Genomic DNA, 55386 nt, shown 5'->3' with positions numbered 1-55386 from the left:
GAAGGTGCCATAGCCCCGGTTGAGGCCCTCCAGGAACATGGAGAGCCTCACCGAATCGCCCATGACGGAGTACTTGGACTCGAAGTCACTGCCCATGCCGCCCACCAGCACCTCGCCGCTGTCGATGCCGATGCGGCACTGCAGGTGGTGGCCGTACGTCTTGTCCCAGTACGCCTGCCGCTCCAGCAGCACCGAGCGCACCTTCAGCGCAGCCTCGCAGGCCCGGTGCGCATGGCGATCCGTCCGCACCGGCGCGCCCCAGAAGGCCATCACCGCGTCGCCGATGTACTTGTCCACCTGGCCGTGCGTGGAGCGCACCACGTCCGTCATCTCCGTCAGGTAGTCGTTGAGGAGCTGGATGAGCCGCTCGGGCGGGAGCTCCCCGGACAGACGCGAGAAGCCGTCCAGGTCACAGAAGAAGACCGTCACCTCGCGGCGCTCCGGCCTCGTCAGCAGGCGCAGGTCCCTCGTGACGAGCCGCGCCACCTCGGGGCTGACGTAGCGGCCGAGCACGTCCGTGATGAAGTGGCGCAACTGCCGCTCGGCGCGCGAGGCCTGGACGATGGTGAAGATGAAGGTGAGGCCCATGGCCAGCAGCGGACCCACCATCGCCACCCAGAGCAGCTTCGTGATGAACACGTACCAGGCCACCCCCGCGTAGACGAGCCCCAGCGCACCCATGGCGGCCAGGTACACCAGCATGTCGCCGAAGGAGCGCAGGCCCCGGTTGAAGGTGAGCGCGAAGAAGGCGCCGATGAACGCCAGCCCCAGCGTGAGGAACAGGTCCGTCCTCGGCGTGGCGCGGGTGAGACCCTCGGACTGCAACAGGTTCACCAGCGACTGCGCCAGTACCGCGCCCGAGGGCGTGCGCTCGCCAATGGGCGTGTGCTGGAAGTCCATCGCCTGACGCGAGGTGTTGGTGAAGACGATGAGGCGCCCCTCGATGTCGTGCACCGCTCGAGGAGGTACGCCCTCGCGCACGGCGAAGAGGTTGAGCAGCACGTTCCACGCGGGGATGGCCCTCGACACCGAGCCGCGCGAGCCCCGCCCCACCTCCGCCGCGTCCCAGCGCACCAGGCTGTAGCCGGACTCGTCCATGGGAATGGAGAACCGGTCTCCCACGTACAGCCGGCCGTCCGCATAGCGAAGCTGGCGCGTGTTCGCCTGGCGCATCGCCGCCGCCAGCGGCATCGAGGGCAAGATGTGCCGGTTTCCCTCGCGCGAGCGGTAACTCACCAGGTGGGGCACCGCCCGCACCACGCCATCCGGATCCGCCGGCACGGTGATGGCGCCGTAGAGGCTCCCCGTACCCAACAGCGGCGCCACCGGGTGCTCCAGCTGCCGCACCTCCTCCAGCTGCGCCGCGTCCAACCCTTCCACCTCCACCTCGGCCAGCGACACGAAGAGCTCGAGCGGACCCACGCGGTACGTGTCGTCCGTGACGCTCCGCTCCTGCACCTTCAGGGGCTCGCGCACGCCCTGAGCCTGAGCCACCCGCTGGCCCTCCTGCTCGCTCGATACGCCCGCCCACACCTCCAGGGCGTTGCCCGCGGGGATGAGGAACGCCGGCTTCTGGTCGGCCAGCACCGACTGCACCCGCCCCCGGGCGTCCGCCGCGCTGGCGTAGGTCCCCAGCCGCACGCGGAACGGCCACAGCCGGCTGCCCGCTGGAATCCCCCGGTCCGGTGTCCACGAGAAGGCCAGCACCGACTTCTGCGGGTTGCGGTCCAGCAGCTTGCGAAAGGCTCCGTCGTCGTCCAGCCCCTCCAGGCCGGGCGTGCCCTGCGCGAGACAGGCGCGCGGGCTGCGCTCGGTGAAGGGGAAGTCGAGCAGCACCAGCTCCGCGCCCTCGTCGACGAGCCGGTTGGACAGGCCGCCGAGAATCTCGCGGGGCCACGGATTGGAGGCGATGCCGGGGTGCTCGTCCTGGCGGGCCTCGGCGAGCGTCTCGTCATCGAGCGCCACCACCACCACGCGATCCGAGCGCGAGGAGCGGGCCCCCAGCGCGCGCGCGCGCCAGTCGTAGGTGACGCGCTCCCACGACTGCACCCAGGCCGAGGGGCGGGCAAGCAGCGCGATGGGCGTGGCCTCCTCGGAGAGCTGCGCCCGCGGGACGCGGTAGTAGACGAGCAGGCCCAGGATGGCGCCGAAGAGCGTGGCCTGCAGGAGCGAATAGCCGAGCCGCTGCAGGAAGCGGAGACCGGCCGAGTAGATGGGAAGGCTTCGCACGGAGAGCGCCACCATAGCGCGTTCGGCCCCCAGCCCCAGCCCTCCCGACGCCCTGATATGCTCGGTCGCCGGGCCGACCTTCCGGAAAGACGCACATGAAACGCCTCCTGCTGTCCGCTGCCGCCACCGCTCTCCTGCTCACCCCCCTTGCCTGCGACCTGGGCGACCAGATCTTCGCCGAGAAGGTGATGGTGGGCACCCTGCTCTCCACGCCCGACGTGGACGTGTCACTGACGGCCATGGCCGGGCTCGACGCCGGCACGCTGCCCGACGGCGGCGTTCCCGAAGCGGATCGGCTCACCATCCCCGGCCAGACGGCCGCCTTCGTCTTCTTCGGCACGCGCAATGGCGAGCAGGGCAATCCGCAGCCGCTCGCCGACGCCACCGTCCGCCTCGAGATCAAGAACGGCAGCACGCTGAACCTCGAGAACAAGGGCTCGGGGACCTACAGCATGACGAGCGAACCCAGCGACGACGCGGGCGTGAAGTACCAGACCGGCGCCACGTACCGCTTCGTCGCCGTGCAGGGCGGCAACTCACACGTGGGCCAGGTGGAGGACGCACCGGGCCAGGAGCGTATCGAGGCGCTCCACCCGGCGGGAGGCTACATCCGGCACACGGCCAACCAGGGCCTCACGCTGCAGCGTCCGTCGCTGCCCTCGGGCTCGGAGCGCACGATCGGCTTCGTCACCGTCGTCCCGGTGAGCTCGGAAGGCAAGCAGGGAGAGCCCACCTACAGCAACGTGCCGAAGGATCCGCTGGCCTTCATCCAGCTCGTGGCGGTGCCCGTCGAGTGGAAGACGGCGAGCCTCTCCATCCCCGGCAGCGCCTTCCCCCAGCCGAAGAGCAACTACCTCGTCATCTTCCAGACGGTGAGGACTGGCGGTGCCGAGTCCAACAACCTGTTCATCGGAAGCGCACTGCTGGTGGGCACCGCGGACATCGGCATGGTGCACACGCAGTAACCCGGAGCGCGTCCTCCGGTTTCACCCCGCCTCCACCTCGAGCTCGAGCCTGCCCTCGAGCTTGAGGCGCAGCAGGTGCCCCGCGAAGCGCTCGGACTCCTCGCGGGTGAGGATGCCGCGGAAGTCCGGGCCCTCGGCCACCTCCACCTCCATCACCGGGCCGCGCTGCAGGAGGCGGAAGAAGTCCTCACCGCCCTCGGGGCGCGGCACGAAGACGGGCAGGAAGCCCTTCACGGGCAGCACCTCGCCCGGCGCGCGCACCCGCGCCACCAGGGCCGGAGCCTCGGGACGGACCTCGCCCGGCGCGACACCTTCCTCCGGATAGAGCGGCGCGGGCGGCAGCGATACGTCCTCGGTGGTGTCGTCGAAGAGGAAGCCGTACCGCGACGGAATGCGCCCGGCGAAGAGATACAGCAGGAGCACGGGGACATCCCCACTCACGCGCTCCACATGCAGCACGGCGCGCGTCGCGCCCACCTTGCGCAGCAACAACCGCAGGCGTGGAGGCGATGCGGCCAGGTAGCGCCGCGCCCGGTCCTGAAGGGTGGTACGGATCTCCTCGAAGGCGGCCCGGTAATGGGCCTCGCTCTCGGACTCGTCCTTCGCGAGCGCTTCGCGTGCCCGCGCCAGCTTCTCCTCGGCCTGGCGCAGGAAGTCCCGCATGGGCCCGTCCGCGGAGGCGAGCGCCGACTCCGCCGCCGGTGCCGTCCCAGCCGAAGCCGCCCGCTCCTGACTCGCCGCCCGCACCGCGCCCACCAGGAAGGAGCCCTGCTGCTCCAGCCGCTCGTGTTCCTCCTGGAAGCGCAACCGCGCGGAGCCGTGCGCCAGCCTCAACTCGACCCAGGCCTCGTAAGCGGACTCCAGCGTCTCCAAGCTGCGCACCCGGACCAGGACTCCCCGAGTCACGGACTCGGCGGCGGCACCGGGACGGAGCGGCTCACGTGGCGCCTCCGGCCGTGCCGGCATGACGCCCTCCGAGCCCACTGCGGGCAGATCCTGGGGCGTGTGTCGGCGCAGCGCGGACCCGCGCAACTGGGAACCTTCGGTGGGGACATCGCGCGGAGCCTCCCGGCCTGGCCGCCGGGTCCGCACGGGCGCAGGGAGTGGACTCCCCTCCACCCACGCCTCATCGACGGCGGGAATCTCCACGGGCGTATCCCGCCGCCGCGGCGACCCCTGGTGCTTCGGCGTGGCACGTCCCTGGGCAGGACCCTTCCCCGCCCGGCCTTTGCCTCCAGCCGGCTTGCGCTCCTTCCTCGACGTCACGCCCCGAGCTCCCGCATGGATCGCGGAGTCTACCGCCTGGAAGGACAAAGGGGCGATCCGACATGAGCGGATCGCCCCTCGAGGGGTGCCCGGTTCGCGGGCGGTGCCCTGACTCCCGTGGCTCAGACGCCGCGGGACGAGGACTCGGAGCGCTGCCCGATGCCCTGGGCCAGGGAGTCCTGGGTGCCCTGCAGCCGGTTGCGCAGGTCGTCACGCAGCTCGGCCCCGGGCTTGGGGGCCATCAGCAGGCCGAGGCCCGCGCCCACCAGCAGGCCCACGGAGAACGCCCCCAGCGTGGGCAACAGCCAGTCCGTGGGGCCCTTCCGAGTCTCCAGGCCGAGCAGGTTGAGCAGATCGTCCTTGTCCATCTTCTTCAAGTCACTGGCGCTGAACATCGGGGCGCTCCATGTGCTGCGAGTGGGAAACCGAGTGAATCACACCTGGGAACCTTGGGGGCCCTGAGAACCTGGAGAGCGCTCCGGACCGCCCGCGCCGCCACCGCCGGCCATGTTGGAGACGCGGCCGGCGCCGACCTCGACGCCGTGCAGCGCCGCCTCGGCCATGCCGATGAGCTCGTCCTTGACCATGGGCAGTGCCGCCAGCCGCACGCCCAGCCGGATGATGCGTCCGGTGGTGCGCGTGAAGAGGCCACCGCCGAGCACGTAGCCCACGCCGAAGGCCGCGGCCAGCATCAGGTACGGGTTGCGCTCCACCCGGCCCTTGAGATCCAACGTCTCCTGCAGATCCGTCACCGCGCCGCGCGTGTCTTCCCACAGCTGCTGCGCATCCGAGCCGATCCGGTCCACTCGCTGGCCAAAGCCCTCCTGCCCCTGATTGCCTTGCGTCTGGCCAACGTTGGCCGACTGGCCGCCACTGCCCGGGTTGCTCTGGAAGGTCGTCATGTCGGTACTCCGAGTCTTCGAGGAAACGGCGGCGGGCTCAGCGGCGGGACGCGATGCGCCCGACGATGAAGCCCAGGGCCACGGCGCCCAGCAGGCACGTGCCGGGGTTGGCGCGGATGAAGCCCACCACGCGCTTGTTGATGTCCTCCAGGTTGCGCCGCGCGTCCTCCAGCTGCGGCATCACGTTCTCCTGGAGCTGACGGGCCTTCTCCTGCAGGTGCTGCGGATTGACGTCCATGGAAGCCATCCTCTCGGGTGGGTAGGGGTGGAACGGAAGATGGGGCGTCTCAGCGCCGTTGGCTATTGCCGATGAGGAATCCGACGAAGAAAGCCGCCCCCATACAGGTGAGGGGCCGATGGCGGACCCACTCGCGCCAGTCAGCGCGCCGCGCCACTTCCTCGCGCAGCTCGCCCACGGAGTGGATGAGCTCGGCGCGCGTGCGCTCGATGTCCGCGCGGATCTGCTCGGGCGTCAGGGGCGGGCTCCTCGCCTTGCCGTCAGCGGCCATGGCGGGCCTCCGGGGGAAGCACGGCGGGCCGCGGGGCCTGGGCGAGCACCGCCACGCTGCGGTTGAGCTCCGCGGCGGTCTCGTCCATGACCTGGCGGGACTTGAGCCGCGTGGCGGCCCGAGCGATGCCCAGGCCTCCGCCCACGAGGTTGACCGCGCCCACCAGCGCGAGCGCGCCGGCCCAACCCATCCACTGCGCCAGGACGACGGCCAGCGCCCCACAGAGGAAGGCGTAGCCCACCAGCACGAAGGGCACGAAGGCGGCGATGAGCGCCACGTCCAGGCCCATGTTCCGGGCGTCCTGCATCAACTCCGCGCGAGCCAGCAGCAGGTGCTGTGTCACCAGCTTGCTGAAACCGTCTGTCAAGCGCCCGACGAGCACGGCCAATCCGCGCTCCGTCTGTTCGGTGCCCAAGCCCATCTGCTCCCCGGCCGTCGCTCTCATTCGGAGGCCCCAACGTAGGCCCCCCCTGTTCTCCGCGACAACCCCGTCACGGAGCCATGTGTCCGGCGTTCGTCAGCGTCGGCCATCCGACGAGCCCGTGCCCCCAGGCTACCCGATGAGCTCCACCGGTGCCGAGCGGGGAACCTCGCCTTCCAGCGGGGCCTCGAAGCGCATGACCAGCGGCAGGTGGTCCGAGGCCACGGCGGAGAGCGGGGTCCGATGGGCGTGCAGGGCCAGCGGCCTCACCCCGGAATCCACGTAGATGCGATCCAACCGCAGGACCGGGAGGCGGGAGTGGTAGGTGCGCACCGGAGTGCCCAGCTCGAGGGCCACGTCGTGGATGGCTTGGCGGACGAGCCCGGGCACCGCGCCGGGTCCCCAATAGTTGAAGTCTCCACACACCACCACCGGATCGCTCCGCACGGCGTCGCGGAGGATGTCGGCGGACAGCAGCAGCGCCTCCTGGCGCCGGCGCTCGCGCATGCTCAGTCCCAGGTGCAGGCAGAAGAGGTGGAGCTGCCGGCTGTTCCCCAGGTCCAGGTCACAGCGCAAGGCGCCCCGAGGCTCGCGGCGGCCCACGCTCAAGTCGTAGTTCTTCGACTTGAGGATGGGCAGCCGGGAGAGGATGGCGTTGCCGTAGCGGCGGCCGTTGCGCACCACGTTGGGCCCGAAGGCCATGTGCAGCCCGAGCAGGTCCGCCAGGTGCTCGGGCTGGTCCTCCCGAGGCGTCTTGCCCCGGTAGTCCCCCACTTCCTGGAGGGCGATGATGTCCGCGTTGACCTCCCGCAACACCTCGCCCACCCGGTTCAGATCGAAGCGACCATCCGTCCCGATACCACTGTGGATGTTGTAGGAAACGAGCGTCAGCGCCACGTCCTACCCCATCCCCGGGCTAGCCCTGCACGAGACGCAGCCGCTGCGCGGCCAGACGCACCGCATCCATGGGCAGGGACAGCAGCCGTCCCGTGGCCCGGGTGGCGTCCTGGATGCCCGACTGCAAGGCGCGGAACTGACGCAGGGCCTCGTCGAGCACGTCGCGCAGGGCCCCGCGCGACAGCAAAGGCTCCTCGGCCACGGGCAGCGCGCCAATGGGCTGGCCCAGGTTGTTCGCGGTGGGCTTCACCGGGGCGTTGGGAGACAGACCCGCCAGCGCCTCGAGCTGCGCGTTCATGGCTCGCACCTGGAACATCTCCTCCGTCTCCGCGTGGCTCCGGCCATAGTTCAGACCCTTGGCGAGCCGGCGCTCCTCGGCGCGCTTCTCGGACAGCTGCTGCTTGTCCCGGCGGCGCAGGCTGCGGCTGCCGGTCGCTGTCTTGGGTACGGTGAAATGCTCGAAGCTGTAGGAACGAGGCATCCGGTTATCTCCCCCTCTGAAACGAATAGCCGGAAGCTAGGAAGCCATGCGTGCGGAGAGAACGCTGAGGCTCAGCGGGAGCCCGCTCGTCCGCTCGCTGCTCGGAGGACGGTGCAGGCGCCCCTTCTCCTCCCGAGGCCTGGCGCGGACAGCCTCGCGGCGGACACTCGGGGGGTTGCCGATGTCGGCATTCGTTGACGCTCCCCCTCCCCGCACGCATATCTCGCGGCCGTGAGCCCCTCCTCCCTCCGACGGCTTCCGTTCCTCCTGCTGGCCCTTGGCCTGTCCGCTTTCGCCGCCGAGGAGCGTCCCCTCCTCTCCCTCCAGCCCGCCACTGCCCGGCCGGGCGATCCGGTGCTCGTCACCGTGCGCGGTCTCACCGAGGTCCCCACCGGCACCCTCGGAGAGCGCCCCTTGCGCTTCTACCCGGTGCACGAGGGCTTCCAGGCCCTCACCGGCCTCCCGGTGGAGCAGAAGCTGGGAGCGGTGGTGGTGAAGGTGTCGGCGCCGGCCCCTGGCGCCGCCGCGCCCGTGGAGCTCTCGCGCACTCTGGACGTGGTGCCTCCGGGCTGGCCCGAGCGCACGCTGAAGGTGGCCAACAAGTTCGTGAAGACGAAGCCGGACCCGCAGGTGCAGGCGCGCATGGAGGCGGACAAGGCCGCCTTCGCCACCGCCTTCGCGCAGGCCTTCGCCGCGCCCCTGTTCGCGGAGAACTTCGCCTGGCCGCGCCAGGACAAGATCACCGCGCCCTATGGAGACCTGCGCACCTTCAACGGCAAGAAGCAGAGCCAACACTTCGGCACGGACCTGCGCGGGGCGGTGGGCGTGCCGGTGTACGCGGCCAACGCGGGCACGGTGGTGATGACGCGAGATGCCTACGCCTCGGGCAACACGGTGCTCGTGTACCACGGGGCCGGCCTCTACACGGCCTACTTCCACCTGTCGGCCATGGACGTGAAGGACGGCGAGCGCGTGGAGCGAGGCCAGCTCCTGGGCAAGGTGGGCAACACCGGCCGGGTCACCGGCCCCCACCTCCACTGGGGGGTGAAGGTGGAGGACCTGTGGGTGGACGGCGAGACGCTGCTCAAGCTCGACTTCGCCGGCGGCGCTCCGGCCGTCACCCAGCGCGACAAGCCGTAGGGCTCACCACGCCTTGCCGATGCCGAGCGCGACCCGGGCCTCGTCCGGGCTCATCGGCTCGCGGCCGATGTCCCGCGCGAGCCGCACCGCCTTCTCCACCAGGGGCCCGTTGCCCTTGGCCATCTCCTTGCCGGCCGGGTCCAGGTAGAAGTTGTCCTCGAGCCCCACGCGGATGTTGCCGCCCAGCACGAGCGCCGAGGCCACCAGCTTCCACTGCACCTTGGAGATGCCAATCACCTCCCAGGTGTCCTCGGGCCGCACCTGCCGCGCCATGGCGAGCAGGTTCTCCGCCGAGGGCGCCACCCCGCCCAGCACCCCGAGGATGAAGCTGTACTGCTGCGGGCCCTGGAGCGCGCCCATCTGCAGCAGCGGCTCCGCGTTGTGGATGTGGCCCAGGTCGAAGCACTCCAACTCCGGCTTCACCCCGCCCTCGCGCATGGCCTCGGTGGCCAGCAGGATGTCGGAGAAGGGGTTGGGGAACACGAAGTCGAAGACGAAGCCCTTCCGCTTCTCCGAGTACTTCGCGTAGTTCATCGACCCCATGTTGAGCGCGGCCATCTCCGGCTTCGTCTTCCACACGTAGGCCAGGCGCTCCTTCTTCTCCTCCTCGGACTCGACGCCCATGTTGAAGCCGCCGGTGGAGAAGTTGACGATGATGGGGCTGCGCTTGCGCACCTCGTCCTTGATCTGCCCGTAGATGTCCGCGCTCCACGTCTGATCGCCCGAGTCGGGCTCGCGGCCGTGGATGTGCACCACCGCCGCGCCGGCCTCGTAGGCGCGGCGGGCCTCCTCGGCGATCTCCACCGGTGAGTACGGCAGGTACGGGCACTGGTCTCTCTTGGCCAACACGCCCGTCAGCGCACAGGTGACGACAACCTTGTCCTTCGACAACGGCATGGGGCACCTCCTCCGGGATTCTGAAAACTCAGCGGTCCTTCCACTGGGGTGGACGCTTCTCGATGAAGGCGGTGACGCCCTCGGCGGCGTCGTCGGCCAGCACGTTGAGCGACAGCTGCGAGGACAGGTACTCAATCGCGGCCGGCAGGGGCAGATCCTCGGCGGTGAAGAAGGCGCGGCGGCCCAGGGCGAGCACTGCCTGACTCTTCCCCGCGAGCTTCCCCACGAGCCCCGCCACCGTCGCGTCCAGTTCCGCCGCGGGCACCACCCGGTTGAGCAGCCCCAGCGCGAGCGCCTCGCGCGCCGGCATCCGCTCGCCCGTCATCACCATCTCCAGGGCCCGCTTGCGGCCCACGTGCCGCTGCAGGAGCGCCATCATCATCATGGGGAAGAGCCCCACGTCGATCTCCGGGGTGCCCAGCTCGGCGTGCTCGGCGGCCACGGCCAGGTCGCACCCGAGCACCAGCCCCAGCCCGCCCGCGAGCGCGTGCCCGTTGACGCGCGCCACCGTGGGCTTGCGGAGGTCCTGCAGCCTCAGCAGCAGGCGGCCATAGGTGCGGCGCCCCTCGTGGGTGGAGAGGAAGCCGCCCTCCCCGGCCATCTGCCCGAGGTCTCCCCCGGCGCAGAACACCTTCTCCCCCGCGCCCGTGAGGACCACCACACGCACGGCGGGGTCCGCCTCCGCCCTGTCCAGCGCGGCGAACAGCCCCTGGAGCACGTCTGGCGAGAGCGCATTGCGCGCCCTCGGCCGATCAATGGTCAGGAGCGCTTGCCCACCTTCGACTTGGTACCGGACGACGACCTCTCCTGCTTCCATGATGCCTCCGCGGAAGGAGCGGCGCCGGGGATGACGCCGTGAAGGAAGGAATCGGCGATCTGCACCTTGGCGCGCTCCAGGGCCTCGGGGCTGCGGTCCTCCATGAGGCCGGACACGAAGGCGGTGAGCCCCATTTCAATGGCGCCGACGAGGAGCGAGGCGCACAGCATGGGGTCCGCGTCCGCGCGCAGCTCTCCGGTGGACTGGGCGCGAGCGAACATGTCCGCGGCCATGCGGATGGCGTCGAGGAAGGCCTGCTGCCGGCTGACGACCTGGGTGCCCGCCGGGCTGCGGGCCACCTCGAGGATGAGCACCTTCACCGCGCGGGGATCCACCCGGTAGGCCTCGAAGGCCACGTCCGCGATGGCGCGCACCTTCTGCTCGAGCGAGGTGCTCTCGTCCTCGGCCACCGTGCGCATGCGCGAGACGAAGCCGCTCCACCCCGTCTCCACGACGGTCTCGAGCAGCTCGTCCTTGTTCTTGAAGTAGTGGTAGACGAGCCCGTAGGCCACGCCCGCCTCGCGCGCAACGTCCGCGATGCGACACCCGTGGTAGCCCTTGCGCGCGAACACGTCGATCGCCGCGCGCAGGATGGTGCGGCGGCGCTCGTTCTCCCGGCTCCCTGCCTCCTCCGACTTGCTCTGGCGCTGACTCACAAGCTGTCTCTCCCCGGTTGATTCATCAATCAGCCGGGAAGGACGGTACGGATGGAGGGGCCCGGGGTCAATGCCCTTGCCAGGCCCTGGCTACGGGAAGATATCGCCGAAGACCCTGGGGGCGTTGACGATGACCTTGTGGCCGTCTTGCTGAGAGGCAGTGAAGACGCAGCCGGCCGTGACTTCCCAGTCGATGGCGGTGGGGTAGTTGGGGACGTCCGGGTTGGTGGGGTCGCGCACGTCCTTGATGACGTAGCGCATGTACGTGTAGGGCGGGTAGGTGAAGGCCATGCCCTTGGTGAGCTTGGCGACCTCCACGGGACCGACCGTGCCCGACTCGCAGCCGTCGTCGTTGCTGTTACGGGCGATGCTGTTGAACCAGGGGTCGGCGACCAGGAACTCCGCGAGCAGCTGGTCGAACTTGTCCAGGTGCTGCTTGACCGCGGGCGGGCTGAGCGAGGCAAGGACCGACCGGTAGTTCTCACCCGGGAGGGGCGTGCGCCGGTCCTGATCATGAGGCCAGCCCGTCCAGAGGATGCGCTCCTGGACCCAGATGAGCGTGACGGCGTCGTACTGGCCGTTCTTGCCGTCCCACTTGCCGTTGCCGTTGGCGTCGACGTAGCGCTCCTTCTCGTCCCACGTGCCGTTGTCGTTGTTGTCGACGAAGGGCTCGGTCAGGTCGACGAAGGGCTCGTTGGAGTCGTGGACGCCGTTGTTGTTGAGGTCGTCGAAGGCCTCCTCGCCCGTGGTGACGGCGATCATGCTCACCAGGTTGTCGCGAGGGTTGTTCTCCTTGCCCGGACGGATGGGATCCGGCCGGCGAGGCTCCTGGAGGTTGAAGGGCCCCTTGTAGGTGGTGATGGGGTCCTCGACCCATGTGAACGGGTGCATCCACAGCGGGGCGATGTACTCGCCGGTGTGGGTGGCGTCGTTGAGCGGAGTCCAGGAGAAGACGCCCGGGGGCACATCGTCGGGCAGCGGCAGCGAGGTCTTGTAGAGGACCTTGGCGTTGCCCACCACGTCGGTCACGCTGGTGGCGCTGGGGCCGATGGTGCCCGCCTCGGTGAGGAAGGAGACCTGCGCCCCGGCGATACCATCGCCGTTGCGATCCGCCACGTGGGCGATGCAGTCCACCTTCACACCGGCGATGAGATGACGCGTCTCGTCATAGGCGCCGATGGCATGCACACCGCCCGAGCCGTTGCCGGAGACGGAGCCGCACTGGAAGGTGAACTGGCGGGAGTTGGAGCTGGAGCCCGCGAAGGTGACGGCGGGGCTGACCGCCGACTTGTCCCCCACTCGGGCTGTCACCACCACGGAGGAGACACGGCCGCCCTTGGCCACCACCTGGGTGGAGGCCATGCCGTTGCTCACGTCGGTGGTGGCCTCCGTGGGATTGATTTCGATACCGGAGACGGGCGCCTGCACCTCGAAGGTGACATGCACGCCCGGCTGCGGCTGGCCACGAGAGTCAATGGCGCGAAAGCGCAACGTGGTGATCTCCCCCAGCCGAGGCTGGAGGGGAGACTGGTCCACGAACTCCAGCGTGGCTGGGAGCGGGGACTGGCAAGCCGCGAGCAACGCTCCGCTCGCGACCGCCACACACACGGCGAGACCCAGACGCATCTGAGAAAACTCCTTCGAAGAGGGAAATCGCCGCGCGCCATTGACGCACAGCCAACATTTCCCATCTTCCCGGTCTCAGATGCGTCCCGTCAAGGACGGCAACCGCTCAAGTTGCCGGGGTCAGGCCGCGGAGCCGCTGAACATGGCCCGAGCCACGCCCAGCAGGCGGTCCACGTCCCGGGCCGTCAGGCCCCTGGCGCGGGCGAAGTCCGACAACGGCCGCAGCAAGTCCTCCGTCTGCGCCGGCGTCTCCTCCGTTCCCGCGAAGAGCTCGCCAAGGCTCACGCCCAGGGCGTTGGCCAGGGCGGCTAGGGTTTCCACATGGGCGACACGCTCTCCCCGCTCGATCATCGAGAGGAAGGAGACGCTGATCTGCGCCCGCTCCGCGAGCTCCTCCTGTGTCCAGCGCTCAGGGCGCTGGGTGCGAAGTTCACGAATGCGCTGTCCGATACGTTTGCCGAGTTCCGACACGAAAGACCTCGTCCTCCTCAGGGGGGTAAGTCAGGGAGTGAAGAACCACACACACGCGTCCGGGATTCCTCACTCCCGGTACCGAACGTCCCGCTCCCTGTAACCGCGAGGTTGAAACCAGGAACCGGGCACGCTCGCCCCCTTTCGAGTCTTGCCACCCCTTCGAGCCGCCAACAATTGCACGCGGGTCCATGGGAGACCGCGAACCCTTGCCGCCGGACGAAAGGAGACTCTCTGCGAGCCAGTGGTTGCACGACGACCGACTCGTATCTCATCCCGAGTCCAAAGCCGAGCCCCTCTTGCATTTCGGCCGTGAGGAGCCATGCCCGCTGGGGATTCGTGCGAGCAAGACCTACCAGGGCCTCCAGGCGGTGACGCAAGCGCGCCGTGCGCACGCCTGCTGGTGTGGGGGCAGCGAGGAGTCCTACATCACCTACGAGGAACTCCTGATGCCGCGCCGAGCCGCTCCCTGGCCGGCGCATCGAGGACCGGGCCTCCTACACTCCCTCAACGAGGGGCGGGCCGCTGGAACTCGATCGACAGCTCGTTGCCCTCCTGATGGGTCTGGTAAGGCACCTGCTGCTTCAACTTGATGGCGACCCTCACCGTGCGGGAGGGGCCCGCGTTCGCATCCACCGAAGCCACGGCGGTGTCGAAGAAGGAGGTGTCCAGGGCCCGGGTGTTGTTCGACTCGGCGATGCGGGTGTTCTCCAGCTCCAGCACCACTTCCTTGTGGCCCTCGGAGACGGAGAAGCGCACGGGCTCGTTGGTGCGGATGAAGACGCGCGAGGCCGAGGGCTCCTGCTTGAAGCCCACCAGCGTCATCGTCTTGCGGTTCGAGGAGGCGCCGGCACCGTCCCCCTGCTCTGGAGCCACCCGGTGCGGCGTCTCGGCCTGGGCCACGCGCAGCTGGCGCGCCTCGGCCTGCTGGCGCTTCTTCTCCTCGGCCGCGGCGCGGGCCTCCTCGCGCTGGCGCTCTCGTTCCTCGGCCGCGGCGCGCTTCTTCTCCTCGACCGCGGCACGGGCCTCCTCCTGCTGGCGCTTCCTCGCATCAGCAGCGGACTGAGCCTCCGCCTCTCGGCGAGCCTTCTCCTCGGCCTGCTGGTGCTTCTTCTCCTCGGCCGCGGCACGGGCCTCCTCCTGGCGCTGCTTCTCGGCGGCCGCGGCGGCCTCCTTCTCGGCACGCTGCTGCTGCTGGCGCTGCTGTTCGGCCTGCTGGGCCGCCACCCGTGCGGACTCCTCCTGGGCCTTGCGCTCGGCCTCGGCTCGCGCCTGGGCCTGCCGCTGGGCCTCGGCCTCCGCCTGCGCCGCAGCGGCCGCCTGGGCCGCCGCCTTCTCCTGCTGCTGCCTGTCCGCCTGCGCCGCCGCGGCCGCATCGGCCGTGGCCTTCTCCTGCTGCTGCCTGTCCGTCTGCGCTGCCCCAGCCGCCTGGGCCGCCGCCTTCTCCTGCTGCTGCCTGTCCGCCTGCGCCGCCACGGCCGCCTGCTCCGGGGTGGAGCCAGGCGCCGGGCCCGTCGCCGCCGGAGCCGTTGCCGGGCCAGAGGGCATTGCCTGCGCCACACGCGCTCCGCCCGCCACGCTGATCACCAGCGAGTTCCCGGTGGCCTGGATGTCCGGGTCCACCTCGCGCGCGAAGCCGATGAGCACGCGGGCAATGGCCGAATCGTCGGAGCCGTAGCTGGCCGTGCGGATGGCGGTGATGGTGCCGTTGCCAACGGTGATGTCCTCCTTCACGCCGGAGAAGACGGCCTCGGAGATGTCGATGACCAGGCGCGGCGGATCCGTCATCGTGAAGGTGGTAAAGTTGGGCTTCTTCGTCCCCACGATCTCCACCGTCCCACCCTTCACGCTCACGCTCGTGATGGTGTTGAGATTGCCCTGGGCCGGGGCCTGCCCCTGCTGTGCCAGCGCCAGACCCGGCACCAGCAACCAAGCAAGCAACGCAACCACGATGGCCTTCATCGGCGACTTCCCTCTGGACGGACGCATTCCGCCCTCGAAGCTAGCACGCGGTGCTCGGGCTCCAACTTTCCAGCAATCCCGTCACGGGCGTGGCTGTTCCCATGCTGAAAATGGCCTCGCTCGCGGCCGGGCAACAGTGCCACCCGAAGTCCGGTGTCGACCACGAACGGGAGCCAGAGAAAACGAGTATATCGATAAAAACCAGATCATCACCGACAACGGTGGTGCGGGCTGGATGACCTCGAGCCGACCTGGTGTTCCCGACGGATGCCGCTCAAGACCCGACGTTGGTGTGTGCCCGCGGAGCCCGACGATGGGCTGCGCATCTTGATCTGCCGGTTTCGCCCGCGTGGGCTCCCCAAGGCCAAGGAGACGTGGGACGTGTGGATGAGGGACCTGGGACCCAGCCCGGAGCTCCTCGCCGCCTTCCAGGGCAAGGGCCAGACGCCTATTACCCTCGACGCGTACCGCGAGCGCTACCTGCGAGAGATGGAGGCCCAGCGCGGCACCATCGCCGAGCTCGCGGCCCGGGTGGACCGCGGAGAGACGGTGACGTTGCTGTGCTCGAAGGACTGCATCATCGCCGAGGCGTGTCACCGCACCCTGCTGGCCGAGCTCATCGAGGCAGCGCGGGCGAAGTGAGCCCGGGCGCTCACCGCAACCGAGGCAGCGCGGGCTTGTGGGTGCGGTGCGTGCGCGCGTACTCGATGAGGTTCTTGATGTCGTAGCAGATCTGCCGGATGTCGTGCCCCATCGTCAGCTCGATGTGGCTGTTGCCCTTCACCGGCCGCCACAGCAGGTACTCGCTCTGGGCCGCGTGGTACACGCTCCGAGTGGACTCCACCGATGCCAGCGGATCCATGTCCCCGAAGATGATGGCCATCGGAATCTGGATCTTGGAGAAGCCCCGCTTGAAGTCGAACCCCGTGCGGTAGCAGACCATCTCCCCACGGCGGATCCACCTCGCGAACTGCTCCACCACCTTGCGCGGCTCGCGCTCCCCGCCCTCGCGCAGCAGCCAGCGGACGTCCTTGGCGCTGACGCGCGCGGGGTTGCTCAACCGGTTGATCCGCGTGGTGATGCGGTTGAAGACCGGATGGTCCTCGGCGCGGGCGAGTTGCCGCTCGGCGAACTTCAGCCAGTCATCCACCGGGATGTAGTGGAACCGGTGCTGGCGGGGCGCGTCCTTGGGCTCCAGCCACCGAGCCAGGCTCTCGTTGAGGACGGAAACGCCTCGGGCGAGCAGCATCCGCCCCTTGTGCCCCACCTGCGCCTCCAGGTTCAGGCCCGCGAGCGCTGCATCGAGTGCCATGCCCGCCGCCGGAGTCCACAGGGCCAGCATCCGCAGCATCATGATGCCCCGGCCCAGGTCCGCCGGAGAGCCAATGGTGATGAGGCCCTCGAAGTCGTCGTGGATGCCGGCGTAGCCGTAGCCGAGCATCCCGCCCATGGAGTGGCCGCAGAAGAAGATGCGCTCGCGCCGGGTGATGCGCTTCACCCCCGACACGGCGGCCGGCAGGTCGTAGAGGAAGTAGCTGTCGATGTCCCAGCCGTAGTCCAGGTCCTGCGGCAGCGGACGGCGGAAGCGCGCGGCCCGCTCCTTCTGGAAGTCGATGGAGCTCTTGCCGTGCCCGCGCAGTTCCAGGATGTGGATGTCCACCCCGAAGAAGAGCAGGTTCTTGACGAACTGACCGCTCGTCCAGGCGTGGCGGTTCTGCGAGAAGCCGTGCACCAACAGCAGGGGCTCGCCGAACAGGGGCTGGGCGAAGGGCTGCTTGACGGGGCGGTAGCGGGTGATGACCAGGGACCAACCGTCCGCCGTCTCCACCACGTACTTCGTCTTCTGGTAAAGCGACCGGAAGTCGAGCTCATCGACCGTCGGCGTATGAGGACCCGTTGGAGTCGCTGCTCTCCAATCCGGCAGGCGCATGCCTTGAATCTACGGATTGTGATGCAATGCGCCAAGGTTTCCACCGAGCCTGGCCCGTACGGAACCCACCAGGAACAGTGAACCGGTGCACAGGATGATGTCGCCGGCAGCCGCCCTGCCGCGTGCTCCGGCCAGTGCAGTGTCCAGTGATGGATAGGCGCACACGTCCGCACAGAGGGTGCGAGCCTCGTCCAGGTAGCGCTCCGGGGGCAGCGAGCGAGGGGTGTCGAGGGGGGTGAGGTGCACAGAGGTGCATGCAGGTAGGAGCGCGCGGAGCATCGGCCCGCGGTCCTTGTCCGCCACCACGCCGAAGACACAGTGCACGCGCCGTCCCCGGTAGAGCGAGCGCAGGCCGGCGAGCAGCACCTGCACCCCGGCGGGGTTGTGAGCGCCGTCCAGCAGCACGGGGGGCGGGCCACCCAGTTCCTCCAGGCGTCCGGGCCAGCGAGCGCCGGCGAGTCCCGCCCGCAGGGCCTCCGGGGAGACAGCGACGCCGCGCGAGGAGAGCTGCTCCAAGGAGGCGAGCGCCACCGCCGCGTTCTGCCGCTGGTGCTCACCCCGCAAGCCCAGCAAGAGGCCTTCCAGGGAGAGACCCAGCCCCTCGTAGGCGAGGCGTCCATCCGGGCGGACGCTCACGGAGAAGTCACGGCCCTCGAGGAGCAGGGGTGCTCCCACCTCCCCTGCCCTGTGCTCGATCGCGGCGAGCGCCTCGGGCTCCTGACGACTCACCACCACGGGCACGCCCGGCTTGAGGATGCCGGCCTTCTCCCCGGCGATGGCCCCCAGCGTGTTGCCCAGGTACTCCATGTGGTCGAAGGACACCGGGGTGATGGCGGTGACGAGCGGCACGCACGCACTCGTCGCGTCCAGGCGCCCGCCGAGCCCCACCTCCATCACGGCCACGTCCACGGCCTCCTGGGCGAAGTGCCAGAAGGCCACCACGGTGCCGAACTCGAAGTACGTGAGCGAGGTGGCCGCGCCGGGGTGCCGCTCGAGCACCTCCAGGATGCGCTGGCCAAATACCTCGTCCGGAATCTCCACGCCATTCACGCGGATGCGCTCGTTGACGCGCACCAGGTGCGGCGAGGTGTAGAGCCCCACCCGGTGGCCCGCGGCATGGAGCGCGGCCGAGGAGAAGGCGCAGGTACTGCCCTTGCCATTGGTCCCCGCCACGTGGAGCGCGGGGTAGCGGCGCTCGGGGTGGCCGAGCGCCTCCAATGTCTCCCGCACCCGCTCCAGTCCGAGCTTGATGCTGGAAGGACTGAGCCGGGAGAAGAACTCCAGGGCCTCCGTCGGCGTCCGGGGCAGCGTCATGGCGCGGTGGGGACTAACCGAGCAGGCCGAGCACCTGGCCCAGCGTCGCGCGCAGCTCCTTGCGCGGGACGATGGAGTCGATCATCCCGTGCTCGACGAGGAACTCGGAGCGCTGGAAGCCCTCGGGGAGCTTCTGGCGGATGGTCTGCTCGATGACGCGCGGGCCGGCGAAGCCGATGAGAGCCTTGGGCTCGGCGAGGATGAAGTCACCCAGCCACGCGAAGGAGGCCGCCACGCCGCCGGTGGTCGGGTGCAGCAGCACCGAGACGTACGGCTTGCCCACGTTGCGGAAGCGGGCGATGGCCGCGCTCGTCTTGGCCATCTGCATGAGGGAGAAGATGCCCTCCTGCATGCGCGCGCCGCCCGAGGCCGAGAAGACGATGGCCGGGCACTTGAGCTCATAGGCGCGCTCGAAGACGCGGGTGACTTTCTCCCCCACCACCGAGCCCATGGAGCCGCCCATGAACTCGAAGACGAAGCAGCCGATGGACACCGGCTTGCCGTCGATGCGGCCCACGCCGGAGATGAAGGCGTCATTCTCCTCGAGCGACTTGCGCGTGGACCGGAGCCGGTCCTTGTACTTCTTGGTGTCCGTGAACCCGAGCGGATCCTGCGGCTCCAGCTCCTTGTCGAACTCCTCGAAGCTGTCCGGATCCAACAGGGAGGCCAGGCGGGCGCGCGCCGGCCAGGGCAGGTGGTGATCGCAGTGCGGGCAGACGTTGAGGTTCTTCTCCAACTCCTGCCGGTAGATGATCTCGTCGCAGTTCTCGCACTTGGCCCAGAGCCCCTGCATGCGGCTGGGGGCTTCGACGGGCTCGGGAGTGGTCGCGATACGGGGCTTCTTGGAGAACCAGGCCATGGGAGGGGCGTTAATCCCACTGCCCGGGGCCCGTCAACACCCATGCGCGTCCCCCGTTCCGGAAGCGACCCCCGAGGTCGTCCGTCCAGGGGACTGCCGGGCTAGAACTCGAAGGAGTCGCCGAGCTCCAGGATCTCCACCGGCAGCTCTCCCAGCTCCTTCTTCACCTGCGAGATGAAGGCGGGCTTGATGTGGTAGACGAGCACGGTGCAGCCGTCGCGCTCGAACCGGGACAGCTCGCTCTTGAGCGTACGCGGAGTGAGGTGACCGGACACGTCGGCCAGTTGCTGCAATGCGTTGGGGAAGCTCGTCTCCACCAGGAGCGCCTTGAGGGTGGGCGTCTGGTTGAGCACCTTCCACAGCTTGTCGGTGGGGCCGGTATCGCCGCTCATGGCCAGCGAGGTGCGGCCCCGCGTGATCACGAACCCGCAGGACTCCACCGGGTGGTGCACCGGAATGGACTGCACCGTATAGGGACCCACCTGGAAGGTGCTGCCGGCCCGGAAGGGCTTGATGCGCAGCACCGGCTCCTTGCGCGTGGGGATGCGCGTGAAGTCCGGCCAGAGCGCGTTGTTGAACATGTTCTCGCGCAGCGCACGGGCGCACTCCCGCGAGGCGTGGATGGTGACCGGCTTGTCGCGGCGGCCGATGATCAGGTCCGCCATCAGCGGCAGATCCTTCACATGATCGAAGTGGCTGTGGCCGACGATGATGTCGTCGATCTTGCAGAGCTGCTCCAGCGACAGCGTGCTCGTGAGCGCGCCCGCGTCGAGCGAGAGCACGTCATCCACCAGAAAGCACGTGGTACGGCACGAGGGCAGCTCACCGCCATGGCAGCCGAGGACCTGGAGCTTCACGCTAGAGATCTCCGAACTTCCACTTCATCTCCAGGTATTGGAGGAAGTCGTGGACGCGGGCCGTGTCATAGACGGTGAGTCTGTCACCCGCGCGCTCCACCAGGCCGGCCCGCTCCAGGCGGTCCAGCATGTTGCGGATGGCGGGCTCGCCCACGCCAATCTGCCGGGGCAGCTCGCGCACCGGCAGCTCGATCTCCACTCCCTCCTCCATGGCCCGCCCGCGCGTCTGGCACACCTGGAGGATGTGGTGCACCACCCGGCTGGCGGGATCCGCGTGCAGCAGGTTCTCGATCTGCGCGTCCGCTTCGGACAGCCGCTCGGCCAGCTTCTTGATCATCCGCACGGCGATCTCCGCGTTGCCGCGGATCATCCCCTCGAACGTCTTGGGGTCGATGACCAGCAGCTTGGCGTCCTCGCTGACCGTGGCGGAGGCGTTGCGCGGCTTGTTGGAGATGATGGCCATCTCGCCGAAGAACTCCCCCGGACCGAGCACGGCCAACACCTTCTCCACGTCGCGCACACGCTTGGAGATGGCTATCTTCCCCGATTGGAGAACGAACATCTCCTTGCCCGGCTCTCCCTCGCGGAAGAGGACCGTGCCCTTCGGGAACTCCTTGCCGAATCGCTGAAAGAGGGTTTCCTCGGCGCCCATCGCAGGGCGAGTTAAGCCGCCCCCATCGACAGGGTCAAATTCCGTCTCGGATCCGATGTTTTCCAGGCCGGGGGTGTCGGTCAGACGCCCACCCCGAGCCGCATCCTGCCTGGAGCCCCTCCTGCCAGGGCAGCGCGAGGATGACACTCCGAGTGCGACCCGGTCGTCCGGGGGCCGGGCCGCCTGGCGAGAGGAGGCCGTCGCTCTTCCCGCGCGGAGCACGGGGTTTCGGGGGTGGAAGAGGCAACACCCGGAGCGCCATCGGCCGAGACAACGGCCGGGAAAAGCCGGTAGAAGGCCCGCCGTGGGAACGACCTACAAGCAGTCCGGAGTAGACATCGAGGCGGGCGACGCGTTCGTCGAGCGTATCAAGCCCTATGCGGCGCGGACGGTGAGGCCGGAGGTGGTGGCCGGGGTGGGTGGATTCGGGGGCCTGTTCGCCCTGCCGCCCGGGAAGTACCGGGAGCCGGTGCTGGTGGCGGGCACGGATGGAGTGGGCACCAAGCTGAAGGTGGCCTTCCAGGCGGGCCGGCACGGCACGGTGGGCATCGACCTGGTGGCGATGTCGGTGAATGACATCCTCACCTGCGGGGCGGAGCCGCTCTTCTTCCTGGACTACTTCGCCACGGGGCGGCTGGAGGTGGACGCCGCGGCCGAGGTGGTGAAGGGCATCGCCCAGGGCTGTGAGCAGGCGGGGTGCACGCTGCTGGGCGGGGAGACGGCGGAGATGCCGGGCTTCTACGCGCGGGGCGAGTACGACCTGGCCGGCTTCTGCGTGGGCGTGGTGGAGCGCTCGGAGATCATCGATGGGAAGAGCGTGGCACCCGGGGACGCGCTCATCGGGCTGCCCTCCTCCGGCCTGCACTCCAACGGCTATTCGCTGGCGCGCAAGGTGCTGCTGGAGGACGCGAAGCTGAAGCTGGACGCGGTGCCCGAGGGCCTGGACCGTCCGCTGGCCGACGCGCTGCTGGAGCCCACGCGCATCTACGTGAAGGACGCGCTGGCGCTGATGAAGGCGGTGAAGGTGAAGGGCTTCGCGCACATCACCGGCAGCGGGATTCCGGGCAACCTGCCGCGGTGCCTGCCGGACGGGACGCGGGCGGTGCTGGACGAGAAGACGTGGAAGCGCCCGGCCATCTTCGAGCTCATCCAGAAGCTGGGCGGGGTGGCGCACGACGAGATGTACAGCACCTTCAACATGGGCCTGGGGCTCATCGCGGTGGTGGCGAAGGCGGACGTGCCGGCGGCGCTGGCGGTGCTGAAGGCGCGTGGGGTGGAGGCGGCGGAAGTGGGCCGCGTGGAGGCGGGCCAGGGCGAGGCCACGGCGGTCATCACGCCATGAGCGGCCGGACGAAGCTGGGCGTGCTGGTGTCGGGCAGTGGCAGCAACCTGCAGGCCCTGCTCGATGCGTGCGCCCGACCGGACTTCCCGGCCGAGGTGGCGGTGGTGGTGTCCAACGTGCCCACGGCCTTCGCGCTGGAGCGGGCGAGGAAGGCCAGAGTGCCGACGGTGGTACTGGACCACAAGGCCTTCGGCTCGCGGGCGGACTTCGAGAAGGCGCTGGTGGACGTGCTGGTGTCGGCGGACGTGGAGTGGGTGTGCCTGGCGGGCTTCATGCGGCTGCTGGGGGCGGACTTCCTGGGACGCTTCCCGGGGAAGGTGCTGAACATCCACCCGTCGCTGCTGCCGGCCTTCCCGGGACTGCATGCGCAGCGTCAGGCGCTGGAGCGCGGAGTGAAGGTGGCCGGGTGCACGGTGCACTTCGTGGACCCGGGCATGGACACGGGCCCCATCATCGCGCAGGCCGTGGTGCCGGTGCTGCCGGGGGACGACGAAGCGGCGCTGTCGGCGCGTATCCTGAAGGAAGAGCACCGGCTGTACCCGCTGGTGGTGAAGCTGGCCGCCATGGGGGCGGTGCGGCAGGAGGGCGGGCGCGCGGTAACGACGGCGGGGCCCGCGATGGGCGAGCAGAGCCTGCGCAACCCGGGAGAGCCAGGATGACGCGCGAGGAGCGGGTGGCGGCACTGCGCGAGGCCCGGGTGGTGCTCGTGAGCGCGTGCCTGCTCGGCGAGGCATGCCGGTACGACGGCAAGTCGAAGGGCTCGGACAAGGTGATGCGGGCGCTGGAGGGCAAGGAAGTGGTGCCCGTGTGCCCGGAAACAGGCGCGGGACTGGGCATTCCACGGCCCGCGGTGGAGCTGAAGGGCGGCGCGGGCGCCGAGGTACTGGCGGGCCGGGCGCGAGCGGCGGAAGTGGCGTCGGGAACGGATAGAACCGAGGCCTTCCGCCGGGGCGCGGAGCTGGCGCTGGCGGCGGCACGGCGCTTCGGGGTGGAGGTGGCGCTGTTGAAGGAGCGCAGCCCCTCGTGTGGCACCCAGGGCACACAAGTGGACGGTGTGGTGGTACGGGGCCAGGGCGTGACGGCGGCCCTGCTCGCCCAATCCGGGCTCACCGTGTTGAGCGACGAGGACTTGTGAGCGCCCCCGCTCCCCGAGGGCCCGGGCGGGGATGAGGCGCTTCCCTCCTCCGTCTGCTCGTTCTCCAGCCATCAACCCACCGGGCGCCACCCCTTGACGTGAGGGCCGCCATCGCCCAGGAACGAGGGGAGAAGCCATGGCCATCATCCTGGGACATAGCGTCGAACCGCCCGGCCCGTGCAACTACCTGCCGGATCAACGCTCCTCGCTGGAGCAGTTGGTGATGCAGGGCGTAACGCCCGAGGAGTACGAGCGGATGCTCGTGCGAGGGTGGCGCCGCTTCGGCCCGCTGTACTTCCGGCCCGCGTGCCAGGCGTGCACCGAGTGCGTCTCGCTGCGCATCCCCACGGACACCTTCCAGCCCAACCGGAGCCAGCGCCGGGCGCGCGCCGCGTGCGCCCACTTCCGCGTGGAGGTGGGCCCGCCCCGGGTGGACGAAACACGGCTGGAGCTCTACCGCGCCTGGCACGCCGAGCGCGAGCAGACGCGCGAGTGGGACGCCTCACCGCTCGGCATGCGCGAGTACTTCCTCCAGTTCGCCTTCCCCCACCCGGCGGCGCGCGAGGTGGCCTACTACGACGACACCGCCGAGGGCGGGCCCCGGCTGGTGGGCCTGGGCATCTGCGACGAGACGCCCCACGCCTGGAGCGCGGTGTACTTCTTCTATGATCCCGCGTACGCGCGCTGCTCGCCGGGCTCGGCCAACGTGGTGTTCCAGGTGGAGCTGGCGCGGGCGAGGGGAATTCCCCACGTGTACCTCGGCTACCGCGTCCAGGGCTGCGCGTCCCTGCGCTACAAGGGAACGTTCCGCCCTCACGAGTTGCTCGAGGGCCGTCCCGACCCGGACGAGGCACCGCACTGGCGTCCGGTGGAGCCATCCGGGGAGCCCCCGCCGTAGGGCCGCCCCTCCCGACCTTTTCGGGCACCTGGAGCGGGAAAGCGCTGCCGGGCCCACGGCAACGTGTGTAGTGTGCGCGGCGCAATGCCGACGCCAGCCGCCAGATCCAAGCCGCTCCCCTCCGCCACGGCCCCCTCCAGGCACGTCTATGACGTGATCATCCTGGGCAGCCAGCTCGGAGGAGCGCTGGCCGCGGCACTGCTCGCCAAGCGGGGCTACAGCGTGCTCCTGGTCGAGCACGATGGAACCGGACCGGGCTACGAGCACGACGGCTTCGTGCTGCCCTACGCGCCCTTCATCGCTCCGGCGCTCAAGACGATGCCCGCGTTGGAGGAGGCCTTCACGGAGCTGGGCATTACCACGACGCTCCAGCGCAACCAGCAGCCGCACCAGCCCGAGCTGCAACTGGTGATGCCGCGCCACCGGGTGGACCTACACGCCGACGCGGCCCGTCGGCGCGCCGAGTTCGTCCGCGAGTTCGGCCCCGAGGGCGAGCGCATCGCCGCGGACATCGCCGCCACGGCCCTCCAGCACGAGCCCTCCGACACCTTCTTCAAGGAAGGGCCGCCGCTGCCTCCGGACGGCATGCTGGAGTCCTGGAACCTCAAGAAGCGCGTGGGCCAGAACCCGGGGCTCCAGACGGAGCCGAGACTCGTGGGACAGGACGAGCCCTCGAAGCTGCTTCGAGGCCTGCTGCCCTTCGTCGTCCACCTGGATCAGCCAGCCTCGCCCCTGGCGCGCACGCGCCCGCTGTCACAGGCCCTGCAGACGCCCTGGCGCTATCCGGGCGGGCGGGATGGCCTGCGCAAGCTGCTCTTCGAGCGGTTCGTGGAGCTGGGCGGAGACCTCCTCACCCCCGAGAACACGGACACCTACGTGGTGGAGGAGCTGCACTTCGATGGAAGCCGCTTCTCCGCGGTGAAGCTGCTGCGCTCGGACACGCTGTACCGGGCCTCGTGCCTGGTGTCCGCCACGGATGCAGGAGCGCTGCGCCGGCTCATCACGGACCGCAAGAAGCACCGGGCCCTGAGCGAGCACCTGGACCTGTCCACCACCAAGTCCTTCCTCTTCGCGGTGAACTGGGTGCTGCCGGAGGCGGTGCTGCCGCGCGGCATGGGAGAGTTGCTGTTGGCGGACACCGAGGACACCGAGCTGGGCTCGCTGCTCATCCAGCAGCTCCCCGCCCGGACGCTCGAGGGCAAGGACGATCCATCGCTCCGAGTCATCTGCGCCGGAGTCTTCGTGCCCGCCAGCGTGCGAGACCTGGGTGAGGGCTACCTCCAGTCGCTGGCCATGCGCATCGACGCCCACCTGGACGCGCTGATGCCCTTCACGAAGGACAAGCGCCTGCTGCGCTCGGCCCCCTACCTGGACGCCGGCGCGGTGCGAGGCAGCCGGCTCATGCCCCACCCCCACTACGTCTTCGACTCGGAAGCGGTGCTGGGGGTGACGGGGTTGAAGCAACACACTCCCGCCAAGAACGTGCTACTCGCCGGCCGCGAGGTCCTTCCCGGGCTGGGGCTCGAGGGAGAGTTCCTGGCCGGCGCGCGAGCCACGCGACTGGTGCAGGAGATGCTCAAGAAGAAGGCGGTCCTCAAACGCTGAGGCCCGATCAGACTGGATTTTCCGGTAGCTTGTAGGGTAGGTTCCGCCCCTCTCTTAGGGCGGGCTCTCATTTCGTCCCTGATTTCAAGGAGTTGGCAGTCATGGCCTGGAAGTGTGACATCTGCGGGAAGCGGCCGCTCGTGGGCAATAACGTCAGCCACGCGAACAATAAGACGAAGAAGCGGACCCTCCCGAATCTGCAGAAGATCCGGGCGTCCGTTGAGGGCCGCACGGAGCGCGTGTTGGCCTGCACCCGCTGCATCAAGGCGGGCAAGGTGACCAAGGCGGCCTGAGGAAGCCCGTGAGCTCGCGGGTGGGAAGATCGCGCTCGAAACGGATCGCGCTCCCTCCCACCGAGCGACTGCATCCTCGGGCGGACGACCTGGACCTCGCCTCAGCGGAGGAGGTCGTCCGCCGTCTGCATCAAGAAGACGAAGCCGCCGTCCGTGCGGTCCGTCCCGCGTTGCGTGAAGTCGCGCGAGTGGCTCGGGCCGCAGCGGACGCATTGCGGGCGGGCGGCCGTCTGCTCTACGTGGGAGCGGGAACCAGCGGGCGCCTCGGGGTGCTCGACGCGAGCGAGTGTCCCCCCACGTTCGGAACCTCCCCCAGCCAGGTGCAAGCAGTGATCGCCGGTGGACGCCGGGCGATGACGCGTGCCGTGGAGGGCGCGGAGGACGACGCCGGGGCCGGTGCCGCGTCGATGAGCCGGCTGCGCGTGGGGCCGCGGGACGTAGTGTGTGGAGTCTCCGCGAGCGCGCGGACGCCCTTCGTTCTGGGAGCACTGGACGAGGCGAAGCGACGGGGAGCGCGCACGGTGCTGGTGTGCTGCAACCGGCCGGGCCCCCGGGTGGCGGACCACGTGCTGCTGGCCGACACGGGTCCGGAGCTGGTGGCGGGCAGCACGCGGCTGAAGGCGGGCACGGCGACGAAGCTGATCCTGAACGCGCTCACCACCACGGCCTTCGTGACGCTGGGGAAGGTGTACCGGGGGCGGATGGTGGACGTGCGGCCCACGAACGAGAAGCTGCGCGAGCGGGCGGCACGGATGGTGGCGGAGCTGACGGGCCTGTCCCCTGCCGCGGCGAAGCGGCTGTTGGAGCAGGCCGGCAACGAGGTGAAGGTGGCGCTGGCCATGCACTTCACGGGACTGCCCGCGAAAGAAGCCAGACGCCGCCTGAAGAACGCCACCCTGAGAACCCTGGCCGGCGCCTGAACCACCCACGGCCATCCATCCGCTCATCGTCTGGGCTTCGAGCGTGGATGACCCGCTTCTACTCGCGTGGAAGCTGGCGCACCTGGAACCCCTTACGCGCCATCAGGTCGAGCAGCCCGCCCTCCCCCACCAGGTGACCGGCGCCCACCACGGCGAAGTGCGTCTCCGGCTTGTCGAGCAACGCGGCCAGCTTGTCCGCCATCTGCCGGTTGCGCGTGAAGAAGAGGGCCTCGTAGTAGGGCTTGTAGGCGGGGTCGTCCTTCTGCGCGAAGATCACCTGGGCCAGGGCCTCGGGATTTCCGCCCTCCCAGGCCGTGGCCACCTGCGCCATGGTGACCGCCGTCAGCTCGGAGCCCTTGAGCTGCTCCCTCAGCATGAGGTCCTGCATCTCATCGGGGAAACCGGAGAGCATGTTCAGCTGGCCCTCGATCGTCTCCAGTTCCACGATGCTCTTGCTGCCTCGCGCCCTGGCCAGCAGCAACCGGTCGATGCCGCCCGCCTCCGAGTAACCGGCCTTCTGCATCTCCAGCACGGAGAGCGAGACGGACACCAACCACGGCCGCATGCGCTCCACGGCCTGAGCGGGAAGTCCCACCCGCTGGAGCGCCTGGGGCAGCAACGCCCGTGTCTCGGGGCTCAGGTGCGCACTCAGGCTGTCCGCCGGAGGAAGCAGGCCCAGGCTCATCACCAACCGCTGTGCCTGCGATGAGGCCTTGTCCGGATCCAGCTCCACCACGAGCGCCTGGGAGCGCACGAGGGCGGCCTCCATCGAGGGCGGAAAGACGAACTGGCCGGGCCGGCCCAGGTGCACCGAGCCGGTGAGATACAGCGGCTTGTCCGGAGTGCCCGGGCGCGTCACCTCCCAGAGGAAGGCCCGCTGCTCCGCCACGGCGGCGGGCTGCGAAGTGGAGGAGACATCCCTCGCCGGAGTGGTGGCACAGGCGGTGCCGAGAAGCGAGAGAAGAGCCAGCAACAGTCGGTTCAGACGCATGGGTGGAGGAAAGACTACCACGGTGCCCAACGCACCCGGCTCCGCGTGAGCCGAGGGAAACAGACCGCGGCGTGGTTCATTGGCGGGCCCGATCGTCCTATGTTGGCCCTGGCCCCTCGGCGACCCGGAGGAAGGGCACATGATTCGAGACGCGTATCCACGGCACCTGCGTCTGCAGGCACTCACCACCCTCATCGCGGTGCTGACGAGCGGGTGCCTCGGCCACTTCTACGAGATTCCACGAACCGAGCTGGAGCGCCTCGCGCAGACTCCGCCTCAGGAGCGCGGACAGAGCGTGTATGCCGTCCAGCAGTTCACGACGGCCTGGGAGCCGGAGGCGGCCCCCCCCTGGATCCCCACGGAGGAGCCGCCTCCGGGTTACTCCCTGCACCTGCACGGCTACTGGGTGCCTTCCTTCTACGGCGACTTCGGCGAGCCCTACTACGCGCCGCCCCCCTACAATCCACCCGAGCTCGTCCATGACGCCACACCCGTCTCCGGTTCCTCGTCCGGCGGCTCCGTGAGCACCGGAGGGGGCGGGTCCGTCGGCAACATCGGCGACATCAAGGACGTTGGAGTGCTCCTGGCGGTCGCGGTCGTCGTCGGCGTCGCGGTCGGCGTCGGGCTCGCCGCCACCGAGGGCGCCCGCTACGAAGGCCAGGTCGCCGTGCACCCGCACCACCCGCTGCACCTGCTGGACACCCACGGCGCCCAGCGCATCGTCGCGCTCGACGAGCTCACCCTCGCGGATCTCTCCAACATCGACAGCGCCACGCTGTCGGGCGAGGAAGGTGCCGGCATGTGGCTGCGCGGTGCCGCACCACTCAATCGCAAGGGCTTCTCGTACCAGTTCGGCGCTGGCTACGACAGCCTCGCACTGCCCGGCATGAACCAGCGCAGCCTCGGCTACCACTTCGCGTTCGGCTACTACCCCGCGAAGAAATTCGGTCTCCTCGCCCACACGCGCATGCAGTTCGACGACAGCTTCTACAACGTGCGGCTCGGCCTGGAGGCCCAGTGGTCTCCCATCGTCCTGTGGCGCCTGCACCTGGGCCCCTTCGTCGGCGGCGGACAGTCGTGGTCCGCCTCGGCCGGGTGGCTGCCCGACACGCACGAGCAGCGGCCCTATGTCTCCTTCGGCGCGCTCGCGGAGCTCGAGATCTCCACGCGCCTGGGGCTGACCTTCCGCTGGACCCAGGACTGGCTGCCGACCGCCACCCCGGACACGCGCAACTTCATCAGCTCGTGGTCGGTGGGGCTCGCGGTCTACTGACCTCCAGGCCGCGGCCCCGGCAGCTCAGGCCGAGAACAGGTAGAGCCGGGGCTCTGGCAGCTTCTTCACTCGCCAGATGTGGCGCTGCTCCAGAGCCACCCAGTCCATGTCCAGCGGACGGGCCACGTAGATGATTCCAGGGTTGTCCTCGCTGCTGAGCACGAACTTGCCGCTGTCGTCCTTGGTCGTGCAGCCCACGTCGATGAGCAGGTGGCTCTGGATCTTCTCGGGATCGGTCGTGCCCCAGTTGAACTTCGCGAGCGCGTCCGCCGTGAGCTCGTACGACTCGGCGATGCTCTCCAGCGTCTCGCCGTCGGAGACCTTGTGCGAGATGATTCGCGCCAGGAAGCTCCCCGAGACGCCCTTGCGGCGCTTGCGGGTCTTCTTCCCCGCGGGCTGCAGGGCCGGAAGGACACCGGCCTTCGCGAACGCCAGCGTCTCGTTCAGGGTCGCACCCTCGATGACCGTCGTCACCTTGACGCGCCCCTGGGTGAGATCCGAGAGCTCGATGCGGCCATCGTCGTCGGTCTTGACCTTCTTCTCGGAGCCGTCGGGCAGCTTGAGGTTCAGCTCGAGGTCGGAGATCGGATCCTCGGTGACGTCGTCGACCACCTGAATCATCAGCCGCACCTTCTCCTCGACAGGGGCGGCCTCCTCCGTGGCCTTCTTCTCGAGCGGTGGCACCGTCCCGGGCACCATCACCAGGGGCGCCCTCGCCAGCCGCACCTGCCCTCGGGAGAACAGCATCGCCGCCTGCCGCACGACCTGCTCCTCCGTGAAGGGCTCGAACGGCCGCGCGATGGCGTGGGTGTGGATCAGCTCGCGCAGCGTGCGCAGGTTGAAGTAGTCCTGCGCGAAGTCACGCAGCCGGCGCTCGGCCCGCCACGTGTCACCCAGCGCCACGGGCTCGTGCTCCGGTGGGAGCGGCTCATGGAACTCGAGCAGGATGTACTCGCGCTCTCCATCTCGCAGGGATGGACGGTTGGATCGAAAGAAGGCCACTCCCCCACTTTGTGCTTCCCTGGCCATGCGGACTCCGGCGGACGCTCGAGCGCGAACGATCGAGCGGCGTTCCCACGAGCATACCACACTCACCCGTCCAGCCAGGCCACCGCCCTCTCGAACACCGCCTCGAATCCGCGCTCGACCTCCGCCTCGACGGTGCCCTGGAGCGGGAACGGGTTCGCGTGCTCATAGGCGTACGGTGGATCGAGGATCTCCACCCGGGCCCCGCTGCCGGCCAGGGTCTCGGCCACGGCCATGGCCGGCATCACCCGATCCCCTCGCAGGGAGATCGCGCTCATCCGCGCGCCGATCCGCTGGAGGGCCGCCTCCCGCCCGGAACGGTGGCGATCCTCACGCACCATGAGCTCGAAGGCCCGGCCCGCGGCGTCCTCCGCGAGCAGCCGTCCCAGCTCGGGCCGGAGCTGTTTCTCGTTGTCGAGGTTCTCGAAGAGCCGGTGCAGCGCGCGGGCAGCCGCGCTGTCGAGGATCTCCCGGGACAGGGGCACGGTCTGCGACAGGAGGCATCCGCCGCAGAAGGTCACGAGCCGGGAGCCGGCGAACCGCGCGCCGTCATCGGCCATGAGGAGGATCTCCGCCAGGAACGCGCCGATGGAGTACGCGAAGAAGTCGAGCCGCGCCCCGGGAGCCAGGAGCGGCTCCTCGCCGCGCTGGATGCTCTCGGACAGGCGCGTGAGGTCCCTCAGGGTGCGCAGGCCGGACCAGACGAAGCGATCCGGCCGCGCGTGGAGGCGGGTGCTCAAGGCGGCATTCGCGAAGCTGGAGGCCTCGAGCTCCGGAATGCGGCGCATGCGCTCGCGGCTGAGCTGCCGCATGGTCCTCGGCTCGGCCCAGAGCGCGGGGGACCTGTCCATGTGGAACGCCACGGGGAAGAGAATGACGGGGACGCCGAGCCCCTCGACGAGCGCCTTGGCCCACGGCAGGTACTTCTCCCACCGCCGCTCATTGAGTCCATGGAGGACGAGCACGCCCCGGGAGCTCCGCCCGCCCCCGGACGGCGCGAGGATGCGGTACGGGAACTCGAGGTTCTCCGTGACGCCGTCATCCCTGTCGAGCAGCCCCTTCAGGGACTCCGGCTCGAGAGCGTCCGGCGATGGCGGGCGCGCCGCGAAGGAGTCTGTGCCGGCCTCCGCCTCCTCCGACACGGAGCGGAACCGGCGCTGGTGCAGAACGAGCCCGCTGTCCATGTAACCGGCGGCCCGCCCCTCCTGAAACGCCTCGGCGAGTTTGCGGAACGTGCCGACGTAGCTCATGCGACTTCTCCCAATGGATGGTCCCCATCTCGCGTCGGCGCATCATGGCGCGAGCCCGTCATGGCCGAGTCACAGTCCCCTGTCGAGGCCGGATTGTCACACGCTCCCGGTCAGGAGGCCTTCGGGTAGGGGAAGTCCGGGGTCGATGGGGTGGGCTCGGTGTCGTGGAACCTGCGCAGATCGAGCACCATGTCCCCCTCCTTGTCCTCGGAGAGGATGTCCACGAGCTTCGAGCCCCAAAGAATCTGCGCCGCGAAGTAGCGATGGCCAGCGTGGAGGGACTGCAGGGTGATGTCGTCGATTCCCAGCACCATGACCTGGAGCTCCACCTCCTGGGCCCGGAGCGACTCGGGGGTCTGTCCGCACAGGGGACTGTCGCGGTCGATGATGTGCAGCGCGCTCCACGAGCGGGACAGCGAGAGCGCGCGATCCCTCACCAATCGGAGGTCATACGAGCGATAGAACGTGATGCCTTCGGAGGTCCGCTCGGTCCGGGTGAGCACGACGCGAATCTCCGCGTTCACGATCCGGTTTCCACGCTCGTTGCCGAGCCGGAACATCAACGTGGGGACACCGTTCATGAGGGTGATGACGGCGTTCCGGGTGAACTGGACCCGGGCGCGCGAGAGCGAGAACTTGGCGAACACGAGCCCGGTGGCCAGCGCGGTGATGGACAGCCCGACGATCGACTCCGCCACCACGAGGATGTGGGCCGGGACGGACTCCGGATACATGGCGCCATAGCCGATGGTGCCCATCGTCTGCACGCTGAAGAAGAACGCATCCGAGAACGAACCGGGGGCGGCGTGCGCGACTCCGCCTGTGAGGAGGAAGCCCAGCGCGAAGAGCATGTTCGCCAGCAGGTAGAGCCCGCTGATGACGGCGAACGTCCCCGCCCAGGGCATCCGGAGCAGCGCGTGATAGAAATCGCGAAGGGGCGTTGGGCGGTGGCCGATGACCTTGAGCTGATAGTCGGCACCCGGAAAGGTGCTGCGGAGTGGTCTGTTCCTCACCGGGCGAGTCTTGGCCCAGGACGCCGGAGACGGCAAGGCCGCCGCAGAAGCTGGAGCAGGCCCGGTATGACAGAGGCCAGGACAGGGCCACATACGCCCTCCCCTGACCTCGTCTCATTCCGCGAGGGCTCCGTTACGGCGCGGAGCAGAAGGGAGTGCGGATCTCCCCCAGGGCGAACGAGAGCGCATCCCTCAGCGCCGCCGGCTGGGTCGCACGGTAGAAGCGGCCCTTGCCCGCCAGCGCGATGCTCTGGAGCATGGCGCTATTCTCCCCGTAGTCGACGACGAACGTGCGCACTGTCTGGCTGCCCGGCATGTCGCCGCGCAGGTCCGTGTGGGACAGGAAGAACGCCACGTCATCCATGAAGTTCTTGTTCGTCCTCGCCAGACCGGTGGGCCAGTTGTAGTCGCTGTAGTCGCAGTCCTCCTGGCTGTTGCCGAACAGGTGGCAGTAATTCACTCCGCCCGGGTTCGGGTTCGTCGCGGGGTTGCTCGGATCAAACGTGAGCAGCGCACCGTTCGGGTGCCGGGCCCCATTGGCCACGAGGATGTCCATCATCTTGGTGATGGGCACCGTGTTGTCATAGCGGGGCTTCCCAGCGGTCACCACGACGACGGCATTGGTCTGGGAGTCGGAGCAGACGGACTTGTCGAACCCGGTGCCCTCCCAGGGCTGACCCGGCCGGACCTCTCCCGTCGAGGGATCCGTGTAGGGCTGCTTGAGCCACTCCTGGCTGTCCATGCCCCAGGTGGAGCCCTGCTGGCCCGTGTAGGGATTGTCGGAGGTACCACCGTTGTAGGCACCCGGCCAGCCCCAGCCCGGATTGAGCGGCTGGTTGAACCAGTTCGCCCACTTGTTGTCCACCACCTGCGAGGAGAAGTAGCCACCCAGGCCAAACAGGGCCTCACCGATGGAACGCTCGTTGTTGCGGAACAGCACCTGGTTGACGGCGCTCTTCAGCGCGGGCCGGTTGAGCGCCGCCTCATCGATGGTGGGAGAGGACTTGTCGCAGCTCGGGCGCATCGCCGAAAGCAACTGCGGCGGATCATACCAGCCGTGGTCCTTGCCGAAGGTGGCCACGCCCATGCGGACGTTGCTCGCGGTGGCAATGGCATCCTTGAGGGCCTTGCGCGCCACCACGAACTTGGGCGGGCGTACGTTGAGGACGCGGCCGCTGACGACCCACTTGCGATACGCCTCGGGAGGAAGCGGCGGCTCGCCAGGGACCTGCTGCGGCCCATTGAAACCCGGCTGGGTCTTGGCGGAGACCATCGGACCGCGCCACCAGCCCTTGGTCGCCAGACACGTTTGGCACTCATTCATCACGGCCGAGTTCCAATACGCGCCACTCCAGCCGACCTCCTGGAAGCAGGCCGTCAACGTATCCGTGGCGCCATCCAGCGCCGTGAAGGAGGCGCTGAGGGAGTACGGGTACTCACTCACCTGCCACGCGATGCGCCGGCCACGCGAGTGGTAGAACTTGTTGGGCTCGAAGAACGGCGTCGGACCGAAGTCGGGGTCATTGTCGTAGATGACGGAGCCGTTCTTCGCCGTGTCGGTGCTGTTCTTGTCGAACCAGCTCATCGCGCTGACCAGCGCCGGATCCGAGCAGCCCGTGTTGATGAAGTGCCCGTAATCCCCGTCGTAGCCCAACTCCCCGAGCGCGGGGCTCGCGGGGCTGGGGTAGTAGCCGGGAGTGAATGCCTCGGGCAGGTACTGGGGAAAGTCTTGCATGGACTCATGGTTGTCCAGCAAGAACATGACGCCAGGCGCAGGGTCGTCCGCACGGCTCACGGAGGGCAGCAGTCCCAGGGTTCCGGCCGCCATCAGCCCCACGGTCAATCCCAACCGCGAACCGAACGGCCGCCTCGAAGAACCTCCACCAGAATCACTGTGCATGTCATGGGCTCCGGGTTGGATGTCCCAACCCCAATCACGCTGACCTCCCCTCTTGGCCGCTCCTTGATACCGCAACGAGCACGCGTTTGTATATGACTTTATCAACCCCTCACATCGATTCTCCTCAACCCTGCAAGCCGTGCGATGCGCAAGCTTTGCGGTGTGCAAGTCTTGCGGTATGCAAGTCTTGCGATGTCTTGGAGCGTGTGAACCGAACCCACACCCAGGGTTGGACCATGCGGGCAGCCCCGCCGACCCGGCGCGTCACCGCGGGTGCACGCGGATTCCATTCCCCGAGGTGGGAAATCGTGCAAATTTCCAGCTGCCTACACCCAGGCACATAAGGAAGCCCACATCATGAAGCTCTACTTCGCTCCCGGAGCCTGTTCGCTGTCGCCGCACATCGTCCTGCGCGAGGCCGGCCTGGACTTCGAGCTCGAGAAGGTCGACCTGAAGTCCAAGAAGACCGAGTCCGGCCAGGACTTCACCACCATCAACCCCAAGGGCTACGTCCCCACCCTGCAGCTCGATGACGGCAGCGTCCTCACCGAGGGCCCCGCCATCGTTCAGTACATCGCCGACAAGGCGCCCCAGTCCAAGCTCGCGCCGGCCAACGGCACCATGGAGCGCTACCGCCTCCAGGAGCTGCTCAACTTCATCAGCACCGAGCTGCACAAGGGCTTCAGCCCCCTCTTCAACCCCGCCTACCCCGAGGAGGTGAAGAAGCTGGTGCGCGAGAACCTCGGCAAGCGCTTCGACGGCCTGCGCACCACGCTCGAGAAGGGCCCCTACCTCACGGGCGAGCAGTTCACCGTCGCCGACGCCTATCTCTTCACCGTGCTCAACTGGGGCCAGTGGACCGGCATCGATATCAACCAGTGGCCGGTGCTCAAGGCCTTCTACACCCGCGTGTCCGAGCGGCCGCACGTGCAGGCCGCCCTCCAGGCCGAGCGCATGGCGAAGAAGTAACGCATGAAGTTCCAGGTGCCCGGGCCGCCGGCGTTCACCCCCGGCCCGAGCACCCCGTACGGCCAGGCTCCCACCGGCAGGAGCCGCGAGGCACGCCGCGTCGAGCCCGGTGGGCACCTCTCCGCTCCCTCGAGCAGGCAGGAGCACACCGGTCGCGGAAGTGGGCAGCGGTGGCACGGCCGTGCTGTAGTCCGGCCCCTCGTTCCGGACCGGAGACACCACGGTGACATCGCTCCCACGCCTCGCACTCGTCCTCGCCGCGCTCGCCTGGCCCGCAGGGGCCGCTCAGGCCGCGAAGGCCCCCTCCCCCGCCCTCGCGGGACTCGACGCGCTCTACCCCGAGCTCGAGGCCCTCTACCGCGATCTGCACCAGAACCCCGAGCTCTCCCAGCAGGAGGAGAAGACCGCGGCGAAGCTCGCCGAGCGTCTGCGCAAGCTCGGCTTCGAGGTGACCCAGAACGTCGGCGGCCATGGCGTGGTGGCCCTCCTGCGCAATGGCAAGGGCCCCACGGTGATGCTGCGCACCGACCTGGATGCGCTCCCGGTGGAGGAGAAGACGGGGCTGCCCTACGCCAGCCACGTGACGGCCCAGGACGACACCGGCCAGAGCGTGCCCGTGATGCATGCCTGCGGACATGACGTCCACATGACGGCCTGGCTCGGCACCGCCACGCTCCTGGCCCGCTCGAAGGACCGCTGGCGCGGCACCCTCATGCTGGTGGGCCAGCCCGCCGAGGAGAAGGGCAGCGGCGCGCGGAAGATGCTCGAGGACGGCCTCTTCAAGCGCTTCCCCAAGCCCGACTTCGCCCTCGCCATCCACAACAGCGCCACCGCGGTGGCCGGCAGCATCGAGTACGTGTCCGGCTACGCCCTGGCGAACGTGGACTCCGTCGACATCACCCTCTATGGCAAGGGCGGACATGGCGCCTACCCGCACACCACGGTGGACCCCATCGTCCTCGCGGCCCGCACCGTCCTCTCGCTGCAGACCATCGTGAGCCGCGAGAAGTCCCCGCTCGAGCCCGCCGTGGTGACGGTGGGCTCCATCCACGGAGGCACCAAGCACAACATCATCCCCGACGAGGTGAAGCTCCAGCTCACCGTGCGCACCTACAAGCCCGAGGTCCGCAAGCAGATCCTCGCCGCCATCGAGCGCATGGTGAACGCCGAGGCCACCGCCGCCGGCGCGCCCCGCAAGCCCGACATGGTCATCTCCGAGGGCACTCCCGCCACCTACAACGATCCGGAGTTGACGAAGCGGCTGATCAGCGCCGTCACCCGGGTGCTCGGCGCGGAGAACGTCCGCGAGGCCCAGCCCGTCATGGGCGGCGAGGACTTCTCCGAGTACGGCCTCGCGGGAGTCCCCGCGGTGATGCTCTGGGTGGGCACCGTCGAGCCCAAGCGGCACGCGGAGGCCAGGGCGGTGGGCCAGACGCTCCCCTCCCTGCACTCCGCGCTGTTCGCCCCGGACACCGAGCGGACCCTGCGCACCGGCATCACCACGCTCACCACCTCCGCCCTGGAGCTGATGGGCAAGCCGTAGCCCCCGCCCTCAGGGCTGGATGCGGCCCATGCGGCCGCTCTGGTAGTCCTCGAACGCCTGGAGGATCTCCGTCTGGGTGTTCATCACGAAGGGCCCATAGCGCACCATGGGCTCGCGCAGAGGCACTCCCGACAGGAGCAGGACCTGGAGGGGCTCGCTTCCCGTGTTCGTCATCACCACCGACTCCGCGTCGTTGGCGAACAGCACCGCCTGCCCGTCCGCCGCGTGCCTGCCCTCCGGGTCGAACGTCCCCTCGCCTCCGAAGACATAGGCGAAGGCGTTGTGGTCCCGGGGCACCGGCTGCTCGATGTGGCCTCCCGGCTCGAGCGTGAAGTGCAGGTACTGGATGGGCGTGCGCGTGTCGATGACCGCGCGTGCCCCCAGTGACTCGCCCGCGATGACCTTCACCCGCACCTTGCCGTCCGGCGACGAGGCCACCGGGATGCGCGCGGCGGGGACCTCCTGGTAGCGCGGCGACATCATCTTGTCGCGCCGGGGCAGGTTGACCCACACCTGGAAGCCGTGCATGCGCCCCCCCTTGCGGGCGAACTCACGCGCCGGCATCTCCGAGTGCACCACGCCCGCCCCCGCCGTCATCCACTGCACGTCCCCCGGGCCGAGCTCGCCCGCGTTCCCCGCCGAGTCCCGGTGCTCGTGCCGGCCCTCCAGGATGTAGCTGACCGTCTCGAAGCCCCGATGCGGATGATCCGGCGCGCCCTTCCCCTCTCCCGGCGGCAGCTCCACCGGCCCCATCTCGTCCAGCAGCAGGAACGGATCGAACTGCATGAAGCCCGGAATGGGGAAGGGCCTGCGAACCAGGAAGCCCTCACCCTCGAGTGTCTGGACTGCATCCACCACCTTGACGACAGAACGCGTGCTCATACCCGTGCCCCCTGCTCGCTCCCACCGCGAGCGAAGAATCGATTGAATGGCGCCAGCGCCTCGTGCCGGCGCGCGAACCCGACCACCACCGCGAGCACCAGGAAGACCAGCGGAGCGCCCACGTGCGAGGCCTCCCCCGCCTTCAGGTGCGTCAGCACCGCCCCCACCATGGTGCCGACATACAGGCCCGCCCCCAGCGTCGCCGTGCGCGGCACGAGCAGCAGCAATGCCGCCACCACCTCGGTGGCTCCCGTCACGTACATGAACCACAGCGGGTAGCCCCACCGGGCGAAGCTCTCCGGGTGCGGCGCGGCCCCCGCCAGCTTGGAGCCACCCGCTCCCAGGAACGCGAACGCGAGCAGCACCGTGAGGACCCACAGACCGACCTTCTTCGCCTTGGACATGAACGCCTCCGATTTCTTCGAACCCTAATGGTTCGTACTGGAATTAAATGCGCGAGGGGAAATTTCGTTGCGGGGGGCAGCGGACGGCTCAGCTTCCGGACAGCGAGAGCCCCAGCTTCTTGCAGAGCGCGCCCAGTTGTTCCTGCTCCTCGGCGGACAGGGCCCCCAGCAGCGCCGCGACGTGGGCGGCATGGGCCGGGAACACCTTCTCGATGACACGCCGCCCCTCGGGGGTGAGGCTCACCACCACCACCCGGCGGTCCTCCGGGCTGCGCTCGCGCTGAATCCACTTCGAGCGCTCCAGGTTGTCGAGCACCGCCGTCATGTTGGGGTTGCTGCGCAGCAGCTTGCGACCCAGCTCGCTCTGGCTCATCGGGCCCAGGTGCAGCAGGGACTCCAGCACCCCGAGCTGGGGCGGGGTGATCTCCAGGCTGGCCAGGTGCCGCTGCAGATGGCTCCCCAACGTCTCCACCGCCCGGGTCAGCTTGATGAACGTGTCGAGCGCCCGCGTCTCCCGCGCGCTGCCCTTGTAGTGCGTCGGCATCCTTCAGCCCCGAAAGGTTCGGCCCGTGAAACTTCCAGCCCGAAAGGTTCAGAATGAAAATAAAGCGGCGGCAGCGCGGGCGCAAGGGGGGAGCGGCTGGAGGCCCGGGGAGCGAGCATCTTCCCGGCAATCACAGCTCAATCCCATATCAACCCGGCCGGAGCGGCAGGGGCGCCCCCTCCGGCGGTTCCGGCCGTGGCGCTCAGCCGCTGGCCCTCTGGCGCCCGCCCGCCCGGCTGGCCCGCGACCAAAGACTCACCCGCGTTGTCCGAGGGACATTTCCCCCCGCACCTCCTGGACGATGTCTGAGAATGCGAGGTAGCCTCCACTTCGCGATGCGTGCAGCGCTTCTCGCCTTGATGATTCTCCTCCCGGCCCTGGCCTCCGCCACGGACGTGCAGGGAACGCTTACCCACAACACCGTCTGGACGAGCAGTGGCAGCCCCTATGTCCTCAAGGGCGATGTCACCGTGGCCTGGGGCGTGAGGCTCACCCTCGAGCCCGGCGTCCAGGTCATCGCCTCCTCCACCGATGCGCTCAAGTCCGGCGTCGACGCCGAACGCGTGGAGCTGATCGTGGATGGGACGCTGGTGGTGCGCGGCACCCCGGAACAACCCGTCACGCTCTCCTCCCAAGGGGGTGACGGCTCCTGGTACGGCATCCGGGTCCGTGGCGGACGGGGCACCCTCATCGACCACGCCGTCATCACCCAGGCGCACCAGGGCATCGCCCTGGGCATGAGCGCGGCGGTGATGAACACCTCGGTGAGTGCCGCGGAGAAGGACTGCCTCCGCGTGAGCTGGGGCTCCGCCACCCTGGAGCGCAATGATCTGAGCGGGTGCGGAAGGCGCGAGCCGGAAGTCCGTGACGAGGCGGTCGCCCGTGACGAGTCTCGCGTCCGTAGCCCGTACAACTCCAAGCCGGCCGGACAGGGCATGGGTCAGGACACGGCTCCCGCCCCCACCCGTCCGTCCGAGCAGGCCGGGATGCCCATCGCCACCCTCCGCCCCGCAGGCGATGCCGTCGAGGTCCTCAAGCGAAAGCCCTCGAGCGGGGCTACCCCTCCCGGAGCGTCACGCGCGGAGGGAGCTCGCTCCGAGAGGCCCACGCCGGGCGTCCCGGCACCACCCCGCCCCCCCGGGTCGAAGACAGCGAACCCAGCCGGGGGAACTCCCTCCCACCTGGAGTGCACCCACGAGCCGCAGGTGCTCGAGCCCCCGGAGTGCCCCGGCATCCGGCGATGGCGCCAGAACCAGGAACAGCTCGGGGATGCCTCTGGGCGGGTCTGGGAACGCGGTCCCGAGCCACCCGTGCCACGACAACTGGAGCGAGTGCCTCGGACGGCCCCCGGCTGACCCTGGGCCTCGCCCACCGACATCCACAGCCCATCCCCTCGCCTGCCGGGTAACCGGCCTCGGGTGAACGCACGGGTACGTCCATCACATCCCGCCTGGACGGCCATCCCCCTGTTGCGTCTTCCACCCAGGCAACGAAGGGGCCGCGTATGTCGAAGAAGAACGTCCTTCCGCTCTCCCTCTCCGCGTTGGGCCTGGTCCTGTCCTCGGCGGCGCTCGCGGCCCCCGTTCGCGAGGGCCACGTCCGGGATGCCGCGTCCGGCCAGTTCCAGCAGGTGCGGTACATCGATGATCGAGGGCTGGCCATCCTCGAGGACGGCGAGGACGACATCTTCCTCGGTCCGACCCGGTTGATGGAGAAGGCCGAGGAACGGGTCCAGGCACGGACGACGCGCGCCCTGTCTTCCGAGGCCTCGAGCCTGGAGGGCATGGGCATCCTCACCATCCGCCAGCGATGGCCCGAGGGCGTCATCCCCTACAGCCTCTCGCCAGACCTTCCCCACCCGGAGCGCGTCACCGCCGCCCTCCAACAGTGGCAGCAGCGCACGAACATCCGCTTCGTCCAACGCACCGATGACAACGCCTCGCGCTACCCCCATTACGTGCTCTTCACGCGAGGGGAGACGCTCGGCTCCTACGTGGGGATGGCCGGTGGTGAGCAGCCCGTCACGTTGACCGATGACTGCGATGCCGGCGACGTGCTCCACCAGGTCGGTCACGTCATCGGCCTCGGGCACGAGCAGGAGCGCGTCGCGGACGGGGGACGCCTGAACGGTGGAGCCATCACGGCGGTCTCCATGCTCTACCCCCGCTCTTGAACACCCCCTGCCTCCGGGCACACGAGGGCTGCTCCCGCCCCCAGGTCCCCCGGGCCTCGCGCTTGCCTCACACGCCCACGCTGCGCATCCGTGAACAGGACACGGGAAGCATCCCCGTGCACCGAGAGCCCAGGAGGCGAACATGCGCATCGGCATCATCGGAGCAGGTCATATCGGCAGCACCGCCGCCCGGCTCTTCACCCGCGCGGGGCATGAGGTGGCCCTCAGCAACTCGCGCGGGCCGGACTCACTGGCCTCGCTCGTCCGGGAGCTCGGCCCCCGCGCCCGCGCCGCGACGGTGGACGACGCCGCGCGCTTCGGCGAGCTGGTGCTGCTGGCCATCCCCTGGCGCACACCCGAGGGGCTCCCCTCTCCCGAGCTCGTGACCGGGAAGATTGTCATCGACGCGATGAATCCCTACGGGGAGAACTTCGAGATCATCAACCTCGGGGACTCCACCTCCAGCGAGGAGGTGGCGAAGCGGCTCCCCCGGGCGCGGCTGGTGAAGGCGTTCAACACGATGTTGTGGACCCGCCTGCGTGACGAGGGCCGGCCGAACGCACCGTTGGAGGAACGGCTCGCCCTCCTCGTCGCTGGTGACGACGTGGACGCCAAGCGCGTGGTGTCGGGTCTCATCGAGCAGATCGGCTTCGCGCCCGTGGACACCGGCTCGCTGCGGGAAGGCGGACGGCGGCAACAACCCGGGTCGCCGGTGTACGGCCAGCCCCTCACCCGCGCTCAGGCCCTCGAGCTGACGAGCGCGTCCCGCTACGAGCCCGAGCCACCTGGAGCCACGGCGTAGGCAGCCCAGCGCCCCTCCAGGCGAGCCCATCCTCCACATGACGTCGCAAATGGGGGATTCTCGTCGTTCCATCCCGGGCGTCCCGGCATCCGTGGGACCCGGGCCTTACACTTGTGCTCATGGACCCGAGCACCCCTCCTCCGAATTCGCGCCTGTGTGTCGGGCTGCTGTCTGGCACCAGCGTGGACGCGGTGGAGGCGGTGCTCTGCCGCATCGAGGGCACCGGCCCCGAGGTCCGCATCACCCTGCTGGCCCACGTCTCCCAGCCCTTCACCCCCGAGTTCACCCGGCGGGTGCTCGCCGCCGACGACGCCCGCTCTCTCTGCGAGCTCAACTTCGCCCTGGGCGAGCGCTTCGCCGAGGCCGCGCTCGCGGTCATCTCCCGCGCGGGCCACCGCCCCGAGGACGTGGACATCATCGGCTCGCACGGCCAGACGGTGGCCCACCTCCCCTCGAGCCTGTCCGAGACCCCCTCCACGCTGCAGCTCGGCGAGGCCTCCGTCATCGCCGAGCGCACCGGCATCTCCGTGGTGAGTGATTTCCGCACCCGGGACGTGGCGGCCGGAGGCCAGGGGGCGCCCCTGGTGCCCTACCTGGACTGGGCCCTGTTCCGGAAGCCAGGAGTGGCCCGGGCACTGCAGAACATCGGCGGCATCGGCAACGTGAGCGTGGTGAGCGATCGGCTCGAGGACACGGTCGCCTTCGATACCGGGCCGGGCAACATGGTGCTGGACGGACTGGCCCGGCGCGTCACCGGCGGCCGGCTCCAGTGCGACCTGGACGGGAGCCTCTCGCGCCAGGGCCGGGTCATGCCGGACCTGCTGGAGGAATTGCTCGCCCACCCCTTCCTGGCCCTCCCCCCGCCGCGCAGCGCTGGCCGCGAGGGCTTCGGGGACGCGCTGGTGACGCGGCTGTGGGAGCGCCACGGGGCCTCGCGCCCCCATGACTTGCTGGCCACGGCGGTGGCCTTCACGGTGGAGGCCACGGCCCGGGCCTACGAGCGGTGGCTCCAGCCGCGCTTCGCCCTGGAGGCGGTGTATGTCTCCGGCGGCGGCATCCGGAACCCGGTGCTGATGGAGCGCCTGACGGAGCGGCTTTCCCCCCTGCCTGTCCGCCCCCTGGACGTGCTGGGACTGCCGGAAGGGGCCAAGGAAGCCGTGTGCTTCGCCCTCCTGGCCAACGAGTATCTCTCGGGGACCCCCGCGAATGTGCCATCTGCAACTGGCGCGAGGAGGCGAGTCGTTCTAGGTAAGCTGACACCGTGAGCAGCGTGAACCTGGTGGCCCGCGAAGTGGCGGTGAAGATCGTCTTCTACGGACCGGGCCTGTCCGGCAAGACGACGACCCTGAGGAAGGTCTACGAGACCGTGCGCCCGGCGCACCGGGGCGAGATGATGTCCATCGCCACCGAAGGAGACCGGACGCTCTTCTTCGACTTCCTGCCCGTGAAGGTCGAGCGGGTGAACGACTGCACCGTGCGGCTGGCGCTGTACACGGTGCCCGGACAGGTCTTCTACAACGCCACGCGCAAGCTGGTGCTCCAGGGCGCCGACGGCGTGGTGTTCGTGGCGGACTCGCAGCCGGAGATGATGGACGCCAACCGCGAGTCGCTGGCCAACCTGGAGGAGAACCTGCTCGAGCAGGGCGTCCGGCTGGAGCGCTTCCCGCTGGTGTTCCAGTGGAACAAGCGCGACATCCCCAAGGCCCTGCCCGTGACGGAGCTGCGCACGGCGCTCAACCCGCGCAACGTCCCCGACTTCGAGACCGAGGCCCTGAGCGGCCGCGGCGTGATGGACGCGCTCAAGGCCATCACCCGGCTGGTCATCCAGGACCTGCGTGCCAAGCGCATCGTCCCCCCGCCTCGCGCGGCCACCCCGGCCATGCCTTCGCTGGGCGCCGCCAAGGGCGCGGGAAGCGGATTGGAGGCCCAGCTCAGCCAGCTCGCGGGAAAGGCGCCCACGGCCACGGCTCCCGCCTCGGCCAGCGCCGGGTTGCAGCGCCCGGCGGGCCCCATCTCCCGGAGCATGCCGGCCGTCGTCCCCCAGCCGCAGGTCCAGGTGGCGCCGCCCATCGCGCCCCCTGCGCTCACCGGACAGCGGCCCCTGGGGCCCGCCAGCGCGCTGGCCCCCTCGGAACTGTTCGACCACGCACGGGCCGCGGAAGGCGCGTTCGCCGCCGGAGATTATGGGACGTGCATCCAGGCCTGCCTCGATGCCACCCGGCGCGGGCTCGCGTTCGCGGGCGAGGCGCCGCTGGGTGCCCAGGCCCACCTGCTCCACGTGGACGGAGGAGACGTGCTCAAGCTCCAGTCCCTCGCGGCCCGCTCCAGCAACCGCGTGGACGACGCGGCGTTCGCGCTCTACGTCCTGATGCAGATCTTCACCCGGCTCCACGCGGCCGGGCTGCCCACGACGGAGTAGCGCTGCTCGAAACCGAGGTCGGAGCAGATTGAGGAGGGCACATGAAGCGTCGTGCGTTCGCGGTCATGATGCTTCTCGGGCTCGGTTGCGCACCGCCCTTCCGGCATCCGGTGGCCGTGGAGGACGACCGGTCCATCGTCTTCCCCCAGTTCTTCGAGCGTGCCCCCGTCGAAGTCGGCGCACCCGGCCAGCCCTTCCAACTGGATGGAGTCACACTCAGGGCCATTGCCATCGCGGCCAATGACTTCCTGCCTCCTGGGAGAGCCGATGCACCGTGTGTCGACCGGCAGGAGGCGCATGTCTATCGGGTCATCCGGCAAGGCGAGATCCTCTTCGTTCGAATCGATGAAAACCCCGGCTACTGCGGCCAGAAGCACGCCGGGCTCGACTCGGGCGCGAAGTACGCGATCAGCACGGACGGTCGGATCCTGAGACGGGTGCTGGATGGGATGGAGGAATACACGGGCTCGCCGGATGGAAGCACACCGGTGCCGGGTGAGCCGGGCGTGTCGCCCTCGTTCGATCCCGAACACATCCAACCCCTGCCCTTCATGCATCCCAGCCCAGGGGACGGAGGGACAACCGGAGTTCCTCCCTCCCCGCAGCCCCAGGCCCCCACGACAGACGGTGGGACTCCGCCCTCGACGGAGTAGCACTCAGCGCATCTGCAACAGGCCCATGCGCACCAGCTTGGCCAGGGTCTTCAGCGTCTCCAGCTCGCGCGCCGAGCTGGCCAGGACGAGCGTCGACACGTCCCATGAGCCGTTGACGAGTCCCACCACCTGCCGCTCCTCGGGCTTGAGCAACGATTGGGCATCCGGATCCGGCCTCAGCACCGGCACCGCCAGCGGCGGCAGCTCTCCGTAGAGCGCCGCCATGTGCTCGCTGTGCACCATCCGCGCGAACTCGCGCACCCGCCGATCCGTCGGGTCGCTCGTCAGCAGGGACGAGCACACCAGCTCCGCCGCCTCATACTGCCCCTCGCGTACCAGCACCGCGCCCTTCTCCAGCATGTCCGTCACCGGATCCACCACCACCTCCGGCGCCCCCTCCACCTCCACCTGCTTCGCCCGCAGCAGCTCGAAGACCCGGCGCGTGATGGACGAGCGCGACAGCCCCAGCGACAGCCGCAACCGCCCCAGGTTCTGTCCACCCGCGCACAGCGCCAGCAGGATGCGGTGCATCAACGGCTGACGCGGGCTCGGCTGGACGCGCGCCCGCACCGTCAGCGCATCTCCCGGCAGCACCCGGTCCACGTCCGGCTGCTCATCCACCCACCGCAGCGACTCGAAGAGCAGCTCCCGCAGGCTCATCTCGCAGGGGGCCCACTCCTCACCCGAGCGGTCCAGATCCTCCGTCCAGTGGAAGGCGCCATGGCCTCCCCGCGTCTGGTCCACCATGGAGCCGAACATCTCCTCGCGCACCAGGTCGCGCACCAGCTTCTGCTCCACCTTGCGGTTCCGAAAGGCGGACTCCACGTCCTCGCCCCCCGGCGGCAGCTCCTTGAGGGCCGCCAGCACCGCCGCGCCATCCGCCAGCTTCGCCAGCGACAGCACCCGGGCCACGCGCCCCCAGAGCCCCTCGTTGGCGACCGCCAGCACCTGCCCCGAGAGCAGGAAGAGCTTGCGCTCACCTCCCTCCCAGGAAAGGAGCTGGAGCGTCCCCGTCTTGCGGGAGCTATCCAACCACTGGAGCAATTCGGGCAGCGGGAAGCTGGAAAAGTCGCCGTGGAGGGCCATGGGTCTCTCTTGCAACGAGGATACAGTCGACCGCCATGCGCGTCGCGGTCCTCTTCATCGATGGTGTTGGCATTGGACGAAACGACCCGGAGGCGAATCCACTCGCTGGCCGTGAATACCTCCTGTCCCACTTCCAGGACGCGCCCGCCCGCCCGCTCCCCGAGGGAGGCCGGTGCTTCCCGGTGGACCCCACCTTCGGCGTCGCCGGGCGCCCGCAATCCGCCTCCAACCAGACCGCCATCCTCACCGGCCAGCCCGCCCCCGCCCTCATCGGCCGGCACGTGCTCGGCTACCCGGACGCGCCCCTGCGGGAGCTCCTCGCGCGCCACTCCATCATCAAGCGCCTGGTGGGCGCCGGCCGCAGCGCCACCTTCGCCAACAGCTACCCCGTGGCCTACCTGGACGCGCTGAAGCTCCACCGCCGCCCCTCCGCCAGCGCCCCCGAGTTCACCCTGCCCCCGGCCGCCCTGCGGCGCCTGAAGCCCTCGGCCACCACGCTGGCGTTCGCCGCCGGCCACGTCCCCCTGCGCACACTGGACGACGCCCGGGCCGGCCAGGGCCTCACCCATGACATCACCGGGGAGAAGGCACGAGCCCGGAGCCTCTCCGCCCCCCAGCGCACCCCGGCCGAGGCCGCCCGGGTCTTCTGGCAGGTGGCCTCGGAGGCGGACTTCACCTTCTTCGAGCACTACCTGGCGGACGAGGCCGGACATGCCCAGGACTTCACCGCCGCCCGCGACGCCCTGGAGACCTTCGACGCCTTCGCCCGGGCCGTCATCGCCACCCGGCCGGCCGACGCCCGGGTCCTCGTCTGCAGCGACCATGGAAACGTGGAAGATCTGACTACACGTTCACACACCCTCAATCCCGTCCCCGTGCTCTACTTCGGTCCGCCAGCAGCCGGACTGGAGTCGCTGGCCACCGTGGCGGACGTGGGCCGCACGGTGCTGCACTGGTTGAACGTGGAATGAGGGTGGAGATGCGCAACGGCAGTGGGCTGGGAGGAGCGGGACTCGTGGCAGTGGGAGTGCTGGCGCTCCTGGCGGGGTGCGCCGCGCCCCGGCAGTCCGCCGCACCCGCGGCCGCGCTCGAGGCGTCCATGGAGAGTGCCTCCGGCCTGTTCCGCACCGAGTACGCCCCGGGCAATGCGCAGGACGCCGCCCTCGTCCAGAAGGCCGCGGACGAGGCCCTGCCCAAGCTGGAGCGCTGGGGCAAGCTGCAAGTGCCCGTCACCCTCAAGGTGGTGCCCGACCACGAGGCGCTCGAGGACGCCGTCCGGCAGCATGGGTTCGGCTGGCTGCGCGCCTGGAGCCGCTACGACGAGGTGTTCGTCCAGGCCCCCTCTTCGTGGGGGCCGGGCGGGGCCACCCAGCCGCAAATCAACGAGCTGCTGCTCCACGAGCTCACCCACAGCCTGATGTACCAACTGTCGTCGGATCGGCTCGGCTGGCAGCGCAAACAGATTCCCCTGTGGTTCCGCGAGGGCATGGCCTCGTTCACCGCGGACCAGTCCTACCGGTGGGTGTCCCTGGAGGAGATCGCCCGCCACCTGGAGCGCACCCCCGGGAGCGATCCGGTACAAAAACCGGATGGCCTGTACCGGGACGACTCGAACCTGGTGTACGGGGTGGCGCACTACGCCTTCACCTTCCTGGTGCGGCGCTACGGAGAGGACGCCGTGCGCGGCATCCTGCGCGAGATGAAGGGCGGAAAGGACTTCCCGGAGGCCTTCGAGAGCGCCATCGGGCTGAGCGCGGACGCCTTCTCGCGCGACTTCACGCGCTACGTGCGGTGGCGCGGGTTCCGCAGCGGGCGGGCACTGCCGCAGGCCAACGAGCCCCGGAACTGAGGGCACCCGGGCCTCCGTCCCCTCGGGAGCGGCCCCGGTTCGTTCAGAAATCTCCGAATGATATCCAGCCCAGATTGAATGTCATTCGATTCATCCCGAATATGATTCGATGATTCCCGAATGTGATTCAGCGGGAGCTGGACAATGAGCGTGCGCACCCTGCCCCAGGTGAGGGAGTCCCTGGGCGGGTTCATCCAGCAGCTCGGCGTGCCGCCCATCGCGGGGCGCATCGTGGCGTGGCTGGCGCTGTCGGAGTCCGGCTGTGACTCGCTGGACGCGATGGCCGAGGGGCTCGGTGCCAGCAAGGCCTCGGTGAGCAGCATGGCCCGGCTGCTCGCGGAGCGCGGTTTCGTGGAGCGGGTCCCCGTGTTGAATCGGCGCGACAGCTACCGGCTCCGGGCGGACGCCTGGGAGAATATTCTGCGCACCCGCCTGGCCGAGCTCGCCAGCGTGAAGGGACTGGTCGAGGAGGCCCTCTGGCTGCTCGGCGAGGACGAGCACCCCGCCCGCGCCCGACTACAATCCCTCCGAGAGCTCAGTGAGTCGTGCGCCGTGCTCGAGCGCGATCTGTCCTCGCTGCTCACCCGCCTGCGCAGGTCCGGGGCCGCCCCCCGTGCCCGCCCCAAACCCACGCCCCGGAGCTCGCCGCCCCGGGACTGAAGGGCGCCGGAATCAGAGCGAGATCTTGAACCCGACGATGACGGTCCGGGGAGCGTTCGGCCTGGCGCCATAGGGGCGGCGCGAAGCAATGCCCTGCTGGTCGAGCAGGTTGCGCGCACTCAGGTAGAGCTGGCCCCAGCTCGTGAGGTTCCAGTTCGCGTTCGCGTCGAATGTCAGCAGGGCATCCGTCCTCTCGCCCTCGGGAATCTCCCCCTGGCCCGCCTTCTCCCGCATGGTGTCGATGAAGGCGGCGTTCAGGTAGACGCCCCAACGAGAGCCCTCCACCCCCGCGGAAGCGAAGAGCTGATGCCGGGGCACATAGGGAAGCTCATCCCCGGCGCGCACCTGGCCGAACTGAGGGTCCGCCGAGCGGAAGTCCTCGAGCAGCAGCGTCTGGGTGAAGGTGTAGGCCAGGGAGAGCGGAAACGTCACGCCGCCCCCTGGACGGAAGGTCTTCTCCGCGAAGGCCTCCAGGCCGTAGATGTGGGCCGCACCGGCATCGACCTGTCGGTCCAGATTGTCGTTCAGACAGCCGTTGGAGAAGGTGCAGATGTCCGTGAGGTTCGAGTAGTCGTTGAAGAAGCCCACCACCTCGACGCGCTCGCCGCGGCGCGCCCACCGGGCACCGGCCTCGTAGTTGATGCTCTTCTCGGGGAGTACCGCCTCGGGCTGGCCCGGCGCGGGAGGCGAGAAGCCGCGATACACCCCACCGAAGAGACCCAGGTCCCGGGTCAGGGAGCCATGGACACCCACCCCAGGCATGAGCACCTCCACCGCACCGCGCTGGGTCTTCCCGGTCATCCGATCCACGGACTGGGAGCGGATGAGCTCCAGCCGGACTCCGGGCGTCACCACCAGGGGCCCCCAGGCGATCGCATCGGTCGCGTGCAGCGAGACGGCGTGCGTCGAGTCCTTGTTGTCGGCGGTGGTGACGGTCGGCTCGCCTTCCGGGACGAGCTCGCCCCCCACCATGCGGAAGCCGTCCTCCGTGTGGCGGCGATCGATGCTGTCGTAGTGGTAGCGCACCCCGACCTCGAGGCTGTGCGCCAGCGGGCCGGTGGTGGTGCTCCACCGCGCCACGCTCTGGAGGCCCTGCGAGACGAAGACGCGATGGTTGGGGCCGATCATGATCGTCTCCTCGCGCGTCGAGGAGTCGAGCTGCCCCGTCAGCACACCGTAATAGATGGAGTTGCGGGCGCTGGTCGGATCCGCGAGCACCTCGGAGATGGACGCTCCGCGGAAGCCATTCACCTTCCGCCAGGTCCGGTCCAGGTCGTGGCGATAGGCGGTCGTCGTCACCGCGAAGTCCTTGGACTCGAGCAGGTGGCTGAGAACAATCTGCGTGCGGTGCCACTGCATGTGGTCGAAACGGCTCGCGCCGTAGCGGCGCAGCGGGTTCGCGAGGAGATCCGCGTCACTCAGCCCCAGGTACGTCTCGTTCGAGGCCTCGTCGGAGTAGCCGAGCTTGAGCTGGAGGCTCTGGCGCACCGGGCCCTCGGGGACGAGCCGGTAGCGGGCCTTCGCCATCCACTCGTTGCGGTGGAAGCCCGTGCTGCCCCCACTGTCGAGCTGCTTGAAGCCGTCACTGCGCAGGTGGAGACCCTCCACCAGGAAGCCCGCGCGCTCGGTGCTCGCTCCGAAGAAGCCGTGGGCCTTGCCATACAGGTACTGGCCACCCGCCACATCCAGGCCGAAGGTCTCGGCGGAGGGGATGTCCCGGGTGATGAGATCCACCGAGCCCCCCACGGTCTGGGGGCCGGTCTGGATGGCGGAGGGCCCCTTGAGGACGCGCACGGACTGCATGCGGGTCATCAACGGGAAATAGTAGGCCGCCGGCGCTGAGTAGGGCGCCGGGCCGAAGAGCACACCATCCTCCAGGAGGGTGACCTTCTTGCTGCGATCGGGATTGGCCCCTCGCAGCCCCAGGTTCGGCCTCAGCCCGAACCCGTCCTCCCCGCGCCCGTAGACACCGGGGACGCTCTGCAGGATGGCCTGCGGATCATCCAGTTCGAAACGCTGGAGCTTCTCCGGCTTGAGGACGTGGATGGAGCCACTCGTCCTCGCCTCCGAGGTCCCGACCACCACGCTCTCGAACTTCCGCTGCTCCTCTGGCGAGGGGACCGCCTCGTCCGCTGCCGGCGCGGGAGGAGTCTCGGGCAGCGTGAGGGTCTCTGGAGCCGTGGGCGGAGGAGCCTCCGTGACACCAGGGGCTTCGTTCGCCGGCTCCGCCTGCTGAGCCACCGCCCCTGGCGCGACGACGAAGCACAACACCGCGACCCACCATGTCCGTGCACACATAAAGAACCACGACTCCTGGATGAACGCGCTGGGTGCGAAGTGACCGGGACCGGTGAAGGACGCGTCTCCCCTCACCGGCCCCGAAGTGTGTCCACTACCGATTCCGACTACGGGGCCTCGGCGACGCCCGCCAGCACCACCTTGCCATCGGACTGCACGATGACGGCGCGAGCCGTCTCATCCGTCTTGCCCACGGCGACGTTCACCGTGACGACGCCCCCCGTACCAAACGAGGTGTCCCGCGAGCCGTTCGCGTTGAAGCGCACCACGGCCATGCGGTTGTCCCCGTCCTCGGTGATGAAGCCCGCCGCGTAGAGCTTCCCCGACGCATCGAACGTGACGGACCAGAAGCGATCATTGGCCGTCTCGGACAGGGGTACGGCCTGCGCGAACTCCGAGCCGCCCTCGCCCCACTCCTTGATGAGCAGGATGGCGTCGTCATCCTCATTCGCACCGGCCCGGTAGCCCGCCGCGGCGACCCGCTTGCCATCCGGCGAGACCGCAGTCTTGAAGAACGCCTCATCCGGACGGCCGAAGTCGTAGAGCTTGTAACCATCCGGACCCAGGCTCGTGCTCGGCTTGCCATCGGACTCGAGCAACACCGCCAGGGCGTCGATGCTCGACGCCGACGGGGTGCCGCTGCCCACCATGAACACGCGGTTGTCCGGCAGCACGGCCAGATCGCGGCCGCGCTCATTCTCACCCACCAGGTCCAGCTGGAAGACGCCCCCGTTGCCCCAGGAGGTGTCGAGCCTGCCATTGGCGTCGTAGCGGAAGGAGACGAGATCCGTCGCGCCCGAGGCTCCGGGGCGGCCATAGCCCGTGGTGACGTACTTGCCGGACTGGTTGCCCACGGCATAGGCCTCGGCGTAGCCCCACTCCATGGTGCTCGGGTCCGCGGGCTGGAAGGGCGCCGAGTTCACCACCCCCTTGCTGCCGAACGTCGTGTCCGCCTGGCCGTTCTCGTTCAGCCGCAACAGCACGATGCGGTTGGAGGCCTGCGTCCCCACGCCCGACGGCTGGGGCGTATAGCCCGAGGCGAGGATCTTCCCATCCGGCTGGACGATGCCGTGGCGCGCCTGATCATTCAGGTTGACGATGTCGAGGGTGTGGACCCCCTTGGTGCCGAACGTCTCATCCAGCGCTCCGTTCGCGGTGAGCCGCACGACGACCCGGTCGGCATCGGCACGATTCCCATCGGCCTTCTTGGAGCCGAACAGGACGAGACGGTTCGACGCGTCGCGCTCCATCCCCCACAGCGAGTCCCGCACAGTGCCGGCACCGGTCCCCAGGTTCACCCGCGCGATGCCGCTGGTCCCAAAGGTGGTGTCCAGGCTGCCGTCCGTGTTGAGCCGCACCAGCGCCAGATCCGTGTCCGTCTGGGCGGTCCCCGCATCCGGGATGCCCGTCCCCGAATCGGCCGTCGTGTCCGGCTCACCGGTGTCCGGCTCGTCTCCGCAGCCGCCCATGTAGGTCAGTGCAACCGCCAGGACCAGCACGCTCGACAGCGTGGCCCGGAAGCTCCGGTGGTTCGTATCGCTCCGCATGTAGTCAACCCCTCGATGGCTCGATGTGGAAATTGATAATGATTATCGATTTCACGATAGGCGGGCGCTTGGTAGGCCAACATTCGAGCGATGTCAAGGCACCCGCCCGGAATCCAAGAAAACGAGATGGACTTTGCTAATAGTTGTCATTTTCAAAATCAGTTGGTAGGTGCGGGGCGCATGAGCCTCTCGAGACTCCGCCCGAACGCTGCTCGTCTCATGGGGACGAGTGCACTCGTCCTCGCCGCCCTCACGTGCCTTCCGGCCTGCCGCGAGGGAACACGAAAGCCCGAGGCGCCCGGAAAGGCGGATACGGCCCGGACGCAGCTGCTGGGCGCGGCGGGGTCGTGTGTGCTGACGACGGCGCGTGACTTCCTCGCCACGGCGGTGGAGCTGAAGCAGGCGACGGCGGCCCTCGCGGCGGAGCCGGATGCCAGCAAGAGGGCGGCGGCGCGAGCGGCGTTCCACCGGGCCATGGACGTGTGGCAGGTGGCCGAGGTCATGCAAGTGGGTCCGGCGGCCCCGAGGAGCCTCCCCGGCGGCGCGGAGCTGCGCGACAACATCTACTCCTGGCCCCTGGTGAGCCGCTGCGTCATCGAGGAGCAGATCGTCTCCCGGGGTTACGAGGCCTCGGGCTTTCCCACCTCCCTCGTGAGCCGCCGAGGGCTGTTCGCCCTCGAGTACCTGCTGTTCTACGAAGGCGCGGACACCGCCTGCCCCGCGAGCTCCCCCGTGGTGTCGGGGGGGAGGTGGGCGGCCCTGTCGGCCGAGGAGCGGGAGGCGCGCAAGCGGGCCTATGCCGCGGTGGTGGCCGCCGACGTGCACCGCCTCGCGGCGCAGCTCGTCGAGGCGTGGGGGGCGGAGAAGGGAGGCTTCGTGCGCACGCTCGAGACGGCGGGTCCGGGCAACGCGGTGTACTCGACGGGGCAGAAGGGGTTGAACGCCTTGAGTGACGCGCTCTTCTACATCGAGCGGGACGTGAAGGACCTGAAGCTGGCGCGGCCGCTCGGCCTCCGGGACTGCTCGGCGGACACCTGTCCGGAGCTTCTCGAGTCGCCCTTCGCGGGCCGTTCGAAAGCGAACGTGCGCGCCAACCTGGTGGGCTTCCGGCGCCTCGCAGAAGGATGTGGCGCGAACTACGAGGGGACGGGGTTCGACGATGTGCTCGTGGCGGCGGGGGCCGAGCCCCTGGCGGTCAGGCTGCGCGAGCGGCTCTCCGAGGCCCAGGCGGCCCTCGAGGCGGTGGACGAAGCGGATCTCCGCGAGGCGCTTGCCCAGGACAAGCCGTCGGTGCGGGCGCTCTATGACGCGGTCAAGGGCGTGACCGATCTGCTCAAGACCGAGCTGGTCACGGTGTTGGACCTCGAGGCGCCGCAGAACCTCGAGGGAGACAATGACTGAGGTGGAGCGGGGCGAGCGGCCCTCGCGTCTGTGGAGCTGGCTGGGCGCGCCGCGGGACATCGCGGCGCTGGTGGTCTTCCGGGTGGCGCTCGGGTCGCTGATCACCGTGTCGGCGGCGCGCTTTCTCGCCTACGGCTGGGTCGATGAGTTGTTCGTGCGGCCCCGGTTCCATTTCACCTACTGGGGCTTCGGGTGGGTGCCCGCGCTGCCCGCGCCGTGGATGCACGCCGTCTTCGTGGCGCTCGGCGTCCTGGGCCTGTGCGTGGCGGTGGGGCTCTTCTACCGGCAGGCAGTCGCCCTGCTCTTCGTCACGTTCACCTACGTCCAGCTCGTGGACGTGACCAACTACCTCAACCACTACTACCTGGTGAGCCTGTTGCTCGGGCTGCTGTGTTTCGTGCCGGCACACCGGGCCTTTTCCGTGGACGCATGGAGGAACCCGGCGCTGCGCCGCGACTGGCTGCCGGCGTGGTGCACATACCTGCTGCGCTTCCAGGTGGCCGTGGTCTACGTGTTCGCCGGACTGGCGAAGCTCACCTCCGACTGGTTGCTCCACGCACAGCCCCTCAACATCTGGCTGTCGGCGCGGGCGAGCCTCCCGCTCGTGGGCCCGCTGCTGGAGGAGCGCTGGGTGGCGTATGCCGCGGCCTGGGGAGGCTTCCTCTTCGACACCACCATCGTGCTTTTCCTCCTCTCGCGGCGACTCCGCCCGTTCGCCTACGCGGTGGTGCTGGGGTTCCACGCGGCCACCTCGGCGCTGTTCCCCATCGGGATGTTCCCCGTCATCATGGTCACTGCGGCGCTGGTCTTCTTCGAGCCCTCCTGGCCCCGGTGGTTCGGCGAGCGTCTGGGAACGCGCTGTGCGGGCAGGGCCCCACGCGAGGAGCCCCCCGGGATGTCCGCCTCCTCCAGGGGCCTGACCGCGCCCGGATGGAAGGCCCGGGTGGGCCTGGGCGCGGCGGTGGTGTATGGGCTCGTCCAGCTCCTGCTCCCGCTCAGGAGCCACCTCTACGGCGGCAACGTCCTGTGGCATGAGCAGGGGATGCGCTTCTCGTGGCGGGTCATGGCGCGGGAGAAGAACGGCAGCGTGACCTTCATGGTCCGGGATGTGCGCACCGGAAGGGAGTGGCACGTGCCTCCCAGCCAATATCTCACCCGCCTGCAGGAGCGGGAGATGTCGGTGCAGCCGGACCTCATCCTGCAGCTCGCCCATCACATCGCTCGCGACTTCGAGGCACGGAGGAAGGAACCGGTCCAGGTCCGGGCCGATGCGCGTGTGTCATGGAACGGACGGCCCGCGGAGGTCTTCGTGGACCCCGAGGTAGACCTCGCACGTGAAGTGGAGGAGCTCGCACCGAAGCCGTGGATCCGCCCCGCTCCCGTCTCGCCGCCCGTGCACCTGCGTCCTACCCGGGCCACGGCGGGCGGCATCGGGTCATGGACACGAAAGTGGCGGGCCCCAGCCGTAGCTCTGGAGACCCGCCACCCCTCTTCTTCAGCTGCGCTCAGTCAGGCGCGTAGCGCCCCCTGAACTAAGTAGGTAGGCAAAAGTTCCTTTACATTAAGGAATGGAGCCAGAAGTGGAGGGAGAGGACTCCCGCCTTGCGCAGCGCCTGCTGCGCAGAGAGGCCCAGGACCCAGTCTTCGGCGTCCTGGGCC

At 69.2% G+C, this 55386-nt stretch carries 54 protein-coding genes and 1 pseudogene (1 of these 55 only partly in view); 24 read left to right on the top strand and 31 right to left on the bottom strand.

Annotated elements, in window-relative coordinates:
* Positions 1–2229, bottom strand: partial view of an adenylate/guanylate cyclase domain-containing protein gene (locus DAT35_RS40960; RefSeq protein ID WP_199243146.1) — the 5' portion only. The gene continues 345 nt to the left of window position 1, outside the view; 2229 of the gene's 2574 nt are visible here — the first part of the coding sequence; the start codon lies at positions 2227–2229; its stop codon lies beyond the left edge, outside the window.
* A 95-nt stretch (positions 2230–2324) separates the two neighbouring features.
* Here DAT35_RS40960 and DAT35_RS40955 point away from each other — a divergent pair, with 95 nt between their 5' ends.
* Positions 2325–3194, top strand: coding sequence for a hypothetical protein (locus DAT35_RS40955; protein WP_199243145.1), 870 nt, complete (start codon positions 2325–2327; stop codon positions 3192–3194).
* Positions 3195–3215: 21 nt separating this feature from the next.
* On the opposite strand, the gene DAT35_RS40950 is transcribed toward DAT35_RS40955, so the two are convergent.
* From DAT35_RS40950 to DAT35_RS40915, 8 genes are all read right to left on the bottom strand, one after another.
* Complete coding sequence (locus tag DAT35_RS40950; protein ID WP_369946320.1) at positions 3216–4460, bottom strand: hypothetical protein; 1245 nt, start codon at positions 4458–4460, stop codon at positions 3216–3218.
* A 122-nt stretch (positions 4461–4582) separates the two neighbouring features.
* Positions 4583–4855 carry a YtxH domain-containing protein gene (locus DAT35_RS40945; protein WP_108074736.1) on the bottom strand — a complete coding sequence of 91 codons (273 nt, stop codon included), beginning with the start codon at positions 4853–4855 and terminating at the stop codon, positions 4583–4585.
* A 39-nt stretch (positions 4856–4894) separates the two neighbouring features.
* Positions 4895–5362 carry a hypothetical protein gene (locus DAT35_RS40940; protein WP_233262013.1) on the bottom strand — a complete coding sequence of 156 codons (468 nt, stop codon included), beginning with the start codon at positions 5360–5362 and terminating at the stop codon, positions 4895–4897.
* Positions 5363–5399: 37 nt separating this feature from the next.
* Positions 5400–5600, bottom strand: coding sequence for a hypothetical protein (locus DAT35_RS40935; RefSeq protein WP_108074735.1), 201 nt, complete (start codon positions 5598–5600; stop codon positions 5400–5402).
* Between the two features lie 49 nt (positions 5601–5649).
* Positions 5650–5871: a DUF3618 domain-containing protein gene (locus DAT35_RS40930; protein WP_108074734.1), complete on the bottom strand. Its 222-nt coding sequence runs from the start codon at positions 5869–5871 to the stop codon at positions 5650–5652.
* Complete coding sequence (locus DAT35_RS40925) at positions 5861–6316, bottom strand: phage holin family protein (RefSeq protein ID WP_369946319.1); 456 nt, start codon at positions 6314–6316, stop codon at positions 5861–5863. The genes DAT35_RS40930 and DAT35_RS40925 overlap by 11 nt, the downstream gene beginning before the upstream one ends.
* 108 nt (positions 6317–6424) lie before the next feature.
* Entirely contained in the window at positions 6425–7189 is a 765-nt protein-coding gene (locus tag DAT35_RS40920) for an endonuclease/exonuclease/phosphatase family protein (RefSeq protein ID WP_108074733.1), read from the bottom strand.
* A 19-nt stretch (positions 7190–7208) separates the two neighbouring features.
* Complete coding sequence (locus tag DAT35_RS40915) at positions 7209–7670, bottom strand: hypothetical protein (protein WP_108074732.1); 462 nt, start codon at positions 7668–7670, stop codon at positions 7209–7211.
* A gap of 231 nt (positions 7671–7901) precedes the next feature.
* On the opposite strand from DAT35_RS40915, the gene DAT35_RS40910 reads away from it, so the two are divergent.
* A complete protein-coding gene (locus tag DAT35_RS40910; protein WP_108074731.1) occupies positions 7902–8810 on the top strand; it encodes a M23 family metallopeptidase in 909 nt (302 codons plus the stop codon).
* Between the two features lie 3 nt (positions 8811–8813).
* Here the strand turns inward: DAT35_RS40910 and DAT35_RS40905 are convergent, their stop codons facing one another.
* The 6 genes from DAT35_RS40905 to DAT35_RS40880 form a co-directional block, all read right to left on the bottom strand.
* Positions 8814–9707 carry a 3-keto-5-aminohexanoate cleavage protein gene (locus DAT35_RS40905; RefSeq protein ID WP_108074730.1) on the bottom strand — a complete coding sequence of 298 codons (894 nt, stop codon included), beginning with the start codon at positions 9705–9707 and terminating at the stop codon, positions 8814–8816.
* A 28-nt stretch (positions 9708–9735) separates the two neighbouring features.
* Positions 9736–10524 carry an enoyl-CoA hydratase/isomerase family protein gene (locus DAT35_RS40900; protein ID WP_108074729.1) on the bottom strand — a complete coding sequence of 263 codons (789 nt, stop codon included), beginning with the start codon at positions 10522–10524 and terminating at the stop codon, positions 9736–9738.
* Positions 10467–11180: a TetR/AcrR family transcriptional regulator gene (locus DAT35_RS40895; RefSeq protein WP_108074728.1), complete on the bottom strand. Its 714-nt coding sequence runs from the start codon at positions 11178–11180 to the stop codon at positions 10467–10469. The genes DAT35_RS40900 and DAT35_RS40895 overlap by 58 nt, the downstream gene beginning before the upstream one ends.
* Before the next feature lie 90 nt (positions 11181–11270).
* Entirely contained in the window at positions 11271–12806 is a 1536-nt protein-coding gene (locus DAT35_RS40890) for a hypothetical protein (RefSeq protein WP_108074727.1), read from the bottom strand.
* A gap of 120 nt (positions 12807–12926) precedes the next feature.
* Complete coding sequence (locus tag DAT35_RS40885) at positions 12927–13277, bottom strand: helix-turn-helix domain-containing protein (RefSeq protein ID WP_108074726.1); 351 nt, start codon at positions 13275–13277, stop codon at positions 12927–12929.
* A gap of 507 nt (positions 13278–13784) precedes the next feature.
* The gene (locus tag DAT35_RS40880; RefSeq protein WP_233262012.1) at positions 13785–15266 is read right to left on the bottom strand and encodes an AMIN domain-containing protein; all 1482 of its coding nucleotides are present in this window, start codon (positions 15264–15266) and stop codon (positions 13785–13787) included.
* Positions 15267–15506: 240 nt separating this feature from the next.
* Between DAT35_RS40880 and DAT35_RS40875 the strand changes: the two genes are divergently transcribed.
* Complete coding sequence (locus DAT35_RS40875) at positions 15507–15881, top strand: DUF488 domain-containing protein (RefSeq protein ID WP_108074724.1); 375 nt, start codon at positions 15507–15509, stop codon at positions 15879–15881.
* A 10-nt stretch (positions 15882–15891) separates the two neighbouring features.
* Here the strand turns inward: DAT35_RS40875 and DAT35_RS40870 are convergent, their stop codons facing one another.
* From DAT35_RS40870 to DAT35_RS40850, 5 genes are all read right to left on the bottom strand, one after another.
* On the bottom strand, positions 15892–17169 hold the full coding sequence (locus DAT35_RS40870; protein ID WP_108074723.1) for an alpha/beta hydrolase: 1278 nt from the start codon (positions 17167–17169) through the stop codon (positions 15892–15894).
* Between the two features lie 9 nt (positions 17170–17178).
* Positions 17179–18483: a folylpolyglutamate synthase/dihydrofolate synthase family protein gene (locus DAT35_RS40865; RefSeq protein WP_199243144.1), complete on the bottom strand. Its 1305-nt coding sequence runs from the start codon at positions 18481–18483 to the stop codon at positions 17179–17181.
* A 13-nt stretch (positions 18484–18496) separates the two neighbouring features.
* Entirely contained in the window at positions 18497–19342 is an 846-nt protein-coding gene (accD, locus tag DAT35_RS40860) for an acetyl-CoA carboxylase, carboxyltransferase subunit beta (protein WP_108074722.1), read from the bottom strand.
* Positions 19343–19443: 101 nt separating this feature from the next.
* Positions 19444–20199: an MBL fold metallo-hydrolase gene (locus DAT35_RS40855; protein ID WP_108074721.1), complete on the bottom strand. Its 756-nt coding sequence runs from the start codon at positions 20197–20199 to the stop codon at positions 19444–19446.
* 1 nt (position 20200) lies between these two features.
* A complete protein-coding gene (locus tag DAT35_RS40850; RefSeq protein ID WP_108074720.1) occupies positions 20201–20851 on the bottom strand; it encodes a Crp/Fnr family transcriptional regulator in 651 nt (216 codons plus the stop codon).
* A gap of 304 nt (positions 20852–21155) precedes the next feature.
* Here DAT35_RS40850 and purM point away from each other — a divergent pair, with 304 nt between their 5' ends.
* The 7 genes from purM to murQ all read left to right on the top strand — a co-directional run bounded on the left by purM (position 21156) and on the right by murQ (position 27044).
* Positions 21156–22193 (top strand): phosphoribosylformylglycinamidine cyclo-ligase, encoded by a 1038-nt coding sequence (purM, locus tag DAT35_RS40845; protein WP_108074719.1) that lies wholly within the window; start codon positions 21156–21158, stop codon positions 22191–22193.
* Positions 22190–22852 (top strand): phosphoribosylglycinamide formyltransferase, encoded by a 663-nt coding sequence (purN, locus tag DAT35_RS40840; RefSeq protein ID WP_108074718.1) that lies wholly within the window; start codon positions 22190–22192, stop codon positions 22850–22852. The genes purM and purN overlap by 4 nt, the downstream gene beginning before the upstream one ends.
* Positions 22849–23328: a DUF523 domain-containing protein gene (locus tag DAT35_RS40835; RefSeq protein WP_108074717.1), complete on the top strand. Its 480-nt coding sequence runs from the start codon at positions 22849–22851 to the stop codon at positions 23326–23328. Before purN ends, DAT35_RS40835 begins: the two co-directional genes overlap by 4 nt.
* Before the next feature lie 136 nt (positions 23329–23464).
* Positions 23465–24226, top strand: coding sequence for an arginyltransferase (locus DAT35_RS40830; protein WP_108074716.1), 762 nt, complete (start codon positions 23465–23467; stop codon positions 24224–24226).
* Positions 24227–24310: 84 nt separating this feature from the next.
* A complete protein-coding gene (locus DAT35_RS40825; protein ID WP_108074715.1) occupies positions 24311–25831 on the top strand; it encodes an NAD(P)-binding protein in 1521 nt (506 codons plus the stop codon).
* A 101-nt stretch (positions 25832–25932) separates the two neighbouring features.
* Positions 25933–26124 carry a 50S ribosomal protein L28 gene (rpmB, locus tag DAT35_RS40820; RefSeq protein WP_043403428.1) on the top strand — a complete coding sequence of 64 codons (192 nt, stop codon included), beginning with the start codon at positions 25933–25935 and terminating at the stop codon, positions 26122–26124.
* 8 nt (positions 26125–26132) lie between these two features.
* Positions 26133–27044, top strand: a complete 912-nt coding sequence (gene murQ, locus DAT35_RS40815) for an N-acetylmuramic acid 6-phosphate etherase (RefSeq protein WP_369946318.1) — start codon at positions 26133–26135, stop codon at positions 27042–27044.
* A 58-nt stretch (positions 27045–27102) separates the two neighbouring features.
* On the opposite strand, the gene DAT35_RS40810 is transcribed toward murQ, so the two are convergent.
* The gene (locus tag DAT35_RS40810) at positions 27103–28035 is read right to left on the bottom strand and encodes a TraB/GumN family protein (protein WP_158502104.1); all 933 of its coding nucleotides are present in this window, start codon (positions 28033–28035) and stop codon (positions 27103–27105) included.
* Between the two features lie 139 nt (positions 28036–28174).
* Here DAT35_RS40810 and DAT35_RS40805 point away from each other — a divergent pair, with 139 nt between their 5' ends.
* On the top strand, positions 28175–29308 hold the full coding sequence (locus tag DAT35_RS40805; RefSeq protein ID WP_146210092.1) for a hypothetical protein: 1134 nt from the start codon (positions 28175–28177) through the stop codon (positions 29306–29308).
* Between the two features lie 24 nt (positions 29309–29332).
* On the opposite strand, the gene DAT35_RS40800 is transcribed toward DAT35_RS40805, so the two are convergent.
* The 4 genes from DAT35_RS40800 to DAT35_RS40785 all read right to left on the bottom strand — a co-directional run bounded on the left by DAT35_RS40800 (position 29333) and on the right by DAT35_RS40785 (position 34332).
* Complete coding sequence (locus DAT35_RS40800; protein WP_108074712.1) at positions 29333–30310, bottom strand: LysM peptidoglycan-binding domain-containing protein; 978 nt, start codon at positions 30308–30310, stop codon at positions 29333–29335.
* Positions 30311–30399: 89 nt separating this feature from the next.
* Entirely contained in the window at positions 30400–31584 is a 1185-nt protein-coding gene (locus DAT35_RS40795) for a DUF6051 family protein (RefSeq protein WP_108074711.1), read from the bottom strand.
* Positions 31585–31694: 110 nt separating this feature from the next.
* Positions 31695–32597, bottom strand: a complete 903-nt coding sequence (locus tag DAT35_RS40790) for an ion channel (protein ID WP_158502103.1) — start codon at positions 32595–32597, stop codon at positions 31695–31697.
* A gap of 133 nt (positions 32598–32730) precedes the next feature.
* Complete coding sequence (locus DAT35_RS40785; protein WP_146210091.1) at positions 32731–34332, bottom strand: hypothetical protein; 1602 nt, start codon at positions 34330–34332, stop codon at positions 32731–32733.
* Between the two features lie 522 nt (positions 34333–34854).
* Between DAT35_RS40785 and gstA the strand changes: the two genes are divergently transcribed.
* Both gstA and DAT35_RS40775 read left to right on the top strand, forming a co-directional pair.
* Entirely contained in the window at positions 34855–35466 is a 612-nt protein-coding gene (gene gstA / locus DAT35_RS40780; protein ID WP_108074708.1) for a glutathione transferase GstA, read from the top strand.
* 223 nt (positions 35467–35689) lie between these two features.
* Complete coding sequence (locus tag DAT35_RS40775; protein WP_108074707.1) at positions 35690–37009, top strand: amidohydrolase; 1320 nt, start codon at positions 35690–35692, stop codon at positions 37007–37009.
* 9 nt (positions 37010–37018) lie between these two features.
* Here DAT35_RS40775 and DAT35_RS40770 read toward each other — a convergent pair whose 3' ends face one another.
* From DAT35_RS40770 to DAT35_RS40760, 3 genes are all read right to left on the bottom strand, one after another.
* Positions 37019–37891: a pirin family protein gene (locus DAT35_RS40770; RefSeq protein WP_108074706.1), complete on the bottom strand. Its 873-nt coding sequence runs from the start codon at positions 37889–37891 to the stop codon at positions 37019–37021.
* Positions 37888–38295 (bottom strand): DoxX family protein, encoded by a 408-nt coding sequence (locus DAT35_RS40765; RefSeq protein WP_108074705.1) that lies wholly within the window; start codon positions 38293–38295, stop codon positions 37888–37890. Before DAT35_RS40765 ends, DAT35_RS40770 begins: the two co-directional genes overlap by 4 nt.
* Before the next feature lie 88 nt (positions 38296–38383).
* Entirely contained in the window at positions 38384–38839 is a 456-nt protein-coding gene (locus DAT35_RS40760; protein WP_108074704.1) for a MarR family winged helix-turn-helix transcriptional regulator, read from the bottom strand.
* A 335-nt stretch (positions 38840–39174) separates the two neighbouring features.
* On the opposite strand from DAT35_RS40760, the gene DAT35_RS40755 reads away from it, so the two are divergent.
* From DAT35_RS40755 to DAT35_RS40730, 6 genes and pseudogenes are all read left to right on the top strand, one after another.
* On the top strand, positions 39175–40194 hold the full coding sequence (locus tag DAT35_RS40755; protein ID WP_108074703.1) for a hypothetical protein: 1020 nt from the start codon (positions 39175–39177) through the stop codon (positions 40192–40194).
* A 149-nt stretch (positions 40195–40343) separates the two neighbouring features.
* A complete protein-coding gene (locus DAT35_RS40750) occupies positions 40344–41012 on the top strand; it encodes a M12 family metallopeptidase (RefSeq protein ID WP_108074702.1) in 669 nt (222 codons plus the stop codon).
* 130 nt (positions 41013–41142) lie between these two features.
* Positions 41143–41814, top strand: a pseudogene (locus tag DAT35_RS40745) (NADPH-dependent F420 reductase); the annotation flags it as partial.
* A gap of 119 nt (positions 41815–41933) precedes the next feature.
* Positions 41934–43079, top strand: coding sequence for an anhydro-N-acetylmuramic acid kinase (locus DAT35_RS40740; protein WP_108074700.1), 1146 nt, complete (start codon positions 41934–41936; stop codon positions 43077–43079).
* Positions 43076–44233 carry an ATP/GTP-binding protein gene (locus tag DAT35_RS40735; RefSeq protein WP_108074699.1) on the top strand — a complete coding sequence of 386 codons (1158 nt, stop codon included), beginning with the start codon at positions 43076–43078 and terminating at the stop codon, positions 44231–44233. Before DAT35_RS40740 ends, DAT35_RS40735 begins: the two co-directional genes overlap by 4 nt.
* Before the next feature lie 41 nt (positions 44234–44274).
* The gene (locus tag DAT35_RS40730) at positions 44275–44886 is read left to right on the top strand and encodes a hypothetical protein (protein WP_108074698.1); all 612 of its coding nucleotides are present in this window, start codon (positions 44275–44277) and stop codon (positions 44884–44886) included.
* 3 nt (positions 44887–44889) lie between these two features.
* On the opposite strand, the gene DAT35_RS40725 is transcribed toward DAT35_RS40730, so the two are convergent.
* A complete protein-coding gene (locus DAT35_RS40725; protein WP_108074697.1) occupies positions 44890–45972 on the bottom strand; it encodes a DUF4388 domain-containing protein in 1083 nt (360 codons plus the stop codon).
* Positions 45973–46007: 35 nt separating this feature from the next.
* Here DAT35_RS40725 and DAT35_RS40720 point away from each other — a divergent pair, with 35 nt between their 5' ends.
* From DAT35_RS40720 to DAT35_RS40710, 3 genes are all read left to right on the top strand, one after another.
* Positions 46008–46943 carry a metalloenzyme gene (locus tag DAT35_RS40720; RefSeq protein ID WP_108074696.1) on the top strand — a complete coding sequence of 312 codons (936 nt, stop codon included), beginning with the start codon at positions 46008–46010 and terminating at the stop codon, positions 46941–46943.
* Positions 46944–46951: 8 nt separating this feature from the next.
* Positions 46952–47821 carry a hypothetical protein gene (locus tag DAT35_RS40715; RefSeq protein WP_108074695.1) on the top strand — a complete coding sequence of 290 codons (870 nt, stop codon included), beginning with the start codon at positions 46952–46954 and terminating at the stop codon, positions 47819–47821.
* Between the two features lie 144 nt (positions 47822–47965).
* Entirely contained in the window at positions 47966–48481 is a 516-nt protein-coding gene (locus DAT35_RS40710; protein WP_108074694.1) for a GbsR/MarR family transcriptional regulator, read from the top strand.
* Positions 48482–48493: 12 nt separating this feature from the next.
* Here the strand turns inward: DAT35_RS40710 and DAT35_RS40705 are convergent, their stop codons facing one another.
* On the bottom strand, positions 48494–50779 hold the full coding sequence (locus tag DAT35_RS40705) for a TonB-dependent receptor domain-containing protein (protein WP_108074693.1): 2286 nt from the start codon (positions 50777–50779) through the stop codon (positions 48494–48496).
* A gap of 107 nt (positions 50780–50886) precedes the next feature.
* A complete protein-coding gene (locus DAT35_RS40700; protein WP_108074692.1) occupies positions 50887–52326 on the bottom strand; it encodes a hypothetical protein in 1440 nt (479 codons plus the stop codon).
* Positions 52327–52506: 180 nt separating this feature from the next.
* Here DAT35_RS40700 and DAT35_RS40695 point away from each other — a divergent pair, with 180 nt between their 5' ends.
* Both DAT35_RS40695 and DAT35_RS40690 read left to right on the top strand, forming a co-directional pair.
* Positions 52507–53727 (top strand): imelysin family protein, encoded by a 1221-nt coding sequence (locus tag DAT35_RS40695; protein WP_199243143.1) that lies wholly within the window; start codon positions 52507–52509, stop codon positions 53725–53727.
* A complete protein-coding gene (locus tag DAT35_RS40690; protein ID WP_108074690.1) occupies positions 53720–55258 on the top strand; it encodes an HTTM domain-containing protein in 1539 nt (512 codons plus the stop codon). The genes DAT35_RS40695 and DAT35_RS40690 overlap by 8 nt, the downstream gene beginning before the upstream one ends.
* Positions 55259–55386 lie beyond the last annotated feature (128 nt).

Source organism: Vitiosangium sp. GDMCC 1.1324, from assembly GCF_003044305.1.
GTDB lineage: Bacteria > Myxococcota > Myxococcia > Myxococcales > Myxococcaceae > Archangium.
The sequence above is the reverse complement of the archived record's forward strand: the minus strand, read 5'-3'. Positions and strand labels throughout refer to the sequence as shown.

Coding starts and splice junctions, on each gene's coding strand:
- DAT35_RS40740 (WP_108074700.1), top strand. CDS start 41,934: ATGGACCCGAGCACCCCTCCTCCGAATTCGCGCCTGTGTGTCGGGCTG.
- DAT35_RS40940 (WP_233262013.1), bottom strand. CDS start 5,362: ATGACGACCTTCCAGAGCAACCCGGGCAGTGGCGGCCAGTCGGCCAAC.
- DAT35_RS40825 (WP_108074715.1), top strand. CDS start 24,311: ATGCCGACGCCAGCCGCCAGATCCAAGCCGCTCCCCTCCGCCACGGCC.
- DAT35_RS40915 (WP_108074732.1), bottom strand. CDS start 7,670: ATGCCTCGTTCCTACAGCTTCGAGCATTTCACCGTACCCAAGACAGCG.
- DAT35_RS40935 (WP_108074735.1), bottom strand. CDS start 5,600: ATGGACGTCAATCCGCAGCACCTGCAGGAGAAGGCCCGTCAGCTCCAG.
- DAT35_RS40715 (WP_108074695.1), top strand. CDS start 46,952: ATGCGCAACGGCAGTGGGCTGGGAGGAGCGGGACTCGTGGCAGTGGGA.
- DAT35_RS40835 (WP_108074717.1), top strand. CDS start 22,849: ATGACGCGCGAGGAGCGGGTGGCGGCACTGCGCGAGGCCCGGGTGGTG.
- purN (WP_108074718.1), top strand. CDS start 22,190: ATGAGCGGCCGGACGAAGCTGGGCGTGCTGGTGTCGGGCAGTGGCAGC.
- gstA (WP_108074708.1), top strand. CDS start 34,855: ATGAAGCTCTACTTCGCTCCCGGAGCCTGTTCGCTGTCGCCGCACATC.
- DAT35_RS40710 (WP_108074694.1), top strand. CDS start 47,966: ATGAGCGTGCGCACCCTGCCCCAGGTGAGGGAGTCCCTGGGCGGGTTC.
- DAT35_RS40720 (WP_108074696.1), top strand. CDS start 46,008: ATGCGCGTCGCGGTCCTCTTCATCGATGGTGTTGGCATTGGACGAAAC.
- DAT35_RS40900 (WP_108074729.1), bottom strand. CDS start 10,524: ATGGAAGCAGGAGAGGTCGTCGTCCGGTACCAAGTCGAAGGTGGGCAA.
- DAT35_RS40830 (WP_108074716.1), top strand. CDS start 23,465: ATGGCCATCATCCTGGGACATAGCGTCGAACCGCCCGGCCCGTGCAAC.
- DAT35_RS40810 (WP_158502104.1), bottom strand. CDS start 28,035: ATGCGTCTGAACCGACTGTTGCTGGCTCTTCTCTCGCTTCTCGGCACC.
- DAT35_RS40750 (WP_108074702.1), top strand. CDS start 40,344: ATGTCGAAGAAGAACGTCCTTCCGCTCTCCCTCTCCGCGTTGGGCCTG.
- DAT35_RS40875 (WP_108074724.1), top strand. CDS start 15,507: ATGCCGCTCAAGACCCGACGTTGGTGTGTGCCCGCGGAGCCCGACGAT.
- DAT35_RS40805 (WP_146210092.1), top strand. CDS start 28,175: ATGATTCGAGACGCGTATCCACGGCACCTGCGTCTGCAGGCACTCACC.
- DAT35_RS40700 (WP_108074692.1), bottom strand. CDS start 52,326: ATGCGGAGCGATACGAACCACCGGAGCTTCCGGGCCACGCTGTCGAGC.
- DAT35_RS40760 (WP_108074704.1), bottom strand. CDS start 38,839: ATGCCGACGCACTACAAGGGCAGCGCGCGGGAGACGCGGGCGCTCGAC.
- DAT35_RS40930 (WP_108074734.1), bottom strand. CDS start 5,871: ATGGCCGCTGACGGCAAGGCGAGGAGCCCGCCCCTGACGCCCGAGCAG.
- DAT35_RS40890 (WP_108074727.1), bottom strand. CDS start 12,806: ATGCGTCTGGGTCTCGCCGTGTGTGTGGCGGTCGCGAGCGGAGCGTTG.
- DAT35_RS40730 (WP_108074698.1), top strand. CDS start 44,275: ATGAAGCGTCGTGCGTTCGCGGTCATGATGCTTCTCGGGCTCGGTTGC.
- DAT35_RS40770 (WP_108074706.1), bottom strand. CDS start 37,891: ATGAGCACGCGTTCTGTCGTCAAGGTGGTGGATGCAGTCCAGACACTC.
- DAT35_RS40850 (WP_108074720.1), bottom strand. CDS start 20,851: ATGGGCGCCGAGGAAACCCTCTTTCAGCGATTCGGCAAGGAGTTCCCG.
- DAT35_RS40880 (WP_233262012.1), bottom strand. CDS start 15,266: ATGCGTCCGTCCAGAGGGAAGTCGCCGATGAAGGCCATCGTGGTTGCG.
- DAT35_RS40765 (WP_108074705.1), bottom strand. CDS start 38,295: ATGTCCAAGGCGAAGAAGGTCGGTCTGTGGGTCCTCACGGTGCTGCTC.
- accD (WP_108074722.1), bottom strand. CDS start 19,342: ATGGCCTGGTTCTCCAAGAAGCCCCGTATCGCGACCACTCCCGAGCCC.
- DAT35_RS40690 (WP_108074690.1), top strand. CDS start 53,720: ATGACTGAGGTGGAGCGGGGCGAGCGGCCCTCGCGTCTGTGGAGCTGG.
- DAT35_RS40945 (WP_108074736.1), bottom strand. CDS start 4,855: ATGTTCAGCGCCAGTGACTTGAAGAAGATGGACAAGGACGATCTGCTC.
- DAT35_RS40905 (WP_108074730.1), bottom strand. CDS start 9,707: ATGCCGTTGTCGAAGGACAAGGTTGTCGTCACCTGTGCGCTGACGGGC.
- DAT35_RS40925 (WP_369946319.1), bottom strand. CDS start 6,316: ATGAGAGCGACGGCCGGGGAGCAGATGGGCTTGGGCACCGAACAGACG.
- DAT35_RS40795 (WP_108074711.1), bottom strand. CDS start 31,584: ATGAGCTACGTCGGCACGTTCCGCAAACTCGCCGAGGCGTTTCAGGAG.
- DAT35_RS40695 (WP_199243143.1), top strand. CDS start 52,507: ATGAGCCTCTCGAGACTCCGCCCGAACGCTGCTCGTCTCATGGGGACG.
- DAT35_RS40955 (WP_199243145.1), top strand. CDS start 2,325: ATGAAACGCCTCCTGCTGTCCGCTGCCGCCACCGCTCTCCTGCTCACC.
- DAT35_RS40725 (WP_108074697.1), bottom strand. CDS start 45,972: ATGGCCCTCCACGGCGACTTTTCCAGCTTCCCGCTGCCCGAATTGCTC.
- rpmB (WP_043403428.1), top strand. CDS start 25,933: ATGGCCTGGAAGTGTGACATCTGCGGGAAGCGGCCGCTCGTGGGCAAT.
- DAT35_RS40705 (WP_108074693.1), bottom strand. CDS start 50,779: ATGTGTGCACGGACATGGTGGGTCGCGGTGTTGTGCTTCGTCGTCGCG.
- DAT35_RS40870 (WP_108074723.1), bottom strand. CDS start 17,169: ATGCGCCTGCCGGATTGGAGAGCAGCGACTCCAACGGGTCCTCATACG.
- DAT35_RS40865 (WP_199243144.1), bottom strand. CDS start 18,483: ATGACGCTGCCCCGGACGCCGACGGAGGCCCTGGAGTTCTTCTCCCGG.
- DAT35_RS40785 (WP_146210091.1), bottom strand. CDS start 34,332: ATGCAAGACTTTCCCCAGTACCTGCCCGAGGCATTCACTCCCGGCTAC.
- DAT35_RS40755 (WP_108074703.1), top strand. CDS start 39,175: ATGCGTGCAGCGCTTCTCGCCTTGATGATTCTCCTCCCGGCCCTGGCC.